Source organism: Streptomyces sp. NPDC025806 (genome assembly GCF_055558275.1).
The window spans coordinates 168,178-221,454 of record NZ_JBVHMU010000002.1 but is presented as its reverse complement, the minus strand read 5'-3'; the positions used below and the strand labels follow the sequence as shown (position 1 = coordinate 221,454).

Below are 53,277 nucleotides of genomic sequence, written 5' to 3'. Positions count from 1 at the left end.
GTCCCCCTCGATCCGTTCCGCAGCAGTTCTCAGAGAGGTCTCCTCCGATGCGTCAACCGCCCGTCAAGTCCCGCCGCCTGGCCGCGGCCGCCGCCGTGCTCCTCGTGGGTGCGGGTGCCGCGGCCTGCGGTCCCCAGGAGAGCAAGGGCGGTGCCGCGGGCGCCGCAGGCACGCCCCACAAGGGCGGCACGCTCACCGTCCTGAACAGTGACCCGCAGGAGGACTTCGACCCCGCGCGCCTCTACACCTCCGGCGGCGGCAACATCCCCTCGCTCGTCTTCCGTACGCTCACCACCCGCAACCGCGAGGCCGGCGCGGCGGGTGCGAAGGTCGTCCCGGATCTCGCGACGGACCTGGGCACGCCCAGCAAGAACGCGACGGTGTGGACCTACACCCTCAAGAAGGGCCTCAAGTACGAGGACGGCAGCCCGATCACGAGCGCCGACATCAAGTACGGCATCGAGCGTTCCTTCGCCGCCGAACTGTCCGGCGGCGCCCCGTACCTGCGCGACTGGCTGATCGGCGGGGCCGACTACGAGGGCCCGTACAAGGACAAGAAGGGCCTCGACTCGATCGAGACGCCCGACGAGCGGACCATCGTCTTCCACCTGAACAAGCCCGAGGGCGAGTTCCCCTTCCTGGCCACGCAGACCCAGACGACGCCGGTGCCGCAGAAGAAGGACAAGGGCACCAAGTACGAGCAGCACCCCCTCTCCTCGGGCCCGTACAAGGTCGTGAAGAACGAGGGCGACGGCGAGCGGCTCGTCCTGGAGCGCAACACGCACTGGTCGACGGCGACCGACGACGAGCGCAAGGCCTACCCCGACCGGATCGACGTCCGCTCCGGGCTCGACTCCGCCGTCATCAACCAGCGGCTCTCCGCCTCGCGGGGCGCCGACGCGACCGCCGTCACGACCGACACCAACCTCGGCCCGGCCGAGCTCGCCAAGGTGTCCGGCGACAAGGACCTCGCCGCGCGCGTCGGCACGGGCCACTTCGGCTACACGAACTACATCGCCTTCAACCCGAAGGTGAAGCCGTTCGACAACCCGAAGGTGCGCCAGGCGATCTCGTACGCCGTGGACCGCTCCTCCATCGTGAACGCGGCGGGCGGTTCCTCGCTCGCCGAGGCCGCGACGACCTTCCTGCCGAACCAGAAGTCGTTCGGCTACACGCCCTACGACCACTTCCCGGCCGGAAAGAGCGGCAACGCGGCGAAGGCCAAGGAGCTGCTGAAGGAAGCCGGTTACGCCAAGGGCCTGACCGTCACGCTCACGCACTCCAACGCGAAGGACTTCGCGACGAGCCCCGAGATCGCGACCGCGCTCCAGGAGGCGCTGAAGAAGGCCGGCATCACGGTCAAGCTCCAGGGCCTGGAGGACAACGACTACTCCGAGACCGTGCACAACGTGAAGTCCGAGCCCGGGTTCTTCCTCAGCGGCTGGGGAGCCGACTGGCCCTCCGGCGGCCCGTTCTTCGCCCCGATCTTCGACGGCCGGCAGATCGTGAAGGCCGGCTACAACTTCAACTCGGCGCAGCTGAACGACGCTTCGGTCAACAAGGAGATCGACGCGATCAACAAGCTGACCGACCTCGGTGCCGCCGCGCAGCGCTGGGGCGCGCTCGACAAGAAGGTCGGCGAGCAGGCGCTCACCGTGCCGCTGTTCCACCCGGTCTACAAGCGGCTCTACGGCGAGTCCGTCAAGAACATCGTGATCAGTGACTGGACCGGTGTGCTCGACGTGTCGCAGGTCGCGGTCAAGTAGCCATGGCCGAAGCACTGCTCACCGAAGTCACCGCATCCGGTGACGCGGCCGAGGGGGCGGGGGCCGTCGTGGCGGCCCCCGCCCCCTGGGGCCGTCCCTTCTGGCGGCGGCTGCGGGCCCGGCGCTCCGCGCTCGTCGCGGGCGGCGTCGTCGCCTTCCTGGTCCTGGTCGCGCTGGCGGCGCCGCTGCTCACCGCGGTCGAGGGCCAGGACCCCACGACGTACCACCCTGATCTCGTCGACTCCGCGACCGGCGGTGTGCCGCTGGGCTCGTTCGGCGGGGTGAGCGCCGACCACTGGCTCGGCGTCGAACCCCTCACCGGGCGCGATCTGTTCGCGCGCGTCGTCTACGGCACCCGGGTCTCGCTGGGTGTCGCGCTCGCCGCGACGCTCCTCCAGGTGCTGCTCGGGGTGGCGATCGGCCTGACCGCGGGGCTCGGCAACCGGTTCGTCGACCAGGCGCTCAGCCGGGTCACGGACGTGGTCGTCGCGCTGCCGGTGATGGTGGTGGCGCTCGGCGCGCTCGCCGTCGTCCCGGCCGGGTTCCCGCGCCCGGTGCTGATCGCCGTCATCATCGGCCTGGTCGGCTGGGCCGGCACGTCGAAGATCGTGCGGGCCCAGACGCTGGCCCTCAAGTCGCTGGACCACGTGGCGGCGGCCCGGCTCAGCGGCTGGGGCCGGTGGCAGGTCGCCCGGCGCGAGCTGCTGCCCGCGCTGGCCGCGCCCGTCATCACGTACGCGGTCCTGCTGTTCCCCGGGAACATCGTGGTCGAGGCGGCGCTGTCCTTCCTCGGCGTCGGCATCAAGCCGCCGACCCCGTCGTGGGGGCAGATGCTCAGTGACGCCGACACCTGGTACCAGGCGGCGCCCACGTATCTGCTGATCCCGGCGCTCCTGCTGTTCGTGACGGTGCTGGCGCTGACCGTCCTCGGCGAGGGCGTGCGCACGGCGCTCGACCCGCGGGCCGAGTCCCGGCTGCGGGTCGGCACCGGCCGCAAGCAGGAGACCCGGCACGATGCCGTGAAGGAGGCCGGCGCATGACGGGCTTTCTGATCCGCCGCGCGGGCGGCGCCGTCTTCGTCCTGTTCGCCCTGAGCGTCGTCGTGTACGCGGCCTTCTACGTGGTCCCCGGCGACGTCGCGCAGATCGCCTGCGGGCCGCGCTGCTCCCCCGCACAGGTCGCGCAGGTCAGCGCACAGCTGAAGCTGGACGACCCCCTGTACCTGCGCTACGCGCACTTCCTCCAGTCCCTGTTCACCGGGCAGGACTTCTCGACCGGCACCGGTGTGCTGCACTGCCCGGCACCCTGCCTCGGGCTCTCGTACCAGAGCGACCAGCAGGTCACGGGGCTGATCCTGGCGAAGCTGCCGGCGACCACCTCGCTGGTGCTCGGCGCGTCGGTCCTGTGGGTGCTGCTGGGTGTCGGCACCGGCGTGCTGTCGGTGTGGCGGCGCGGCCGGCCGACCGAGCGGATCCTCACCTGGATCACGCTCGCGGGCATGGCCACGCCGGTGTTCGTCATCGGACTGCTTCTGATCATCCTGCTGGTGACGGTGCTTCAGGTGCTGCCGTTCCCGGACTACGTGCCGTTCACCGACGATCCCGAGCAGTGGGCGTGGAACCTGCTCCTGCCGTGGATCTCGCTGGCCCTGGTGAGCGCCGCGCCATACGCGCGGATGACGCGCGCCTCGATGCTGGAGACGCTCGCCGAGGACCACGTGCGCACGTTCCGGGCGTACGGGGTGCCGGAGCGGACGCTGGTCGGGCGGCACGCCCTGCGGGGCGCGCTCGCTCCCGTGATCGCGCTCGGCGCGCTGGACATCGGCTCGATGTTCGGCGGCGCGCTGCTCACCGAGTCGCTGTTCGGCATCCCCGGTGTGGGGCGTGAACTGGTGGACGCGGTCCGGACCGTGGACCTTCCTGTCGTGGTGGGTCTGGTGCTGGTCACCGGGTTCTTCGTCGTCCTCGCGGGCGCCCTCGCGGACGTGTTCCACGCGCTGGCCGACCGAAGGGTGGTGCTCGCATGAGCCTGATCGAGGTCACGGACCTGTCCGTGTCGTTCGGCGCGGTGCAGGCCGTGCGGAATCTGTCGTTCACGCTGGAGCCCGGCCGTGCGCTGGGCATCGTCGGCGAGTCCGGCTCGGGCAAGAGCGCGTCCGCGTACGCGCTGCTCGGGCTGCACCGCGGCACGGGCGCCGAGGTGTCCGGCTCGGTGCGGGTGGCCGGGGTGGACGTGCGCGAGGCCGACGACGCGGAGCTGCGCGCGCTGCGCGGCGCGAAGGCGGCGATGGTCTTCCAGGACCCGCTGTCCTCGCTCGACCCGTACTACGCGGTGGGCGACCAGATCGCGCAGGTGTACCGCGTCCATCACCGGGTCTCGCGGCGTGCGGCGCGGGCCCGCGCCGTCGAGGTCCTGGACCGGGTGCGCATCCCCGATGCGGCACGCCGGGCCCGGTCGCGCCCGCACGAGTTCTCGGGCGGGATGCGCCAGCGGGCGCTCATCGCGATGGCGCTGGCCTGCGAGCCGCAGCTGCTGATCGCGGACGAGCCGACGACGGCCCTGGACGTCACCGTGCAGGCCCAGATCCTGGATCTGCTGCACCAGTTGCGGCAGGAGACGGGCATGGGGCTCGTCCTGGTCACGCACGACGTGGGGGTGGCCGCCGAGTCCGTCGACGACATCCTCGTCATGCGGGCGGGCCGGGCCGTCGAGCGCGGGCCGGTCGGCGCGGTGCTGGCCGCGCCCGCCGAGCCGTACACACGGGCCCTGCTCGCGGCGGTCCCCCGGATCGACGGCGCGACCGCGCCCACCCGCCCGGCGCCGGCCGACGCGGGCGAGCCGCTGGTCGAGGCGGTCGACGTCCACCAGGTGTTCGGCCGGCGGGCGACCGTGACGAAAGCCGTCGACGGGGTTTCGCTCGCCGTGCGCCCGGGCGAGACCCTGGGCATCGTCGGGGAGAGCGGCAGCGGCAAGACGACGCTCGGCCGGATGCTGGTCGGGCTGCTCGAACCGAGTGCGGGCCGGGTGGTGCGGCGGGGCCGGGTGCAGATGGTGTTCCAGGACCCGCACTCGTCGCTGAACCCGCGCCGCTCGATCGGCGAGTCCGTCGCGGATCCGCTGCGGGCCGCGGGGAAGCTCGACGAGTCGGCGATCCGGGCGCGGGTGGGTGAACTGCTCGCGCAGGTCGGGCTGGACGCGGAGCTGTACGACCGCTATCCGCACGAGTTCAGCGGCGGGCAGCGGCAGCGGGTCGGGATCGCGCGGGCGCTCGCCGCGGACCCGGACCTGATCGTGTGCGACGAGGCGGTGTCGGCGCTCGACGTGACGACGCAGGCCCAGGTCACGGAGCTGCTCGGCCGGCTGCAACGGGAGCTGGGGCTCGCCCTGGTGTTCATCGCGCACGATCTGGCCGTCGTGCGTCAGGTCAGCGACCGGGTGGCCGTCATGCGGGCGGGCCGGGTCGTGGAGGAGGGACCGGTGGACGAGGTGTACACCCGTCCTCAGGATCCTTACACCCGCCGCTTGCTGGCGGCCGTCCCGGCGCTCGACCCCGGACTCGCGGCCCAACGCCGCCAGCTACGGGCGGAGTTGACGACGGTCTGACGAGACGGCCGGTGGCGGACAGGTTCCCGCCGCCGGCCGTTCGCGTCTCCCGGCACCTGACCGGTCGGCGACGGCACCTGACCGGTCGGCGACGGCACTGAATGGCCCAGTGCACCCGCCCCGATGTGGCCCATGGTTCAGGGCCACATCACTGGCAGGCTGAGGACATGACGACAGACACCCTTCCGCGCACCGACCGCACCCGAGTGGACTTCTGGTTCGACCCCGCCTGCCCGTTCGCCTGGATCACCTCGCGCTGGATCCTCGAGGTGGAGCCGCTGCGCGACCTCGACGTCCACTTCCACGTGATGAGCCTGTACCTGCACAACGAGGGCAACGAACTGCCCGACTGGTACCGGGATCTGGTGGACCGCTCGCTCGGCCCGGTGCGGGTCGCCGTCGCGGCGGCGGAGCTCCACGACGACAAGATCCTGCGCGACCTGTACACGGCGTACGGCACCCGTATCCATCAGGACCGCGCCGAGGACTTCGACCGGGTGACGGCGGAGGTCCTGGCGGAGTTGGGACTGCCCGCAGAGCTCGCCTCGGCCGCGCACGCGGACACGCACGACGCGGTGCTGCGGCGCAGCCACGACGCCGGGACGGACCCGGCCACGGGCGCGTACGTGGGCACCCCGACGCTGCATCTGGACGGCACCCCGTTCTTCGGGCCCGTGCTCGGCGCGATTCCGCGCGGCGCCGAGGCGGCCGAGATCTTCGACGCGGTGCGGGTCCTGGCCCGGCAGCCGCACTTCTACGAGCTGAAGCGCGAGCGCACGGGCCGCCTGGACTTCTCGTGACCCCGGGGCGCCGGCAGGGGGTCAGCGCACGACGTCGAAGACGTTCAGCTGGATCCCGTTGGAGTACGCCCCGTGCTCGACGAGCTTCAGCTTCTGGGCGTCCTTGTCGGTGTCGCTGAACAGGCGCTTGCCGGCGCCGAGCAGCAGCGGGAACACGAGCAGGTGGTAGCGGTCGATCAGCCCGGCGTCGGACATCGCGCGGTTCAGGGCGGCGCTGCCGTGCATGATGATCGGCCCGCCGTCGGTCTGCTTCAGGGCGGCGACCTCGTCGAGGGAGCGCAGGATGGTCGTGTCGCCCCAGTCCGGCACGAGGGCGTCCTCGGTGAGCGTGGTGGAGACGACGTACTTCGGCAGCGGCTTGTAGTCGGCGAACTCCTCCATGGCCGGCCACACCGGGCTGAACGCCTCGTAGCTCGCCCGGCCGAACAGCATGGCCGAGGCCTCCTTCTGCTCCCGCCCCTTGATCTCGTAGGCCTCCGGGACGAACTCGATGTCCTTGAAGGTCCATCCGGCGTTGCGGTACCCGGCCTCGCCGCCGGGCGCCTCCACGACGCCGTCCAGGGAGACGAAAGCGGTGCTGATCAGCGTGCGCATCTGAAGGTCCTCGATCTTGTCTGGGTCTCGCGGGTGCCCGGCGGCTCCGCGGTCTCGGTGTGTCACTCCTACGACCAGGGGCCGCCGGAAAACTCATCGCTCGACGGCTCACCTTTTCATCGGGCACCGGATCATGTCAGCCGAGAAACCCGGCGATCAGGTGGTTCGCCTCGGCCGACAGTGCGGGCGGCATGGCGTGATGGGTGATGCCCGGGAGCACTTCCGTGGTCGCCGCCGGCATCAACTCCCGCACCTTCGAGGCCACTTCCCGGGCGTCGTGGACCTGGCCGGCTCCGGCGAGAAGGATCAGGGTCGGGGCCGTGCAGGCGCGCAGGGCGTCGGGGGCGGGGCGCGGGCCGGTCGCGGGGCGCGCGGCGGGGAATCGGGCGGCGGCCTCCTGGAGTGCCAGGCAGTCGGGGTCCAGGGCGTCGGTGCCCGCGCTCTCCCATTCCAGGAAGGTACGGACGCGGCGGGGCGCCGGGCGCAGGAGCATGGGCAGAGCGCGCAGGAGGTAGGCGGGGCGGAAGCCGGCGAAGCACCGGGTCGGGTCGAGCAGGACCAGGCGGCGCGTGCGGGCGGGGGCGCGGAGCGCGTGGTGCAGCGCGATCCAGGCGCCGTAGGAATGACCGATCAGGTCCACGTCCCGGCCTCCGAGGCCCAGGCCGTCGAGGACCGACGCCAGCCAGGTCATGAGGTCGTCCAGCGTGCGGGGACGGCGTCCGGGGTCGGGCAAGCTGCGGCCCGGGGCGCCGATCAGGTCGACGGCGTGCACGCGGTGCGTACGGGAGAGCGCGGCGGCCTGCGCGTACCAGGGGACGGAGGTCGCGCCTCCGCCGCCGGGGAGCAGGAGGACGGGGGGACCGTCGGCGGGGCCGCACGTGTTCACGTGTGTGACGCCGAAGGGGGTGGGGGCGGTGACGGAGGTGTGTGGGGCGGGCCACTTGGCGAGCACCCGCTCGTAGGCGGCACGGAAGGCGGCCGGGTCGTAGGTGTGCGGGTCGGGTGTGTCGCGGACGGCTGCGCGTGGGCTCATGGTGGAACAACCCCCTGATCTGCGGTCGAGCCGATACCTTTTCGGGCTGCCACCTCGCCGAAGTGGTGCCTCGCCGGGCTATTGTCTCGTTCGGCGAGATAGTTGCCGAACGAGATACTAGCCGGAGGAGACGCCCGTGTCCGAGTCGACGCCCACCGGGTCCGAGCGGGAGATGGTCCACCTGCTGCGCGCGACGGTGGTCGAACTGGGCCTGCACAGCGCCCGGTTCGCCCGCGAGAACGGCATGCACCCGACCGATGTGCGGGCTCTGATCGCCCTCATGGACGCGGCCCGCGCGGGCGAGGAGACCACGGCCGGCTCCCTGGGTGCGGCGCTCGGTCTCCACTCGGCCGGGACGACGGCGCTGGTCGACCGGCTGGAGCGGGCCGGACAGGTGCGCCGGGAGCGCGGCGAGCGGGACCGCCGCAAGGTGACGATCGTCGTGGACGAGCGGGCGATCGCGCTCGGCGAGGCCCACTTCGGCCCCCTGATCGCGCGGACGACGGAACTGCTGGCGGCGTACGACGACCACCAACTGGACGCGATCCGGGGCTTCTTGGAGGGTGTCCGGGAGGCTGCCGCCTCGGACCTCTAGATCCGGAGCAGGACGGCGACGGCCTCGACGACGTGGTCCATACTCGGAGTTCGTCCGTCTACCGGGGAGCGTCATGACAAGCAGGTTCACCGAGTTGGTCGTCGACTGCCACGACCCCGAGAGGCTCGCGGCCTTCTGGTGCGAGGTGCTGGACTTCAAGGTGCTGGAGCAGCGGGAGGACCTGGTCGAGATCGGTTCCTGGGTACCGACCGCGGAGGAGGTCCGGGCACGTCAGATGCCGCCGACCGTGGTGTTCATCCGGGTGCCCGAGGGCAAGGCCGTACAGAAGAACCGGCTGCACCTCGACGTCAGCCCGATCGACCGCGGCACCGAGGACGAGGTGGCCCGGCTGCTCACGCTCGGCGCCGCGAAGGCGGACGTCGGCCAGGGCCCGGACCGGAGTTGGGTGGTCATGACGGACCCCGAGGGCAACGAGTTCTGCGTGCTGCGCACCCTGGCCCCGTAGCGGCGCTAGCCCGCATCACCCCGGCCGGCCAGGAGTTCGCGGGCGCGGGCCACAGCCAGGAGGTCCGCCTCCCTGCCGCGCGGGGCGACGAGGTGGAGGCCGACCGGTGCGCCCTGCGGGGTGTGGCCGGCCGGGAGGCTGACGGCCGGGTGACCGGTGATGTTGAACGTCCAGGTCAGAGCGACGCTCAGCGTGGGTCCGGGGCCGTCGTGCCCGTGCGGCGGGTTCGGGGTGGTCGGGGTGGCGATCAGGTCGGCGGGGGTGTGCGTGAAGAGGGCGTCGACCTGATCGGTGAGCTCGGCCGCCTCCCGGCGGGCCCGGGTGACGCGCTCCGGGTCGTGGCCGCGCAGGCCGCGCCAGCAGTCGGCGGGGTCGGTGAGCAGGACCGGGGCGTCGACGGATTCCAGCGCCCCGGACGCGGTCAGCGCGTGCAGCAGGGCTTCGGCCGTGGCGGCGACCGTCCCGTCCGTGGCGGCGAAGCCCAGGGTCGGGGACCAGATCGTGCGCAGGGGGCGGTGGGACGGGGCGAGCTCCGGAAGGGTCGCGGTGCCGGCGAGTGCGTCGAGGTACGCGGCGGCGTCGGCGGCCGTGCGGGCGAGCGGGCCCGCGATGTTGAGCCCGGCGCGGTCCCGGGCGGGCACCCGGCCGTTCGTGGGCTTGAGGCCGACGACTCCGCACCAGGCGGCGGGGATCCGCACGGACCCGGCGCCGTCGCTGCCGGTGGCGATCGGCACCAGTCCCGCCGCCACCGCCACCGCCGACCCGGCCGAGGAACCGCCCGGGCTGCGGTGCGGGTCGAACGGGTTGAGGGTGGGGCCGCGCGGGGTGTCGCCCCAGGTCCGCCACTCGGTGCCGGGCCCGGGGGTGGAGGTCGTGCCGACCGGGACGCAGCCGGCCGCCAGGAGCAGCCGTGTCTGGCCCGAGGTCAGCCCTTCGGTGGCCTTGACGGCGAGGGGCACTCCGGCCAGCGGCAACCGCTCCCCCGCCGCGATCCTCCGGTCCACCTCGGCCGCGCGCTCCCGGGCGGTGGCGGGCAGCAGGGCGGTGAAGGCGCGGAACCGGTCGCGCAGGGCGACGCGTTGCAGGGCCGCCTCCGTGACGGCGCGGGCCGACACGTCGCCGCGGCGGACGGCCTCGGCGATCTCGCAGGCGGAGGCCGAGGCCGTACGGACGGCGAGGGCGTCGGGGAGTCCGGGCATCGGCCCAGGGTAGAGGGCGGCCCGCCCGGACTCCCCGACGGTCCGTCAGCGCACGTCGTAGGCGCGGGTGACGGTCTGGGTGACGGTGGCCCCGTCGGCGTCGGTCAGGCTCACCTTGAGCATGACCTGCCTGCCGGAGGCGCCGGTGTGGTCGAGCTCGGCCGTCCACCGGCCGTCGTGCTGCCGGACCGGTGCGTCCGTCCAGGTGGCGCCGCCGTCGTAGGAGTACGCGAGGGCGGCACGGGTGAGCGCGGCCGGGGTGTACCCGGCGTGGCCCTCCGCCGAGAGGCCGACCTCGATGCCGTCCTGCGCGGGCAGCGTGTTCATCCCGTCGGCCGGCAGGTCGTAGGACGGGAAGAGCATCGGCAGGCCCCGGGAGTAGACGTCGTCCTCACGGTGGGAGCGGAAGCCCCAGGTGGTGGTGACGGCGGTGGAACGCAGCCAGTTCCGGTCCGAGGTGTCGATCTTCTCCAGCCGCTGGGTGAGCTCGTACGCGGCGTCGCCGTCCGGCACCTTGAACGCGTCGTACGGGTAGGCGCTGGTGGCGATCCGCTCGCCGTTCCGCTTCAGCTCCAGGTTGCCGAGGTCGCCGAACGAGCCGCCGTAGGACCAGTGGTCGCCCGAGCCGTCCAGCCACAGCGCGGTCTGGAAGCCCATCCATGCGCCCTGGCGTTCGGCGGTCAGCATCGGCTTGCCGTCCGCGTCGCGGGGAGCGGCCGGGCGCAGCGGGCCGCCGTACCACTCCTCGGTGCGGTGCTGCCCCGGGCGGTAGGTGCGCTCCCGGTCGCTCATGAACGCGGCGAACGGGAAGCTGGTCATGGCGCCGTGGAACCAGAGCTCGTCGCCCGTCGTGTAGTACGCGGTGCGGGTCGCGGGCACGTGGACCAGGCCGAAGGGGCTGACCGGGATGTAGCCGGCGCTGTCCGGACGCCGCAGGAACAGCGCGTCCAGGTAGTCGGCCTCCTTGCCCATGGCGTGCCAGTTCTCGGTGACGCGGGCCAACTTGACGTCCAGGGGCCGCAGTTCACGGTCGGAGCGCAGCGGTCCCTCGATCGGGAACGACACGTTGTAGACGTACGGGGCGCCGTCCTCGGTGCCGGTGGCACGCCAGGTGGGACGGAACTCGAAGGCGCCGTCGCGGGCGCGGCCGTCGATGTCCGCGAAGAAGTCCCGCACGGAGCCGTCGGCCAGGAGGGAGGCCGACACCTGCCAGATGTCGTCCCACGAGCGGGCGTAGCTGAGCGTGGTGGTGCTGATCTTCGAGGGGCGCTGGGTGCGCAGGCTCAGCCGGTGGGCCTCGCGGGCGTCGAGGACGACGGTGGTGTCGTCGGTGATGTGCGCCTGCGGCCGGGCGAGGTAGCTGACGGACGCCGTCTTCCTGTCGGCTCCGTAGGTGCTCACGAACGTGCTGAGGGCGTAGTCGCCCGGGCGGACGCGGAACGTCTGGTCGGTGGCCCCACCGTTGGTGCGGCGTTCGCCCCGGTCGGTGTCGATGCTGACGACGTCGAGGGAGGAGGTGCCGGCGGCCGGCTTCCCGTCGCGGTCGACGAGCTTGACGCGCAGGGTGACGGTCTTCGGCTCGACGTACACGGCGACGGGTACGGAGACGTGGACGCCGTCGCCCGTGGCCAGGATCCGGCCGGTGACCGCGCCGTACTGACGGTCCGCCAGGTGGGCGGTGGGGTCGATGCGCACCGGCACCTCGGCGCTCTCCCCGGCGGGGACGGTGACCTTGCCCGGGCCCGTCTCGATGACGCCCGTGCGGACGGCGCTGCCGTCGTTGCCGCGCACGCCGTCGACCGACAGGTCGAGGGTGACGTCCTTGCCCGTGGTGTTCGTGAAGGGGACCCGCACGGTCGTGCGGTCCGCGGCGCTCTGCGGCCACGCGTAGGTGCCGCCCTGCACGGCCGGCGCGGAGAGGACCTTCTGGTGGGTGGCGGCGGCGACGTCCAGCACACCGGCGCCTGTCTCGAAGGCGTCGGCGATCTCGCCGCCGGTCCGCGCGGAGGAGACCAGGGCCGCCTTGACGCGCTGCGCGGTCCAGTCCGGGTGGGCCTGCCGCACGACGGCCGCGGCGCCCGCGACGTGCGGGGTGGCCATGGAGGTGCCGGACATCGTGCGGTAGGCGTACACGCCGCGACCGCCGGCGCTCGCGGCCGATATGCCGACGCCGGGGGCGGCGATCTCCGGCTTGAGCACGTGGGTGCGGGCGGCGGGGCCCCGGCTGGAGAAGGGGGCGGTGGTGTCGTCGCGGTCGACGGCGCCGACGGTGAGGACGTCGGGGACGCAGCCCGGCGAGGACACGGTCTCGGCACCGGGTCCGTCGTTGCCCGCGGCGACGACGAAGAGGGTGCGGTCGCTGTCCGCCAGGGCGGCGGTGGCCTGTGCGACGGGGTCGGTGCAGTCGCGGGCGGTGGGGTTGCCGAGGCTCATGGAGACGACGTCGGCCTTCTGGTCGACGGCCCACTGCATGCCGGCGATGACCCAGGAGTCCAGTCCCGAGCCGCCGTCGTTCAGGACCTTGCCGACGAGCAGCGAGGCACCCGGGGCGACCCCCTTCTTGCGTCCGTCGCTCGCGGCGCCGGACCCGCCGACGGTGGAGGCGGTGTGGGTGCCGTGGCCCACCTTGTCGTCGGTGGACGCGGAGTCGGTGAAGTTCTTCTCGGCCGTGACGCGGCCGGCGAGGTCGGGGTGTCCGGCGTCGACGCCGGTGTCGAGGACGGCGACCTTGGTGCCCTTGCCGTCGAGGCCCTCGGCCCAGGCCTGCGGTGCGCGGACCTGTGCGGTGGAGCGGTCGAGGGTGGCCTCGACCTTGCCGTCGAGCCAGAGCTTCTTCAGCCCGGCGCCGGAGCGGGAGCGGGGGTTTGCGACGTCCGCCCAGAACGCGGCGGTGTCCTTCTTGTCGGCGGCGAGCGCGGCCCCGTCCACGGCGGGGAGGTCGAGGACCCGGTCGGCGCCACGCGGCACGGCCGCCTGCGCCGCGACGTCCACGCCGTTCTTGTAGGTGGCGATGAGCGGCAGCGTCTTGCTGTGCGCGTCGTCGTAGCCCTGGCGTACGAGGCCGGTGACGTTGAACAGTTGCTCGTCGACCCTGCCGTCGGCGATCGCCGCCGCGGCGTCCTCGGGGTAGACGTAGAGGTCCTTGCCCCGCTGGTACGTCTGGACCGTGGGCCGGGTGCCGTCCTCCCGGGGCAGCACGCTCGCGCTGCTGCGGCCGGCGCCGTCCGTGACGACGACCACCCGGTCACCGGTGACGAGGGTGACGGTCGACTGCCGGCCGCCCTCGGCCGCGGCGTCCGCGGAGCCGAGGAGCGGCCGGGTCCCCGGTGACCCGTCCGGAGGCCCGGCCGTCGCGGCGGGTGTCGCCAGGCCGGTGAGGGCGAGGGCGACGACGGTCGCCGCGCCCAGAACTGCACGTCTGTGGGGACGCATGGATCTCCCTACTCGAACGACTCGAAGTCGTGAACACGCCATCGTGCGGCTGCAGCGTGGCAGAGATCCGGGAGGGTGCGGAGGTGCCGGACGTGGCGGTTCCGCCCCATGTCGGCATCCCGACACGGGGCGCCGTCGGACGGCCGGCTCGGCGTCGGTGGGCGCGTACGGATCAGAGCCAGCCGGTGCGGGCGGCGTACCAGCCGAGCTGGAGACGGGAGTCGGCTCCGGCGAGGTCCATCAGGCGGCGGGTGCGGCGCTCCACCGTGCGTACCGAGACACCGAGCTGCGCGGCCGCCCTGCGGTCGGACACACCCGCCAACAGGAGGGCCAGGACCGCGAGTTCGCCCTCGGCGGGAACGTCCGGAGCGGCGTCCTCCACCCGTACGCCACCGGCGCCGGCGTACAGCGGGCGCGCCTTCTCCCACTCGCGCTCGAAGAGATGGACGAGTGCGCCGAGGAGTCCGCTGCGGTGGACGACGATGGCGCTGGGCTCGCCGCCGGAGTCGGCCATGTCCAGGGGCACCATGGCCCGTTCGCCGTCGGACACGAGCATCTTCAGGGGCAGGGTGTCGGCGAGGCGGAGCCGGAGCCCGGCCGCGATACCGGCGTGCACGTCCCGCAGGACGCCTTCCCCGTCGAGGTAGTCCTGGGCGGCCACGGCCCGGAAGCTGACACCGCGCTCCAGGGCGAAGGACTCCGACACGTCCGCGTCCGCACGCTGCACGGCGGTGGCCTCGCCGACGAGGAAGGTGAGCAGTTCGCGCTGGGCGCCCCGCTGCAACTGGTGGAACCGGTGGGCCACTTGTTCCACGCCGACGACCACCTCGACCACTCCGCCCGCCGGATGCGCCGCGGCGCTGCGGTACTGCTCGGTCAGCATCGAGAAGGCGGTCTCGGCCCGCTGGAGCGCGTTGCGCTGCTCGACGAGCACCGGGGCGAGCGCCACGGAGGGCGGGGTCAGGCGGTACCGGTCCGCGGGCCGGTCCCCTGCCGCGCCGTCCGCCGGGAGCGCCCCCGCGGACTCCACCGCCACCAGTCCGCGCACCGCGAGATCGCCGAGGACCCGTTCCACCTCGGGCCCGGACAGCACCGTCCGGCGCACGAGGTCGGCGACCGAGGCGACCGGCCGTGTCAGCAGCGCGGTGTAGACCGCTTCCTCGTCCCGGCTCAAACCCAGTTCCCGCAGCATCCGCTCCCCTTTCCGGCGGCACCTTAACCCGGCCGGCGCAGCCTCCCCGGTTGATAGGCAAGTGAATGCTTGCCTATGCTGGGCGCGTGGCCGACGACCTGTTCAAAGCCCTCGCCGACTCCACCCGGCGCACGATCCTCGACGAGCTCACCGAGCGGTCGGGGCAGACCCTGTTCGAGATATGCGCGCGGCTGAGCATGAAGCACGGGCTCGGCCTCTCGCGGCAGGCGGTCTCCCAGCACCTGGCGGTGCTGGAGTCCGCCGGGCTCGTCAGGACGCGGCGGGAGGGCCGCTACAAGTACCACGACCTCGACACGGCGCCGCTGCGGCAGATCGCCGAGCGGTGGCCCGTACCGACCACCTCGGAAGAGAGCACCTCATGAAGATCCACCTGACCAGCGTGTTCGTCGACGACCAGGCCAAGGCCGAGCACTTCTACACGCAGGTCCTCGGTTTCGTGAAGAAGCACGACGTGCCCGTGGGCGAGACGGACCGGTGGCTGACCGTCGTCTCCCCCGAGGAGCCGGGCGGCACCGAGCTGCTCCTGGAGCCCGCCGGCCACCCGGCCGTGAAGCCGTACCGCGACGCCCTGGTGAAGGACGGCATCCCGCTCGTCCAGTTCGCCGTCGACGACGTCCACGCGGAGTACGAGCGGCTGCGGGCCCTCGGCGTGCACTTCACGCAGGAGCCGCTGGAGATGGGCCCGATCACCATGGCCGTCCTCGACGACACCTGCGGCAACCTCGTCCAGATCGCGACCGAGCCGAAGCCGTAGACACGGTCGGGAAGACGCTCCCGAAAAAATTTCTGCGCGGGGTGTCGATTCCCGCGAGGGCCGTTCGTCAGTAGGGGGCAGGGTGCACGACGGACGCACCCTCCACATCGTCCCGATCGCACGAGGAGCACCCCATGAAGTACCTGCTGCTGATCAACACCCCGGCCCCGGACTCCACCGAGGAGCTGCCGGCCGAGGGCCCCACCGTCGAGGAGTTCATGGCCTTCGACAAGGCGGTCACCGACGCCGGGGTGAAGCTCGACGGGAACGCGCTGGAGCTGACGGACGCCACCACCGTGCACGTCCGCGGGGACGGTGAGCGGGTCGTCACCGACGGGCCGTTCGCCGAGACCCGGGAGATGGTCGGGGGCTACTACCTGATCGACGTCCCGGACCTCGACGCCGCGCTCGACTGGGCCGCCCGCTGCCCCGGCGCCCGCTTCGGCACCGTGCAGGTCCGCACGGTGTGGGAGCCGGACTTCGCATGACCGCGCCGACCGGGGAGCGGGACCGGTGACGGCACGGGAACCGGCGGCGCGGGCCGTCGAGACGGTGTTCCGCGAGGACCGCGGCCGGCTGATCGCGCTGCTCGCCGCCCGCACCGGGGACCTCGACCTGGCCGAGGAGGCCGCGTCCGAGGCCATCGAGGCGGCACTGCGCCGGTGGCCCGAGGACGGCGTGCCCGACCGACCGTCGGCCTGGCTCCTGACGACGGCCCGGCGCAAGGCCGTCGACCGGATCCGCCGCGACCGGGCGTACGCGGAGCGGCTCGCCGCACTCCAGGTGGAGAGCGAGCGGGCCGCGCCCGCGGTTCCGGCCGCGGCCGGGTTCGACGACATCCCCGACGAGCGGCTCCACCTGTTCTTCACCTGCTGCCACCCGGCCCTGGTCCCGGAGGCGCAGGCGGCCCTGACCCTGCGCTTCCTCGCGGGCCTGACCACGCCGGAGGTGGCGCGGGCGTTCCTGGTGCCGACGGCGACGATGGCGCAGCGGATCGTGCGGGCGAAACGCAAGATCCGTACCGCGCGCATCCCGTTCCGGGTGCCCGGGCCCGACGAACTGCCCGCGCGGCTGCCGCACGTGCTGCGGGTCGTGTACCTCGTCTTCACGGAGGGGTACGCGGCCAGCGCGGGCGAGGACCTGCTGCGGCCGGACCTCGCCGACGAGGCGATCCGGCTGGCCCGCGTCCTGCACCGGCTGCTGCCCGGCGAGCGCGAGGTCGCCGGGCTGCTCGCGCTGCTGCTCCTGACGGACGCCCGGCGCGCGGCCAGGACCGACGACGCGGGCACCCAGATCATGCTGGAGGACCAGGACCGTACGCTCTGGGACCGCGATCTCGTCACCGAGGGGCAGCGGCTCCTCGTCCCGGCGCTGACCGGACCGGGCGTGGGGCCGTACGCGGTGCAGGCGGCCGTCGCGGCGCTGCACGACGAGGCGCCGGACTTCGCGTCCACCGACTGGCCGCAGATCGTGGCCCTGTACGACGTGCTGCTGCGCCTCGACCCGTCACCGCTGATCGCGCTGAACCGGGCCGTCGCCGTGGGCCTGCGCGACGGTCCGGCGGCGGGCCTCGCCGCGCTCGACGCCCTCGGCGAGCCCGAGGCGCTGCGCGGCTACCACCTGCTGCCCGCGGCCCGCGCCGACCTGCTGCGGCGGACGGGCCGCACGGCCGAGGCCGCCGACGCGTACCGCGCGGCGCTCCGGCTCGTCGGCAACGAGCCGGAGCGGGCCACGCTGGCCCGCCGGCTGGCCCGGCTCGACGCCGACGCGGCCCGGCGGCGGGGCCCCCTTCCGGGGCCGGAGAAAAATCTCTGAGAAAAGTTCGCCGGTGATGTCGAGATGCCGTGGGCTGCTCCGTCCCAGGGGTGCAGGCGGCCACAATGGCCGCACCGGAACCGAGGAGAAGACCATGGCCAAGTACCTGCTTCTGAAGCACTACCGCGGCGCCCCGGCCCCGCTCAACGACATCTGCATGGACCAGTGGACGCCGGAGGAGATCTCGGCGCACATCCAGTTCATGCGGGACTTCGCGGACCGGCTGGAGAAGACCGGGGAGTTCGTCGACGGGCAGGCGCTCGCGCCGGAGGGCGCCTGGGTCCGGTACGACGGCGAGGGCCGGCCGCCGGTGACCGACGGTCCCTTCGCGGAGACGAAGGACCTCATCGCCGGCTGGATGGTCATCGACGTGGACAGCTACGAGCGCGCCGTCGAGCTGGCCGGGGAGCTGTCGGCCGCGCCGGGCGCCGGTGGCAAGCCGATCCACGAGTGGCTGGAGGTGCGCCCGTTCCTGACCACCACGCCCGACGCCGACGCGTGCCACGGGTGACGTCCTCCATGGACGAGCGCCTGCTGCGCAGCCTCACCCCCGAGGTCCTCGGGGTCCTCGTCCGCCGCGGAGCCGACTTCGCGGCGGCCGAGGACGCCGTGCAGGACGCGCTGGTCGAGGCGCTGCGCGTGTGGCCCGCGGACCCGCCGCGCGATCCGAAGGGCTGGCTGGTCACGGTGGCCTGGCGGAAGTTCCTCGACGCGACGCGGTCCGAGGCGGCGCGGCGCCGGCGTGAGGACCGGGTGGAGGAGGAGCCGCCGCCGGGCCCGGCCCCGGGCACGGACGACACGCTCCAGCTGTACTTCCTGTGCGCGCACCCGTCGCTGACGCCGGCGTCGGCGGTGGCGCTCACCCTGCGCGCCGTCGGCGGCCTCACGACCCGCCAGATCGGCGAGGCCTATCTGGTGCCCGAGGCGACCATGGCGCAGCGCATCAGCCGCGCCAAGCGGACGGTGTCGAAGGAACGCCTGGACCGGCCCGGGGACGTGGGCACCGTGCTGCGCGTTCTGTATCTGGTCTTCAACGAGGGGTACTCGGGCGACGTCGACCTCGCCGCCGAGGCGATCCGGCTCACCCGGCAGCTCGCGGCGGTGGTCGACCACCCGGAGGTGTCGGGGCTGCTGGCGCTGATGCTGCTGCACCACGCGCGGCGCGCCGCCCGCATCGCTCCGGACGGCGCGCTGGTCCCGCTCGCCGAGCAGGACCGCACCCGCTGGGACACGACGGCGATCGCCGAGGGCATCGCGATCCTGCAGTCGGCGCTGGCCCGCGACCGGCTCGGCGAGTTCCAGGCCCAGGCGGCCGTCGCGGCGCTGCACGCGGACGCGCAGAAGGCGGAGGAGACGGACTGGGTGCAGATCGTCGAGTGGTACGACGAACTGGTGCGGCTGACCGACAGCCCGGTCGCCCGCCTCAACCGCGCGGTCGCGGTGGGCGAGGCGGACGGCCCGCGCGCGGGCCTGGCCGCGCTCGCCGAACTCGACCCCGCCCTGCCCCGGTACACCGCCGTGGCGGCGTATCTGCACGAGCGGGAGGGCGACCCGATCACGGCTGCACGTCTGTACGCGGAGGCGGCCCACACCGCGTCGAACCTCGCCGAGCGCGACTATCTGACCCGGCAGGCCGCCCGGCTGAACACGCGGCTCAGGAAGCGCTGAGCGCGGGCGACGAGCGCCGGGCGCACGGGGGGTGACGCCGGGTCAGGCGGCGCGACGGTTGCGCCGGACGACCACGGCCACCGTCGTCGCGATCCCGCCGATGAGCAGGCCGACTCCGGTGAAGATGAGGGGCAGCAGCCACAGCGAGACGAACCCGTCGATCTTCGCGTCCTCGGGCGAGTCGGCGCGGTACAGCACGTCGACCCGCTCCCCCAGGTCGTAGGCGGGCGGGTTCGAGCCCATCGAGCTGCGGAACGTGGTCGCCCGGCCTTCGCGCGTGGTGAACTCGACCACCGGGTGCGCCGTGGGGCCACTGCTGGAGCGACTCTTGCCGGAGTAGCCGCTGCTGCCGCCGCTCCACTCCAGGGAGACCACCGTGCCCCGGGCCTGCTCGGCCGACGTCACGTACGAGAGAGAGACACCGCCCATGACCAGCCCGATGACCAGGAAGAGCCCTCCGAAGGCGATCGCCCCGAAGGCGATCCACCATCCCGCGCCGCGCCCGCGTGCCTGATCCTTCATGTCCTGCCTCTCGATCGTGGGGGGCCCGCGGTACAGATCGTGGGGGAACGCACGGGGCGGGTGGACGATATCGCAGCAGGTCAGGACCGTTCGACGGCGCCCCTCCCCCGGATCCTTGACGGTGTGTCAGGAGGTGGGCGGGGCTTCGTCGAAGTGGGCGCGGTGCGCGTGGATCTCGTCGTGGTGGGTGCCCGCCCAGTCGATGAGCGCCGTGACGGCGGCGATGAGGGAGGCGCCGAGCGGGGTCAGTTCGTACTCGACGCGGGGCGGCACCTCCGCGTAGGCGGTCCTGGTGACCAGGCCGTCGCGGCGGAGCTGGCGCAGGGTGTGCGTCAGCATGCGCTGCGAGATGCCGGGGACGGAGCGCTGCAGGTCCGTGTAGCGCAGCGGGCCCGCGTGCAGCGCGCTCACCACGAGCACGGTCCACTTGTCGCCGGCGCGCTCGACGATCTGCCGGATCGTCTCGCCCTTCTCGGCGGGCCACGCGGCGCACGGCCCCGAGGGTGCGGCGGGTCGCGCGGGCTGCCGGTCCTCCATGACGTGCTCTTCCTTCCTGGTCATCGTTCTTCCTGGTCGTCGTTCCGCACACGCGTGTGCCTTTTGTGCGCCCTTCCATACTGACGCACCATGGGGTTACGCACCAGCGGTATGAGACCTGATCAGAGGCGCTGCACCGGACGGATCCGGGCCTGCGCGCACTCCGCTGAGCGATCCCCACAGCCACAGGAGGAGACCCCGTGACCATGCGTGCCGCAGTCGTGTCCCGTTTCGGCGGACCGGAAGCCGTCGAGATCGTCGAGACCGCGGTGCCCGCACCGGGCCCCGGCCAGGTACGGATCGAGGTGGCCGCCGCCGCGCTGAACCCGGTGGACGCGGCCACCCGCGCCGGCGTCTTCGGCGCCCGGGGCGGCCTGACGGGCCTGGGCTGGGACGTGGCGGGGACGGTCGGGGCCGTCGGTGAGGGCGCGCCCTTCGCGGTCGGCGACCCGGTGTTCGCCCTGTTCACGGGCCACCACAAGGCACTGGGCACGCATGCGGAGCACGTGGTGCTCGACGCCGGGGCCGTCGCGGCGGCGCCCGCGAGCGTGGACGCCACGCACGCGGCGACCCTGCCCCTCAACGCGCTCACCGCCGCCCAGTCGCTGGACCGGCTGGGTCTGCGGCCGGGGCAGCGGCTGCTGATCACGGGCGCGGGCGGCGGCGTCGGCGCGCACGCGGTGGAGCTGGCCGCGCACCGCGGCCTGGAGGTCACGGCGCTCGGCCCGGACCACGCGGAGGGCTTCCTGCGCTCGCGCGGCGCCGCGCACTTCCTGCCGCGCGGCGCGCGTCCCGCCGACGGCGGCTTCGACGGCGTCCTCGACGCGGCGGGGCTCGGCACCGACGCGCTGAAGGCGGTCCGTGACGGCGGGGCGTACATGGGGCTGTGGCCCGGGCAGGAGCCCGCGTCCGAGCGGGGCGTGACCGTACAGGCGCTCAGCGTCGAGGCCGACGGCCCGCTCCTGGCCGAGCTGGCCCGGCTCACCGACGAGGGCGTGCTCCTGCCGCGCGTCGCCCGCACGTATCCGCTCGACGAGGTCGCCGAGGCGCACACGCGTCTGGCGCAGGGCGGCCTGCCGGGCCGTCTCGTCCTGGTCCCCTGATGGCGGAGCGCCTGAACCGACGGCGCCCCGGGCCCGTCACCCCCGCGCCGGCACCGCGCGGACCGGTGCGGGCTCGGGGCGCTTGGGGTGGCGGCCGTCGCCGGAGGAGCGTCCGGTGACGCGGCGCCAGGCCCAGGGCCCGAGGAAGGAGCCCGCCCAGGCGAGATCCAGGGCGGTGCGGCGCCAGGCCGGCAACGGCGGCATCGGTGGCAGCGGGTCCCGCCAGGACGCGTCGCTGCCCGGCAGCCCGAGCGCCTCCGCCGCGGCGCGGGCGATCCGCGCGTGACCGGCCGGGGAGGCGTGCAGCCGGTCGGCGCTCCACATCCGCGGGTCGACGGCGACGGGAGACCCGGACGCGTCGACGACGGTGACGCCGTGCCGCGCTGCGGCCTCGCGAAGGCGCCCGTTGAAGTCGGTCAGGCGCGGGCGCAGCGCCGAGAGCGCCGGCGTCAGACGGGTGAGGTCCGGGAACGTGAACGTGAGGACGTGCGCGCCCGCGTCCGTGAGCTCCGCGAACATGGCCTCGACCTCCGCCGCGACCGGCTCGGGCCGGAATCCCGGCCGGACCACGTCGTTCATGCCGGCCATCACCGAGACGAGGTCGGGCCGCAGCGCGAGGGCCGGGCCGAGCTGCCCGGCCCGGATCCGGGCCGCCTGCAGGCCGCGCACGGCGAGGTTGGCGTAGGTGAACTCCGGTTCGGCGTGCGCCAGCTGTTCGGCGAGCCGGTCGGCCCAGCCCCGGTAGCCGGAGGTCTCGTCGCCGTCCCCGAGCCCTTCCGTCTGGGAGTCGCCGATCGCGACGAAGCGCAGGTACGTGGTCATGACCCCACACCTTACTCAACTAATTGATTACTCCTCTAGTCCCCTACCCCCCTCCGGGTCGCCTCGCACTCCGGCCGCCCGCGCCGCCATTGGTGGGCGACAGCCTCCGGGCCTACCGTCGAAGGCACATCGCCTCCTCGGAGAAGAGCACCCATGTCGAAGATCCTTTTCGTGATGACCGGCGCCGACCACTGGACCCTGGCCGACGGCACGCAGCACCCCACGGGCTTCTGGGCGGAGGAGGCCGTCGCGCCGTACGAGGCGTTCAAGGCGGCCGGGCACGAGATCGTCGTCGCCACGCCGGGCGGGGTCGTGCCGCCGGTCGACCGGGGCAGCCTGGCGCCGGAGTTCAACGACGGGCAGGAGAACGCCGACCGGGTGTCCGCCACCCTCGATTCGATGACCGAGCTCCGGCACCCGATCGCCCTGACGGACGTGGACCTCGCCGACTACGGCGCCGTGTTCTACCCCGGCGGCCACGGACCGATGGAGGATCTGGCCGTCGACGCGGACTCCGGGCGGCTGCTCACCCGCGCCCTGGACTCCGGCAAGCCGCTCGGCGTGGTCTGCCACGGACCGGCGGCCCTGCTCGCGGCGACCCGGGAGGACGGTACGAACGCCTTCGCGGGGCATCTGGTCACCGCGTTCACGAACACGGAGGAGGAGCAGGCGGGGCTCGCGGCCCAGGCCAAGTGGCTGCTCCAGGACCGACTCACCGAGGCCGGAGTGAACGTGCAGGAGGGCGAGCCGTGGGCGGCGAAGGTGGTCATCGACGGCCGGCTCGTCACGGGCCAGAACCCGGCCTCCGCCGAGCCGGTCGCCATCGAACTGCTCAAGCTGCTGGGCTGAGCGGCCCACGGAACCCCGGAAAATCCGCCCCGCCCGATACCTGACAGCACTTATATAAGTGCTGTTACGATGCCGGGCATGGCCGACTCGCGCGCACAGACACCCCAGCCGGATCTCCCCGACGACCCGACCGAGCAGAGCCTGTGGCGGCCCCTGTGGCAGCTACAGGCGTCCATGGACGCCGACATCGGCCGCGTCTACGCCGACCGGCGCATCGAGGGGCTCAAGCCGACCTGGGTCATGGAGCTGCTGCGGCTGCACGCACGCGGCCCCATGACCATCGCCGAGCTGGCCGACTCCGTGGAGCGCACCCACTCGGCGCTGAGCCAGAAGGTCGCGGCGATGCGCAAGGCCGGATGGGTGCGCACCGTCGTCGGCGACGACGCCCGCACCCGGAAGGTGGAGCTCACCGAGCGGGCGCACGAGGTCGTGGCGCGGCTCGCCGCGGAGTGGCGGGCGACCGAGGCCGCACTCGCGGAGCTGGAGGCGGAGCTGCCCTATCCGCTGTCGCGGGTCGTCACGGACATCGAGGCGGCGCTCGCCCGCACCAGCTTCCACGACCGGATCGTCGCGAAGCTCGAGGAGGACCCGGCATGGGACTGACCGGCACGGGACGAGGCCGCCGGGGACTGGGTCGCTCGCTGATCGACGTGTCGCCGCTGCGCACTTCGGCGCCGTTCCGGCGCCTGTGGATCGGTCAGAGCCTGTCGGGGCTGGGCGGCCAGATGACGCTGGTCGCGGTCATGTTCCAGGTGTGGAGCTCGACCGGGAGCACGGTGTGGACGGGGGCCGTGGGGCTCGCCCAGGCGGTGCCCCTCATCGCGCTCGGCCTGTTCGCCGGATCGCTGGTCGACCGGGTGGACCGGCGACTCGTCTATCTGGTCACGACGGCGGGGCAGACGGTCTTCGCCGTGCTGCTCGCCGTGCAGGGGTTTCTCGGTCCGGCGCCCGTCGCCGGGGTGCTGGTCCTCGTCGCGCTGCAGTCCTGCTGCGCGACCGGCGGCGGCCCGGCCTCGCGTGCCTTCGTGCCGCACCTGCTGCCCGCGCATCAGGTGGCCGCGGGGCTGGCCCTGCGCCGGATCTCGTTCCAGGGCGCGATGCTGCTCGGCCCGGCGCTGGGCGGACTGATCGTGGGCGCGTGGGGTGTCGGGGCGTGCTACGCGATCGACGCCGCCACGTTCGTCGCGGCGTGGCTCGGCGCGCGCGGGCTGCCGCGCATGAGCCCGGGGGACGTGGTCGCGCGTCCGGGGCTGCGGGGCGTGGCGGACGGGCTCGCCTTCATGGCGCGGACGCCCGCCGTGCGCGGGGCGCTGCTCACCGACCTCGCGACGACGGTCCTGTCGATGCCGGTCAGCCTCTTCCCGCTGGTCAACTCCGAGCGTTTCGGGGGCGATCCGGGCACCCTCGGCCTGTTCCTGACGGCGATCGCCGTCGGCGGGGTGGCCGCCTCCGTCTTCTCGGGGACGTTCACGCGGCTGCCGCGTCCCGGGCTGGTGATGCTGGCCGGATCCGCGGTCTGGGGCTCGTCGTTGACCGTGTTCGGCGTGGTGTCCGAGCCGTGGGCGGGGCTCGCGTGTCTGGCCGTGGCGGGGGCCGCCGACACCCTCAGCGTCGTCTCGCGCGGCACCGTCCTGCAGACGCACACCCCGCGCGAACTCCTGGGCCGGGTCGGGGCCGCCGAGCAGGTCGTCGGGCAGGCCGGGCCGGACCTCGGCAATCTGCGCGGCGGCCTCGTCGCCCACACGTTCTCGGGCTCGGCGGCGCTGGTCAGCGGCGGCCTGCTCTGCTTGGGCGCGGTCGCGGCGGTGGCCGCCACGGCGACCGAACTGCGGGACAGAACCCGCCAGTTCGGCCGCCCACAGCCCGAGCCGGAGTGATCCGTGGCGTGCCGGGGTGCGCCACCAGCTCCATCGCCGACAGCGCGGGCGGCTGCGCGGCGTTCACGCTGTTCCCCCCGAAGGCTCCGAGGCGCGAACGGGCAGCGGACGCCCATCCGACGCGACGCGACCCGACCCTGAACGCACCCGCCCGTCACCCCCGGTTCGGCCGCACGATCACCTCGCTGCCGATGGGGACGAACCCGCAGGACAGGAAGGCGCGCAGGGAGCGGGCGTTGCCCGGGGACACGGCGGCGAACAGCGGCGCGCCGGCCTCGACGAGGCTCAGCGCGTCCTCGATGAGCGCCCGCCCGACGCCCTTGCCGGTCTGCTCCGACGTATGCAGTTCGATGCTCAGTTCGCGGCGTCCGGCGAGGCCGTCGGCCAGGATGACCAGGCCGCGCTCGTCGCCGTGGACGGTGACGCCGGAGCGGATCTCGCGCGCGTACCGGACGCGGGGGTGGTCCATCGCCTCCTGCGAGGTGACCTCGGGCAGGCGCGCGGGTCCGCCCGTCCCCCGGGCCACGAGGATCGCGTCCACGCAGCCGGTCCAGCCGCCGGGCCCGGCGAGCCGGTGCAGGAAGTGCGCCGCCATGGATCCGCCGAAGGCGTCCGGACCCTCGGCGAGCACCTCGGCCTCGGGCAGCGCCGTCGCGACGACGGCGTGCCCGGTGAACGCCACGGAGCACTCCAGACCCCCGGCCAGCGGCGGCAGCACCGTCACGGACCCGTCGCAGGGCGGGAAGCGCCCGTCGGCGGCGTCGGTGAGGTGGGCGAGGAGCGGATGGGGCGTGGACATCGGGATCTCTCCTGCGGTGCGGGGCGCGGTGCCGTACGGGACGGGTCGTCGACCGCACAGCCTGGCACGTGGCGCGACCGCACGGATCCGGTGGGTGGCGGACCGATGAGTTCCGGGCCGCCGGACGGTCCGTACTCGCAGACAGGCCACACCTTTCGGTCGCACGACCTTGTACGGAGGCACCATGTCCACCAGCTCGAACGCCCTGCCGCCCGTAGTCGACGCCGCCACCTGGGAGAAGGAACTGGCGGCGCTGCGGGTGCGGGAGAAGGCCGCCACCCGCGAACTCGACGCCATCGCCGCGCAGCGCCGCCGGCTGCCGATGGTGGAGATGCCGAGCTACGTCCTGGAGGGCGAGGACGGTCCGGTGCGGCTCGCCGAGATCTTCGGCGACCACTCCCAGCTCATCGTGTACTCCCACATGTGGCACGAGGGCGCGGAGTGGCAGTGCAGCGGCTGCACCGGCTTCACGTCCCAGTTCACGCGCCAGCTCGGCCTGGAGAAGTTCGACGCGCGGTTCGTCGTCGTCACCCAGGGCCCGATCGAGGAGGCCCTCGCCTACCGGCGCAAGGTGGGCAACAAGATGCCCTGGTACTCGACCGCGAACAGCCCGTTCGGCAGCGATGTCGGCGCGCCGCCGAACGGGGGCTTCGCGGTCAACGTCTTCCTGCGCGACGGCGACAAGGTCTACCGCACGTGGCACACGGGCGGCCGCGGCGTCGAGCAGCTGAGCCATCTCTTCGCCCTCGCCGACGTGCTCCCCTACGGGCGCCAGGAGGTCTGGCAGGACTCCCCCGAGGGCTGGCCGCAGCAGCCGACGTACAGCCGCTGGGCGAGTTCGGAGGAGATCGCGGAGGCGTACGGGGAGGGCCGCTCCTGACCCCCGGCCCGGCGGCCCCGGTCGGACGTTCCGCCGACGGGGGCCGCCGGGTCTCGTGGGGACCGCGTCTTGTGCGCCCCGACGGCCACGGCGTGGACTGCCGGGGTCACGAGGGAGGAAGCGCATGACACCCATGCTCGACGGTTGGACGCCGTGGCCCGAGGAGTTCGTCGACCGGTACCGGTCCGTCGGACACTGGCGCGGCGTCACGCTCGACAACCTGCTGTCCGACACGGCACGGCGGCAGGCACCCCGCACGGCGCTGGTGCACGGGGCGACGCGGCTCACGTACGGACTGCTGAACCGGCGGGTGGAGCGCACGGCCGCCGGTTTCCGGCTGCGCGGGCTGCGGCGGGGGCAGCGGGTCGTGGTGCGGCTGCCGAACGTGCCGGAGGCCGTGATCACCCTGTTCGCGCTGCTACGGGTGGGCGCGGTGCCGGTGGTGTGCCCGGTCACGCTCGGCGGGCGCGAGCTGGCCCAGGTGGTGCGGGTGAGTGAGGCGGCCGGTCATGTCGGCACGGCTGCGCACCGGGACGAGGTCGCGGCGATCGCGGCCGAAGGCCCGTTTCTGCGGCGGGCGTTCACCTACGAGCCGCCCGGCACGGAGTCCCCGTACGGCGGCTTGTCGATCGACTCCTCGGGCTGCCACTTCTTCCCGCTGGGGTCGGTGGACGCGGCGCCGGAGCCGGCCCCGGTGCACGGCGCGGGCGAGGTGGCGTTCCTGCTCGTCGCGCCGGGCCCCGACGGCACGCCGCGGCTCGTGCCGCGCACGCACGACGCGTACGCGTACCAGGTACGGGCCTCCGGTGCGGCGGTGGGCTTGAGCGCGGAGGACGTCCACCTGGCGGCGCTCCCGACCGCATCGCTGCTCGCGTCCGGCTGCCCGGGGATCGTGGGCACGCTGCTGTCCGGCGGCACGGTCGTGCTCGCCGACGATCCCGGGCCCGGCGCCGGTCTCCCACTGGTCACGGACGAGCAGGTCACTGTGGCCACGCTCGCGCCGGCCGACCTGGAAGCCTGGCAAGCCTCCGACCCAGGCCCGCTCAAGAGCCTCCGGCTGATCCTGACCCCTGCCACCGGCAGTGACCAGACCGGGCGTGAACTCCACTGCGAGACACGGCAGTTCCTCACCCTTCCGGAGGGCGCGACCGCGCTCTGCGGATCCGGGCAGAGCACCTTCCACCCCCTCACGTCCGACGACGAGTTCACGGTGGACGCGGACGGTGACTTCGGTGAACTCCTCGTCCGGGGGCCGTCGGTGGCACGCGGCTACTTCCGGGCGCCGGACGCCGACGCCGAGGCCTTCACCTCCGACGGACGGTTCCGTACGGGAGTCCTCGTGCGGCGCGGCGCCGACGGCGGGCTGCTGGTGACGGGCCCCGCCGGCGCCTGAGCCGCGTCACGCCGGTGTCAGGAGCTCCGCGTGGTGCCGCTCGGCGACCAGGGGGTGGGCGCGGAGCTTGCCCTTGAGCTCGTTGTAGCCGTACTCGGCGAACAGCGGGTTGTCCGGGGTGTCGGTGACGCCGGGGGCGGTTGACGCGTACGGGAAGGCGAGCGGCTGGACGTGGGCGTCCAGACGGGGGTTGTAGAAGAACGGGACGGAGAACCGCTCGGTGGCGCCGGGCGGCGACACGACCCGGTGGTTGGTGGCCCGCAGATAGCCGTTGGTGGCGACTTCGAGCAGCTCGCCGAGATTGACGACGAAGGCGCCGGGGAGGGGCGGCACGTCGTGGAACAGTCCGTCCTCGCGCTCGACCTGGAGGCCGCCGACCTGGTCCTGGAGCAACAGCGTCAGGAAGCCGTAGTCCTTGTGGGCGCCGACGCCCTGACCGGCGCCGTCGCCGGAGCCCCCCGGGTAACGGACGAGCTTGAGGTGCGGGTGGGCGTGCCGGCCGAAGATGCCGTCGTAGAAGGCGGGGTCGGCGCCGATCGCGGTGAGCAGTTCGTGCAGCAGCTTCTCGGCGACATCGCTGAGCCGCTCGACCCACCGCAGGGCGGCCGTGCGCAGTTCCGGCAGGTCGTCCGGCCACTGGTTGGGCCCCTGGAGCCACCAGTACGGGGGCTCACCGGCCGCCGGGACGTGGGCCGGGCGTTCGGCGCCGATGTCGAGCTGGTCCCGCCAGTCCTGGCGACCGCCGGTGCGCTCGTCGCCGGTGCGGGTGTAGCCGCGGAAGTGCGGCGAGTTCACGTTGTCGAGCGCCAGCCGCTGCTCCTCGGGCAGCGCGAAGAAGCGTCGCATGGCGGTGAGCAGGAGCCGGGTCTCCTCGTCGGTGACCCCGTGCCCGATCAGCTGGAAGAACCCCACGTCGTGCGCGGCGCTGTGCAGCTGTGCGTGCAGCAGGGCCCGCGCCTCGGGTCCGCGGTCGGCGGCGGAGAGGTCGATGATCGGCAGTTGCAGGTTCGACGCGTGTGTCGTCGTCGATACGTTCGTCATGGTGCGTCCGCAGGGTGTACGGGGTGCCTGTACGCCGCCGGGGTGTGGCGGGGCACAGGTGCCTGATGGAAGAGAGGCGTACGGCTGAGGAGAAGCGGCCGGGACGGCGCCGTGAAAAAAAGGAGGCCGAGAAGGGCCGGACCGCTCAGATGGAGCGTCGACAGCCCGTGCTCGTGACGCGGACGTAGTCCACGTGGCGGCGGCGAACGAGCGGGATCATGGGTTCAGCATACTGCGCACCCCGGATTGCGTACGTGACGCAGGTCACGCGCGGTCGGCCCAGTCCTGTTGCGTCGCCCACTCGGCGAAGGCACCGAAGAACCCTGCGCAGCGCACGTGATCAACCGCGGGTCTCGTCCAGGACCGAGGTCAGCTCGGCGAGGACCTCCAGGAACAGGCCGGGCAGTTCACGGTCCTTCTCGCCGGAGCGCCCGATCGCCATCCACTCCGCGTAGGCGATCTTGAACGCGGCGGTGCCGGCCTCGGCGGCCAGGGTCGCCGTCCGGGGCGCGACCCCGCGCTCGCGCAGGGCGCCGGCCATCGCCAGGGAGAAGGCGTCGAGCTTGACCAGCTCGCGCTCGCGCAGCTCGGCACTGGCGGACACCACGGCGTCCCGGTTACGGGCCCGCTGCGGGTCCTCCTGGAAGAAGGCGCCGAAGGCCTGGAGCGCGCCGCTCACCGCGACCATGGGCGAGGCCGACTCGGGGGCACCGGCGACGGCGCGCGTCACCAGGTCGAGCGCCGCCTCGGCCCCGTAGAACAGCACTTCGCGCTTGTCGGTGAAGTGCCGGAAGAAGGTGCGCTCGGTGACGCCGACCGACGCGGCGATCTCGGCGACCGTCGTCCGGTCGAAGCCCTGCTCGGCGTACAGCTTGAGCGCGGCTTCGGCCAGTCGGCCGCGCGCGTTCGGCTCCCATCTACCCATGGGGCGATCCTACGTGACGTCAGTCCATGACATCAGCCCGTCCCGACGGCACCTCGCCCGGTGACATCCCTTGTCAGCGGCGCCGCGCGCGTGCTCAAATGTCGCCGACCTACGGACCGGGATGCTCGTCAGTCCCGGGGCGGCCTCCGCACGGGCCGAACGGCGGGGGGTGTCGTGGTCGACGGCACCGGACGCCGGGCGTACGGGATGAGAACATCCACGTACCCGGAGGACCTGCTCCATGAGCAAGCACGTGCTCGCGCAGAATCAGTACGGCAAGGCCGAGAACCGCATCGTCAAGATCACCCGCAAGGGCAACGAAGGCACCTGGCACGACATCCGCGACCTGAACGTGTCGGTCGCGCTGCGCGGCGAGTTCCGCGACGTCCACCTGACCGGCGACAACGCCAACGTCCTGCCGACGGACACCACCAAGAACACCGTGTACGCCTTCGCCAAGGAGCGCGGCGTCGAGTCCCCCGAGGCGTTCGGCATCGCGCTGGCCCGGCACTTCGTCCACTCCCAGCCGGTGATCCACGAGACGCAGATCCGCATCGAGGAGTACCCGTGGGAGCGGCTGCCGGCGCCCACCCGGCGCGAGCAGCACTCCTTCGTCCGTTCCGGGCAGGAGGTGCGCACCACGCAGATCACGTACAGCGGTGACACCGGCCAGTTGCAGATCGTCTCCGGGCTCAAGGACCTCACCGTCATGAACTCGACGGACTCCGAGTTCCACGGCTTCATCAAGGACAAGTACACGACCCTGCAAGAGGCCTACGACCGGATCCTCGCCACGAAGGTGACCGCCCGCTGGGCCTACGCGGCGTCCGCGGCGAGCGAGGCGGACACCGACTGGGACCAGATGTACAAGGACGTCCGGCGGCGGATGCTGGAGGCGTTCGCGGACACGTACAGCTACTCGCTGCAGCAGACGCTGCACGCGATGGCCGACCGGGTCCTCGACCACGTGCCCGCGGTGAACGAGATCCGGCTCAACCTCCCGAACAAGCATCACTTCCTCGTGGACCTGGAGCCGTTCGGGCTCAAGAACGACAACGAGGTGTACTTCGCGGCGGACCGCATGTACGGCCTGATCGAGGGGACCGTCCACCGCGACGGCGTCGCGCCCGTCATCGCGACGAGCGACTGGGTCACGGCCTGAGTCCCGCCGCCGCGGACCGCTCCCCCGTCCGGGACGGGCCGCGGTGGCGCGCGTGAGCGCGCACCTGCTATAACTCACACGTGCTTCCGGCGCACCAAATGGTGCGCTCGGAGGCTTTTTTCATGCCTGTTTCCGAGTCATCCGAGTCTCCCCGACCTCAGCCCCGCCCCGGCTATCGCGCGCTGCTGCGCCATCGCGAGTTCGCCGGGCTCTACGTCAGTTTCCTGTGCACCGTCGCCGCGAGCACGTTCTCCGGGTTCGCGCTCGGCACGCTCGTCGACCGCCAGACGCAGTCGCCGTTCCTCACCGCCGTCAGCATGTACGGGGCCACGCTCGCCACCGTGCTCGGGGCGCTGACCCTGATGTCCGTCGCGGACGGGGAGCGGCCGCGGCGCACGCTCGTCGCGCTCGAATGCCTCTCGCTCGCGGGGGTCGCCGCCCAGGCCGTGCCCGGGCTGCCGCTGGCCGCCCGCTTCGGGATCCTGGTGTGCCTCGGGTTCTTCCAGTCGCTCGGCGGCGGCACCCGCATGGGCCTCCTGGCCGAGGTCGTGCCGCACACCTCGTACGCACTGGCCCGCTCCCTGATGAACATCACCGCGGGCGGCATGGCGATCATCGGGTACGCGGTCGGTGCCGCGCTCCTCCATTTCCTCAGCCCGCAGCAGGTGTTCGGCGTCGCGGCCGTGCTCACCGGGACCGGGCTCGTGATCGTCGCGGCGACCGTGCGGGAGCGGTCGATCCGCCTGACCCGGCGGCCGGGGCTGCGGACGACCTGGACGACGAACATCGAGCTGTTCTCGCATCCGGGGCGGCGGGCGCTGCTGCTGAACCTGTGGGTGCCGAACGGGCTCGTCGTCGGGTGCGAGGCGCTCTTCATCTCCTACGACTCCGGGCACGCGGGGCTGTACCTCGCCGCGGGTTCGGCCGGGATGCTGCTCGGGGACCTGCTGGTCGGACGGGTGTTGAGCGCGGCGGGGCGCCGTCGGTGGGCGTTCCCCCTGCGACTCCTGCTCGCGGTGCCGTTCCTGATGTTCGCGGCGCAGCCGCCGGTGTGGACGGCGACGGTCGGGGTCTTCGTGGCGGGGGCGGGTTTCGCGGCCACGTTGCCCTTGCAGGAGCAGCTGCTGGCGCTGACGGACGACGCGGTGCGGGGGCAGGTGCAGGGGGTCGAGTCCGCGGGCCGGCTGACCTGGCAGGGGCTGGGGGCGGCGCTGGCCGGCGGCCTGGCCCAGATGATGTCGCCCGGGGTGGCGATGACGGTGATGGCGGCGGTGTCGGTGGCGGTGACGGTGGGTTCGCGCCCGTTCGTGGTCCGCTCCGGCGCGCCGGTCACGGTCAGTTGATGTGAAGCAAGTGTGACCCCCCGCCCCGGGCCGGGGCGGGCGGTCTCAGGCCTGGAGAGGCGGCGGGTCAGGCTGGCTGGGGGCGGCGGGACGGGGTCCAGCCGGGGCCCGGGACCGCTGCCCGGAGTTGGCGGGTGTAGGGCTCCTGGGGGTCGGCCAGGATCCGGTCCGTAGGGCCCTGCTCGACGACCTTGCCGCCGCACATCACCAGAGCCCGGTCGCTGATCTGGTGCACGACGGCGAGGTCGTGCGAGATGAACACGTAGGCGATGTCCCGCTGTTCCCGGATGTCGGCCAGGAGGTTGAGGATCTGCGCCTGGATGGAGACGTCCAGGGCGGCCACCGCCTCGTCGAGGACGAGCACGCGGGGTTCGACCGCCAGCGCCCGCGCGATGGCGACGCGTTGCCGCTGTCCGCCGGACAGTTGCGCGGGGCGCATGGAGATGTGCCGCTCGGCGAGACCCACCGACTCCAGCAACTCGGCGGTCCGAGCGCGCCGTTCCTCCGCGGCGAGCGGAAAGTGCAGCGCGAGCGCGGTCTCGATGACGTCGCCGACCTTCTGCAACCGGTCGAGCGAGGCGTACGGGTCCTGGAAGACGATCTGGATCTCCCGGGCGCGGCGCCGCCGTTCGCGGGAGGCGACGCGCCGTGAGGCGGGACGCTCCCGCCCGCACACGGTGAGCGTGCCCGCGTCCGGCTTCTCGAGGCCGAGCAGCATCCGGGCGACGGTCGTCTTGCCGGAGCCGGACTCGCCCACCACGGCGAGGGACTCCCCCGCCGCGAGGGTGAACGAGACGTCGTCGACGGCGACCGCCTCGCCGTAGGTCTTGCGCAGACCGACGGCCTCCAGCACGTTCTCCTTCACATGCTCCTTCTCAAGGGGCTGGTTCACCATGCGGAGACCTCCTCGGCGCGCAGGCACGCGACGCGCGTACCGTCGGACAACTCCCGCTCCTGCGGCTGCTGTTGCTCGCAGTCCGGCTGGACATGGGGGCAGCGCGGGGCGAAGGAGCAGCCGGGGCCCGCCTCCCGCGCCTCGAACGCGGCCACGGGCCGCCCGGGGATGACGGGGAGCCGGTTCACCCGCTCCTCCAGGCTCGGCCGGGACTTGAGCAGACCGGCCGAGTAGGGGTGCCGGGGCCGCACGGTGAGGGCCTGGGCCGGCTGGGTCTCGACGGTGCGCCCGGCGTACATGACGGCGAGCCGGTCGCAGGTGGCGGCGGCCAGTTCGAGGTCGTGGGTGATGAGGAGCAGGGCCAGGCCGCGCTCCTTGCGGGCCTCGTCGAGGATCGCCATGACCTCGGACTGGGCGGTGACGTCCAGTGCGGTGGTCGGTTCGTCGGCGAGTACGAGGTCGGGCTCGGCGGCGAGGACGGAGGCGATCATGACGCGCTGGAGCAGTCCGCCGGACAGTTCGTGCGGGTGCTGGCGCAGGCGCCGCGCGCCGTCGGGGATGCCCACGTCGGCGAGGAGGGCGACGACCTTGCGTTCGGCCTCGCGCCGGGTGACCCCGCGTTCGGTGACGAGGGCCTCGGTGAGGAAGTCGCCGATGGTGTGCACGGGATTGATGTGGGCCCGGGGGTCCTGGAAGATCATGGCGACGCGGCGGGCCCGCAGTGCGCGCAGTGCGCGCCGGCCGAGACCGGAGACGTTCTGCCCGTCGAAGACGATGTCTCCGTGGACGCGGGCGCCGGGCGGGGTGAGTCCGATGACGGCGCGGGCCGTCATGGACTTGCCGGAGCCGGACTCGCCGACGAGGCCGACGGCTTCGCCGGGGCAGATGGTGAGGTCGACGCCCTCGACGATGACCCGGCGTTCGGCGTCCTTGGGCCGCTGTCCTTCGGCGCGGTACGGGACGTCGAGGCGGAAGCCGCGCAGGGCGAGCAGGGGCGTGCCCTCGGCGGGGCGCGGCTTCTGGCGGGAGGTGGTGGTGTCGGTCATCGGTTCTTCTCCAGCCGGTCGCCGAGGAGGTTGACGGCGCAGACCACGAGGGCGATGGCGGCGCCGGCCGCGACGGCCTCGATCGCGTTGCCGCGCATCGCGCTGTCCAGGCCGGACTTGACCATGAGTCCCCAGTCGGCGGTGGGCGGCTGGACGCCGAGGCCGAGGAAGGAGATCGCGGCCAGGTCGATGACGGCGTAGCCGAGCGCGGACACGGACTGGGCGATGACGATGGGCCGCAGGTTGGGCAGCAGGTGCCGCAGGCAGATGGTGAGGGCGGGCCGGCCCTGTACCCAGGCGGCGGCGATGTAGGGCAGGGCGCGTTCGCGCAGGGCGGCGCCGCGCACGACGCGGGCGACGTACGGGGTGTAGGCGACGGTGAGGCCGATGACGACCGGGGTGAGGCCGGGGCCCATCACGGCGACGGCGACGAGGGCGAACACGATGCCGGGGACCGCGAACAGGACGTCGAGGATGCGCGAGACGACGGTGTCGACCCAGCCGCCGCACCAGGCGGCGGTGATGGCGAGCGCGGTGCCGACGACGGCCGAGATCGCGATGATCAGGACGGGGCCGAGCAGGGTGGGGCGGGCGCCCCAGACGAGCCGGGACAGGACGTCGCGGCCAAGCGCGTCGCCGCCGAGCCAGTGCTCGGGGGTGGCGAAGGCGAGGGTGTTGAAGAGGTCGGGCAGGTCGGGGTCGTAGGGCGCGACGAGCGGCGCCGCGAGGGTCAGGGCCACGACGAGGGCGAGCACGAGGGCGGCCGCCCGGGCCAGCGGGTCGCGCGGCACCGCTCTGCGGGTCGCGGCGAGCTTCGAGGTCAGCACGGTGGTCATCGGGCCATCCGGGGGTCGAGGACGGAGTAGAGGAGGTCGACGACGAGGTTCACGACGACGAAGGAGCCGACGAGGACGAGGACGACGGCCTGGACGACGGCGAAGTCGCGCTGCATGATCGCGCGGACGAACAGGGAGCCGATGCCGTCGAGGGCGAAGACGTTCTCGACGACGACGGCGCCCGCGAGGAGGCCGGCCACGGTGAGGCCGATGACGGTGGTGACGGGCACCGCCGCGTTGCGCAGGACGTGCTTGCGCACGATGAGGGATTCGGCGAGGCCGCGGCTGCGGGCGGTCTCGACGTGTTCGCGGCCCATCTCCTCGCGTACGGAGGCGCGGGTGATGCGGGCGAGGTAGGCGGCCGAGCCGAGGGCGAGGGTGAGGGCGGGCAGGGTCAGATGGTGCACCCGGTCGAAGAAGCCCTCTCCGGCGCCGAAGACGGGGAACCAGCCGAGTCCGCGGGCGAAGACGATGACGAGGACGACACCGATCACGAAGACGGGCGTGGCGAGGAACAGGGAGGAGACGCCGCTGATCAGGGTGTCGGTGCGGCCGCCGCGCAGGGCGGCGAGGCTGCCGGCGGCGAGCCCGCCGACGACGATGAGCACGGACGCGTAGGCGACCAGCCAGAGCGTGGTGGCGACCCGGCCGGCGAGCAGCGCGGTGACGTCCTGCCGGTAGACGAGGGAGCGGCCGAAGTCGCCGCCGAGCGCGTCACCGAGCCAGTTGAAGTACCGCACGACGAACGGGTCGTCGAGGTGGTACTGGGCGCGGATGGCCGCGATCTGTTCGGCGGTTCCGGTGCGGTTGCCTAGCAGGAAGGACATCGGTCCGCCGGGGACCAGGTACAGCAGCCCGTACACGAGGAACGAGGCAACGAGGAGCACGGCGGCGAGGCCGACCAGTCTCAGGAGCACGAATTTCACGGTGGCGTTCATAAGGGTCAGCGCCCTCCCAGTCCGGTGGCCCAGGGGTAGTACAGGTAGGGGAAGGACGCGACGGCGCCCGTCACGCGGTCGCTCATGTAGAGGATGACCGGCAGGTTGTTCATGGGCATCCAGGTCACGTCCTCGGCGACGGCGCGCTCGATGCGGGTGATGATCCGGGCGCGCTCGGCGGGGTCGGAGGCGGCGCGGGCCTTCTGGACGTCCTGGTCGACCTTGTCGAAGCCGCTGAAGTTCGTCCGGCCGCCGGCGAGGAAGACGGTGTAGGCGTCGAGCGGGTCGGGCACGTTGCCGTACCAGGTGGAGAGGAAGGCGTCGATGCCGCGGCGGGACTTGGCGTCGCTGTAGAGGTTGCCGTACTGCTCGACGGGGATGACGCGGATCTCGATGTCCAGGCCGAGCTGCTTGCCGGTGGCCTTGATGAGGTTGCCGGTCTGTTCGTGGACGGCGGAGCTGCCCTGGACGCCGATGGTGATCTTGCCCTTGGCGGCGGGTCCGGCTTCCTTCACGAGGGCCTTGGCCTTGTCGAGGTCGGCCTTGCCGTGCGGCAGCGACTCGTAGGTCCTGCGGAAGGTCTCCTTCTCGTAGCCCCAGGACGGCGGGCCCGCGAGGGCGTGTTCGGCGGGGGCGGTGCCCTGGAAGACGGCAGAGCCGAGGGCGCCGCGGTCGAGGGCGGTGGAGAGCGCCTGGCGCACCTTGACGTTGCCGTACGGTCCGGACTTGGTGGCGCCGAGCAGGGCCCAGTACGCCAGCGAGCGGCCGAGGGTGACGGTGCCGGTGGGCGAGTTCTGGAGCTGGCCGAGGGCGGCGGGCGGCAGGTAGAAGTACTGGCCGTCGACCTCGCCGGAGCGCAGCGCGTTCACGGCCGTGGTCTCGTCGGCGATGAAGCGGAACGTCAGCTTCTTGGACAGGGCGCGGTGCGCGCGGTCCCAGTAGTCGTCGTTGCGCGTGATGGTGAGGGAGTCGCCGGAGCGCCAGCGGGTGAACTTGAAGGGGCCCGTGCACATGACGCCCTGCTTCGGCGTCCCGAAGTCCTCGCCGGCGCGCTTCATCTGCGCCTTCTGCTCGACGGCGCCGGCGCCGGTGGCCATGGCCTGGTTGAACAGGGCGTCGGGCTGCTTGAGCGTGACGGTGACCTGGAGCGGTCCGGTGGCCTTGATGGAGGACACGTTCTGGTAGTAGTCGCCCCACCAGGTGCCGAGCTTCGGGTCGAGGTGGCGGCTGAGGCTGGCGGCGACGTCCTCGGCGGTGAGCGGGGTGCCGTCCCAGAACTTCACGCCGTCGCGGATCGTGTAGACCCACTTCTTCGGGCTGGGGTTCTCCGCCTCGGTGGCGAGCCCCGGCTTGATCTTGAAGTCGGGGGTGAGGCGCAGGAGGCTGTCGCAGAGGTTGGCGAGGACCGTGTTCTCGGCGTAGTTGAAGGACTTGATCGGGTCCAGGCCCTGGGGCTCGTACGGCAGGTTCCAGGTGATGGAGTCCAGCGGCTTGGTGGCCTTGGGCGTGGTGGTCTTCAGGTCGAGGGCGACGGCCGGGCGCAGATCGCCGGGGCCGCCGCCGCAGGCGGTGAGGGCGGCGGTGAGCAGGAGCGCGAGGGCGCCGGTGAGGATCGGACGACGTCCGGTCATGCGGGGCCTCCTGGGAGGAGTGTGCCGTTACGGGCGATGACGCGTCCGGCGCGGACGACGACGCTGGGCGCCGTGCGGCGGACGATGGCCTCGGCGACGGAGGGTGCGTCGACGAGGACGAGGTCGGCGGGCTCGCCGGGGCGGAAGCCGACCCGGTCGAGTCCGAGCAGGTCGGCTCCCTGGTCGGCGACGAGCCGGTAGCAGGCGGCGAGTTCGTCGTCGGTACGGGCGTCGGTGCGGTAGGCGAGCAGGTGGGCCCGGTCGAGCATCTCGGCGTTGCCGAAGGGGCTCCACGGGTCGCACACCCCGTCGGAGCCGACGGCGACGCGGGCGCCGGCGCGGGTCAGCGCGGCGTGCGGGACCACGGGGTCGGCGCCGAGGGCGCAGGTGGTCACGGCCACTCCGGCGCCGGCGAGCAGCTCGGCCATGGCGGCGAGTTCGGATCCTTCGAGCTCGGCGAGGGCGAAGGCGTGGCTGACCGTGACACGTCCGGCGAGGCCGAGGGCGGTGGTGCGGCGGGCGATCTCGGTGATCTGGTCGAGGCCGGCGGCGCCGCCGTCGTGCAGATGGATGTCGAGTTCGACGCCGCGGCGCTCGGCGAGGCCGAAGAGGAGGTCGAGCTGGCCGTCGCGGTCGCCGTCGATGCCGACCGGGTCGAGTCCGCCGAGGAGGTCGGCGCCCTCGTCGAGGGCCTTCTCCAGGAGGGCGTCGGTGCCGGGGGCCGTGATGACGCCGAGCTGCGGGAACGCGACGATCTGCACGTCGAGGAGGTGGGCGCGGGCGTCGGCGGCGGCGCGCAGTCCCCGCACGTTGTCGAGCCCGTACTGCGGGGCGACGTCGGCGTGGGCGCGCATGGCGCGGGTGCCGTGGGCGATCGCGTGGTCGAGCAGGGCGCCGGCGCGTTCGGCGACCGGGGCCATCTCCGCGCGGACCGAGACGTCGTAGGCGATGAGCCCGGCGAGCGACTCCGCGGGTTCGCGGCTGAGCCAGGGGCCGGCCCAGGTGGTCTTGTCGGGGTGTATGTGGGCGTCGACCGGGGCGGGGAGCGCAAGCATCCCGCCACCGTCGAGCACGTCTTCCGTCACGCCTGCGGTGGTGTCCCGGACGAAGCGTCCGTTGTGTATCACCAGGTCACGGGCGGTTTCCCCGAGGGGACGCACGCCTTCGATCCGCAGGTGGTGGTGCCGCTCCATCCAGTCATCTCCCGTGTGTCTTCGCGGGGTTGCCGAGGTGACGGACAGAGTTATCAGATGTCTGATGTTTGGTGAAGGGGTTGCGCAGGCACGGTTCGGAACGTGGACGCAGGGACCGTCCGGAGCGTGGACGGGGGCAGGACGCATAATCACCTGAGGCGCCCCGGCGCCGGAGATCACGACAGGCGGGGAGACATGAAGAGCGTGGGACGCAAGTCCTTGGTGGACGCGGTGATCACCGAGCTGCGGCAGGAGATCACCAGCGGCCACTGGCAGGTCGGCGCGAAGATCCCCTCGGAGAGCTCACTGGCCCAGACGCTCGGGGTGAGCCGGCTCTCGGTCCGCGAGGCGGTGCGCGCGCTCGTGCACACCGGGCTGCTCGCGACCCGGCAGGGCGACGGCACCTACGTCACGGCGGCGGACGAGTCCGCGGTGGCGCTCGGCAGGATGCTCGCGGACGCCGCCGACCGGGACGTGGAGGAGGTGCGCCGGGGCCTCGATCTGGTGGCGGCCCGGCTCGCGGCACAGCGCCGCACCGAGGAGGACGTGCAGGAGCTGCGCGAGATCGCCGAGCGACGCCAACAACACTTCGACGCCGGGGAGTTGAAGGACTTCGTCGACGCCGACATCGACTTCCACCTGTGCGTGGCGCGGGCCGGACACAACCCCCTCCTGGTCGACCTCTACTCACACCTGAGCACGGCCCTGCGCGACACGGTCCTGGCGGACGACATGCGCCACTCGACGAGCGAGGCGCACCGCGCGCTCCTCGACGCGATCGCGGCGGCGGACCCGACGGCGGCGGACGCGGCGGCGAACGCGATCCTCGACGTCTGACCCGATCCACCGGGGTCCCGGTTCAGGTCACGGCGTGCCGATGAGGTCGCCGAGGCGGGTGGCGAGCCAGGGGCGGCGGCCGCCTGCTCGCATGCGGCCGGTGGCCACCGCCTTCCAGATCGGGACGCGCCGGAAGGAGACGAGCAGGAACATGACGGGGTCGGCCGTGATGCGGCAGTCGTAGCGGCGGGGCGGCGCGTCCCGGAGGACGGTCGCGCCGCCGTCCTCGACGAGGACGGCGAGTCGGGGCCCGCCCTTGAGCGCGAGGTCGAAGGCGATGCGCACACCGCGCGCCTTCGCCGCGTCCACCGCCATCGGCATCACCGTCGGCATGAACTGCCCGAGCACGAGGGCGGCTTCGTGCGGGGCGATGGGCCACCGGGCGCCGGTGCCGCGCGTGAGGTCGAGCCCGTGCACGAGGCTCTCGCTGAGCATCAGTCCGGTGACGGCCGAGAGCGGGAACGTGACGCCCTCCCCGTACCAGGGCGCGGCGACCGGGGTGTCCGGGGCGATTCCCTCGGTGGCGGCCAGGAAGTCGGCGCCGCGCCGCGCCAGCAGATCGGCGAGGCCGTCCCGCTCGGCGGGGTCGAGGAGCGCGACCGCACGGGCGTTCAGCGCCGTGATGCGGTCGACGAGCGGGGCGTCGCCGGCTTCACCCTCGGGCAGCACGGCGTCCCAGGGGATCTCCTCGCCGGTGAAGGCGGCGCCACAGGCCAGATACACCGCCGCGAGGTGTGCGCCGACGTCGCCGACGGTCCAGCCCGGCAGGCCGGAGGCGGCGTCCCGATCGGGCGCGTCCCGCAGGGCGGCGACCACGCGGGCGAGGACGCCGGTCAGCGCCGCGCGGGTCCGCTCGTGCTCGGCGACGGGATCGAAGCGCGTGACGGTGCCCATACCACTCCCCTGGTTGCGACCGGGCCCGTACCCTACCGCCCGGTAGCCATCGGCGTCAGGGGTTCACGGGGCCCGCCTTCCTCAACTCCCGCGCACGGCAAGCTGATAGGAAAGGATCATGTCCGACTCAGCAGCGTCCGGTACCGACGCACTCGACCCCCTGGCCCGACTGCTCGCCGAGCGCGCCTGCGAGCGCCTCGTGCTCGACCTCGTACGCCGTCTCGATCTCGGCGAACCGCCCACGGTCGCCGAGCTGTTCACCGAGGACGGCGTGTGGGAGTGGCCCTACGACGGACGGCGCGTCGAGGGCCGGGAGGCGCTGCGGGCGTACTTCGGCGGGCGTCCCGCCGACCGGCTCTCGCGCCGCTTGTGCACGAACGTCCTGGTGACCGTCGACTCCCCCGACACCGCCTCGGCGACCACGTACTTCGCGACATTCCGCGTCGACGGGTACACGGAGGGCACGATGGTGCCGACCCGGCTGCCGTCGAACGTGGGGCACTACGAGGACCGGTTTCGTCGGGTCGACGGGGAGTGGCTGCTCGCGCACCGGGTGCTGGTGCTGCCGTTCGGCGGCGAGACGGAACACCTGGGAGCCCGCCCGGAGAAGGGCTGAGGCGTGGGCGGGCTCAGCGCAGGGTGATGTGCGGTTCGAAGGCGTCCAGGAGGAGTTCACGCATGCGGGGCGCGTCCATGTCGCCCGTACCTGCGAGGACTTGGATGGCGAGGCCGTCGACCAGGCCGGTGAAGCGGGCGGCCAGCGCGTCGGCGTCCGCGCCCCGCGCCATGCCCTCCGCCTGGCAGGTGCGGACGAGGTCGACGACGATCCGGCGCCAGCGCGCGTACACGTCCCGCTGACCGGCCCGCAGGGTCGGGTCCAGGATCGCCTCGTTCCAGGACTGGACCCACACCGACCACTCGTCGATGTCCTCGTCGGTCGTCGTGAGCTGTACGTCGATGAGGCGCCGCAGTTTCTCGACGGTGCTGCCGGCCGTCTCGAACTCGGCCTCCAGGCGGGTGTGGAAGCGGTCCGCGTAGAAGACGAGGGCGGCCCGCAGCGCGGCGTCCTTGGTCGGGAAGTGGTAGTGCACGGTGCCGGTGCTGGTGCCGCAGGCGCGCGCGATGTCGGCGACGCGGACCTTGTGGAAGCCGCGCCGGGCGATGAGCCGGGCGGTCGCCTCCAGGATCTGCGCGCGGCGCACGTCCGGCTCGACGGCGTCGGCCCTGCGGCGCGCGGCCGGTGCGCCCGCTCCCCCGCCGGGCGGCACGGGCGCCTTCCCCTCACCGGTGCGCAGATAGCGCTGGGAGACCTTGCCGACCTGCGCGATGGCGGCGATCTCGGCGTCGCGCAGCCGGCGCGTGCCGCGCAGCGCCTTGGAGAGCGCGGTCGGGTCCATGCCGACCCGGTCGGCGAACTCCCGCTGGCTCATGGGGGCGGCGAGGACCACCGCACGGGCCCGGTCCTGGATCGACGTCATCGCGCTGGGTCCGTTCAGCCTTCCGCCACAGGTGCCTGGAGTGCGGCCACCACCTCGTCGGCGGCGCGCCGGCCCGACGACAGGGCGCCGTCGATGTAGCCGTTCCACACACTAGCCGTCTCCGTTCCGGCCCAGTGCAGCGTTCCGGTGGCGGTGCGCCAGCCGGCGCGCCCGTACCCGGTCCAGCCGCCGGGCGTCACGTACGCCTCGTACCCGCCGCGGGCGTACGGGTCCTCGGACCAGATCTTCTCCGTGTAGTCGAGCGGCCGTGCGGCGCGCTCGCCGACGACGTGGCCGAGGCTCGTGAGGGCGGCGGCGCGGCGGGCGGCGTCGTCGAGGCCGCTCCAGGCGGACAGGCGGTCGCCGTAGACGAAGCCGACGAGGACGCCGTGCGTCGCGTCGTGCGGGGAGTTGTCGAAGACGACGCCGAGGGGCCCGTCGTCGTAGAGCGTGGCGATGCCGGACAGGCCCGCGTCGCGCCAGAAGGGTGTCTCGTACACGGCGTGAATCTTGGCGACGCGGCCCATGGGGCTGTGGGCGAGCCAGCCGTCGCGGGCCGCGGGGAGTTCGGGGGTGAAGCGCAGGGTGCGGACGGCCGGGGGCGGCAGGGCGATGACGGCGCGGCGGGCCTCGTAGACGGTCCCGGCGGTGTGGACGCGTACGCCGTCCGCGTCGTGCTCGACGGACAGGGCGCGGGCGCCGAGCCGGACGCGGTCGCCGAGCAGTTCGGCGACGGCGCGGGCGGGTCCCGCCGCGCCGGTGACGAAACGGCTGTCCTGGGCGCAGTCGCGGGTCTCCATCAGCTGCTCGTAGCCCCCGGCGGCGGCGACGTAGAAGAGCACGTGGAACAGGGAGATCTCGTACGGTTCCGCGCACCACACGCCCTGGACGGCGAGGGCGAGCCGGCGCAGGGCGTCGGGGTCGGAGGTCTGCGCGCGGAAGAACGACTCGGCGGTCTGCGCGTCCCATTCGGCGCAGCGCGGCGTGCGCCAGGGTGCGGCGGTGTCGACGGTCCGGGCGAGCGCGTCGAGGAGCTCGGTGACGCGGTGGTAGTCGGCGATGCCGGGGCCGTCGGCGGGGGCCGCGCCCAGGTAGGGCACGCCGGTGCCGTCGTGCCACACCTCGATGTGCTTGCCGCTCTCCCAGGTCGGGAAGGTGGCGCAACCGAAGCGGTCGGCGAGGGCGCGCAGCCGGGTCTGGGTCGGGCCGACCCACTGGCCGCCGTGATCGACGGTGACCCCCGCTCCCCCGGGGCCCTGGCCGTCCAGGGTCTCGGTGAGGACGCGGCCACCGACCCGGTCGGAGGCTTCGACGAGGACGAAGTCCATGCCCTGGTCGTGTAGTTGGAGGGCGGCGGCGAGTCCCGCGTAGCCGCCGCCCACGACGACGACCTCGGTCTCGACGAGGTCCCATTCGCTCTGTTCCCACATGCCGACCGAGCATGGAGCAAGACTGAACACTCCGTCAATCATTGCGATGGACCTTGTCCGCGAGCCTTGACAGACCCGACCGCTTCAGCATCATTGACCCACGCATCAGTCTTGCGATGAGTACGTGCGAATCGCACTCCGGAGACACACCGCGCAAGCCACCCGGACATCTACCCCGGACAGGGGGTTCGACCATGGCAACCACTCCGCCCACGACGAGCTCGTCGTCGGGCCGCGGCCTGCGGGCCGGCGCGCTCGGCCTGACCGCGAGCCTCATCCTCTCGGTGGCCTCGGCCGCCCCCGCGTACAGTCTCGCCGCGACCCTCGCCTTCATCGTGGCGTTCGTCGGCTTCCAGGCGCCGTCCATCGTGCTGCTGGCCTTCGTGCCGATCCTGTTCGTCTCCTTCGGCTACGCGGCGCTCAACCGCCAGGAGCCCGACTGCGGGACGATCTTCACCTGGGCCACCCGCGTGCTCGGCCCGCGCGTCGGCTTCTTCGGCGGCTGGGCGATCATCAGCTCGTTCGTCCTGGTGATGGCGAGCCTCGCGCAGGTCGCCGGCCAGTACGTGTTCATCCTCGTCGGCGCCCGCGGCATCGGCGCCGACGCGTCGAGCCCCTGGGTGCTGCTCGTGGGCCTCGGCTGGATCGGCCTGATGACGGCCGTGTGCTACCGCGGCATCGAGGTCGCGGCGGCCGTCCAACGAGTCCTGCTCTTCCTCGAGTTCGGCATGCTCGCCGTCTTCTCCGTCGTCGCACTCGTCCGCGTCTACGGCGGCCACGCGGGACCCGGCGCGCACCGGCCCAGCCTGTCCTGGCTCAACCCGTTCGAGATCGCCTCCCCCAGCGCCTTCGTGAGCGGCCTGGTCCTGATGCTGTTCATCTACTGGGGCTGGGAGACCGCCGTCACCGTCAACGAGGAGACCGCGGACCGGCACCGCACGCCCGGCCGCGCCGCGATCGCCTCCACAGTCATGCTGCTCGGGCTGTATCTCGTGGCGACCGTCGCGACCCTGGCGTTCGCCGGGATCGGCACGACCGGCATCGGGCTCGGCAACCCGGAAAACTTCGGCGACGTGTTCTCGGCGATCGGCCATTCCGTCTTCGGGGACAGCGACCTCGGTTCGTTCCTGTGGCACCTGCTCGTCCTGATGGTGCTGTCCTCGGCCGCCGCCTCCACCGAGACGACCGTCCTCGCGCTCGGCCGCACGCTGCTCGCCATGGGCGACCGCGGAGCCGCGCCGCGCGCCTTCGCCCGGGTGCACCCGCGCTACCGGATCCCGCAGGTCGCCACGCTGGCGACCGGCGTCGCGGGGGCGCTGGCCTACGTCGTCATGAACTTCCTCAGCGACGGCCTGGTCATCGGCGACGCGGTCTCCTCCTGCGGCCTCATGATCGCCTTCTACTACGGGCTCACCGGCCTCACCTCCGCCTGGGCGCACCGGGACCGGTGGCGCTCCGGCGCCGGCGACCTGTGGCTGCGGCTCGTGCTGCCCGGACTCGGCGGCCTGATGCTCGTCGCGGCCGGGGTGTGGAGCCTGAAGAACGACTGGGACCCGGTGAACAGTTACACGTCCTGGACCCTGCCCGTGCCCCCGCACTGGCACATCGGCGGCGTCTTCGTCATCGGCGCGGGCACCCTGCTGCTCGGTCTGCTCCTGATGTGGGCGTACGCGCGGATCTCCCCGGGGTTCTTCGCCCTCAAGGCCGGGGCGCCGGCCCCGGACGAGGAGAGCGCCGCCGCACAGCCGGCCGTCCCCAACTGACGCCGCCCGAACCCCTCTTCCGTCTTCTCTCGACCACGGAGCCGCTCCATGTCGTACACCGTCCGTGACGCACCCGACCTCTCCCCCGAGCAGCGCGATCTGGTGCGGCTCGCCCGCGACTTCGCCGCCGCCGAGATCCGGCCCCGGGCCCGTGAGGTGGACGACGCGCAGACCGTCTCCCCGCTCGACCTGTGGGCGAAGGCCGCGGAGACCGGCCTGAGTTCCTTCATGATCCCCGCCGCGTACGGGGGCGGCGGCGTGACCGACCTCGTGACGCAGGCACTCGTCCAGCAGGAGCTGTGCCACGGCGACATCGGCATCGGCAACCTCCTGACCTCCAGCGGCTTCTTCGCCGCCCCGGTGCTCGAAATGGGCACCGAAGAGCAGAAGGAGCGCTGGCTGCGCCCGCTGACGACGGACGCGCCGCCGCTCACCGCGCTCGCCGTCACCGAGCCCGACCGCGGCTCGGACGCGGCGGGCATCCGCACCCGCGCCGTCCGCAAGGACGACCACTACGTGCTCAGCGGGCAGAAGACGTGGATCTCCAACGCCCCTTACGCGGAGCGGTTCGTGGTGTTCGCAACGGTCGACCCGGCACTGCGGTCCCGGGGCGTGACGGCGTTCGTCGTGGAGCGGGACACACCCGGGGTCAGCGTGGGGAAGCCGATGCGCAAGATGGGGCAGCGGGCGATCGTCAACGCGGAGGTGTTCCTCGACGAGGTCGTCGTTCCGGTCGCGGACCGGCTCGGCGCGGAGGGCGAGGGCTTCTCGGGCCTGATGCGCACCTTCGACGCCTCCCGCGTCCTGATCGGCGCGTCCTGCACCGGCCTGTGCCGGGCCGCGCTCGACCTGGCCGTGGGGTACGCGCGGGAGCGGGAGCAGTTCGGGGTCCCGATCATCGAGCACCAGGCGGTCGCGTTCCGGCTCGCCGACATGGCGGTCCGCACGGACGGCGCCCATCTGGCGACGATGCGGGCGGCGCGGCTCTTCGACGCGGGGCAGCGGGTGACCGCCGAGGCGGCGACGGCGAAGCTGGTCGGTTCGGAGAGCGCGATGTTCGCCACGTGGGCGGCGGTGCAGACACTGGGCGGCTGGGGGTACGCGCAGGAGTACCTGGCCGAGAAGTGGATGCGGGACGCCAAGCTGGAGGAGATCGAGGAGGGCACCTCGGACATCCAGCGGCTCATCGTCTCCCGCGCCCTGGCGAAGCCGTGAGCGGCCTCGGGGTGTTCCGCGACCCTCGCTCCGTGGCGGTCGTGGGGGCGAGCGAGCGGCCCGAGAAGTGGGGGCACTGGCTGGCCCGCGGGGCGCTCGCGGGCCGGCACCGGCGGCGGGTGCACCTGGTGAACGCGCGGGGCGGCGAGGTGCTCGGCCACCCCTGTCACCGGGGCCTGGACGCACTGCCCGAAGTGCCCGACCTGGTCGCCTTCGCGGTCCCGGCGGCGGCGCTGGCCGACGGGGTCGCGCTGACCACCGCCCTCGGGGCGCCGGGCCTGCTCGCCATCACCGCGGGCGTCCCGGACGAACCGGCCCTCGCGGCGACCGTCGCGGCCGGGCCGTCGACGCGACTGCTCGGGCCGAACTGCCTGGGCCTGTACGACGCGGCGGCCGAACTCTGCCTGGCCTGGGGCTCGTTCACCCCGGGCGGCCTCGCGGTGGTGTCGCAGAGCGGCCAGTTGGGCCTGGAGATCGCCGGGGCGGCGGCGTCGGCGCGGATCGGCGTGTCCCGGTTCGTGTCCGTGGGCAGCCAGCTCGACGTGACGGCGGCGGAGGTCCTCGACGACCTCGTCGACCACGACGCCACGAGGGTGGTCGCCCTCTACCTGGAGAGCTTCGGCGACGGCGAGCGCCTGCTCGGCACGCTCGACCGGCTGCGGCGCGCGGGCAAGCCGGTCCTCGTCCTCACCGTGGGCGCCAGCGGCGCCGCGCGGCGCACCGCCCTGTCCCACACCGGCGCGATGACCTCCGGCGTCGACGTCGTGGACGCGGCGTGCCGCGCGGTGGGCGCGGTCCGCGTCGACACCCCGGCCCAACTGGCGGACACCGCACAGCTGTTGATGCGTTCCCGTCCGGTGCGCGGGCCGCGCGTGGCGATCGTGGCGGACAGCGGCGGGCAGGCAGCGGTCGCGGCGGACACCGCGGCCCGGCTCGGCCTCGACGTGATCCCCTTCCCTCCGGCCCTACGGGACGACCTGGCCCGGCGCCTGCCGCCGCAGGCCGCCGTCGCCAACCCGGTGGACCTCGCGGGCGCGGGCGAGCAGGACCTCAGCACGTACGCCGCCACGGTGGCGGCGACCGCCGCGGCCGGCGTCGCGGACGCCGTCGTGCTCAGCGGCTACTTCGGCAGCTACGGCCGGGACATCCCCGCGCACCAGCCGACGGAGTCCGTCGCCGCACGCGACCTCGGCGCGATCGCGGCCGGACGCGGGGTGCCGGTGGTGGTGCACTCGATGGCCGAAGACACGGTCACCATCGGGGAGTTGCGGGGCGCGGGCGTGCCCACGTATCGGGACGTCGAGGGGGCGCTGCGGTCGGTGGCGACGGCGCGACGCCTGGCCGCACCGCCGCTGCACCGGGCGCCGCTTCCTGAATCGTCGGGCGTGGACGCGGACCCGAGCCCAGACACAGACACCGGCACCGGCGCTGCCCGCGATCCGCGCGTGGGACCGGGCACGGACGTCCTCGGCGCTGGGTACTGGGCGGCGCGCCGCCTGCTCGACGGCGCCGGGGTGCCCTTCCCTCGGGCCGTCGCCCTGCCGCCGGGGACCACTGACCCCGGCCCGCTCGTCTCCGGCCTCACCCCACCCCTCGTGCTCAAGGCGGACTGGCTGGAGCACAAGACGGAGCACGGCGGTGTCGTCACCGGGCTGCGCGACGCGGCCGAACTCGGCGCCGCGCACGCCGACATGGTGGACCATCTGGGCCCGCACCGGTTCGTCGTGGAGGAGATGGACCGCAGACCCGGGGTGGTGGAACTGCTCGTGGCCGCGCGGAGGGATCCGTCGTTCGGGCCGGTCGTGGTGGTCGGCGCGGGCGGGGTCCGGGCCGAGCTCGATCCTGACCTCGCGGTCGAACTGGCTCCGTGCACGGGGGCGACGGCGCGGGCGATGCTGCGGCGGCTGCGCCTGCACCCGCTGTTCGACGGGTGGCGCGGCTCCCCGCCTCTCGACGTCACGGCGCTCGCCGGGGTGATCGTGACGGTCTCCCGGCTGCTCACGGCGCACCCCGGCCTCGCCGAGATCGAGCTCAACCCGGTCCGGGTGTCACCGACGGGCGCCCTGGCCGTCGACGCCCTGCTCGTCCCTCGGTCCCCGCACACCGGATAACGGCTCGCGCCCCGCGCACCGGCCCGGCACGATGGAGCTCCGCGACAAGGGGGGTCCCGAGGCATGCCCGCACCGCAGGGTTTCGCGTACGAGGAACGGGCCGACGGCACCGTACGCATCACGCACCACCACCGCACGGCGACCGTGCTGCGCGGGGACCGGGCCGCGCGGTTCGTGCGGGAGGCCGAGAGCGGGGACGCGCAGCTGGTGATGGCCCGCTGGACGGGCAACTACCGCAGGGGCAACGAGCGCACGGCCCGCGACCACCCCCGCCATGCCCGCTGAGTCCGAACCGGCCGGGCACGGCGTGTACTTCGCGTGGGGCCCGGACGGCGCGGCCCGCCTCGCCCCGCGCGTCGCCTGCCTGGTGGTCGTCGACGTGTTGTCATTCACGACGGCGGTGTCCGTCGCCGTGGCGGCGGGCACCCGCGCGTATCCGTACCGGTGGCGGGACACGAGCGCGGCACAGTTCGCGCGGCGGGTCGGGGCGCGGCTGGCCGTCGGCCGGAGCGCGCTCGGCGCCGACACCCCGTGGTCGCTGTCCCCGGCCTCGCTGCGCCGCGCGCCGTTCACCCCACGGCTCGTGCTCCCGTCCCCCAACGGCTCGACCATCGCGGCCACCGCCGGACCCGGGACCCTGGTGGTCGCGTCCTGTCTGCGCAACGCGACGGCGGTCGGCCGCCGGCTCACCGCCGAGGGCCTCGGCACGCCGGAGCGACCGGTCGCGGTGATCGCGGCCGGCGAGCGCGCGGCCGACGGCACGCTCCGGCTCGCCGAGGAGGATCTGCTCGGCTTCCGCGAGGACGTGGAGATCGCCACGGAACCCGACACGGCCCCGGTCGTACCGATCCTGATCGACGGCGCGTTCGTCAACGACGCCCGCGCTCGTTGAACGCCCACCCATGGAACGGAGTCCCACTGCCATGCCGCACACCAGCTCGGCCGGTCTCGGCCCGCGCGAGATCCTCACCCGCTACCACCGGGCCATGCTCGACAAGTCCGCGGACGACCTGGCCGACCTGTACGAGGTCGACGCCGTCCACGAGTTCCCGTTCCTGTTCCCGGGCCTGCCCGAGCGCTTCGAGGGACGTGAGGAGGTGCGCGCGGGCTACCGGGCGGCCTGGGGCGCGAGCCCGGCGCAGCCGCGGGAGATCCGCGAGGTCGTCGTGCACGAGAGCACCGACCCGGAGGTGCTCGTCGTCGAGCAGACCGTCTCCGGGACCTTCACCACGACCGGCAAGTCCTTCGACTTCCCCGGGCTGCTCGTGATCCGGGTCCGCGACGGCAGGATCGTGCATGTCCGCGACTACATGGACGGACTCGGGGTGGCGCACGCGACGGACCGGCTGACGGCCATGGCGGAAAGGCTCGCCGACCGCTCCTGAGTCACCGGCCTGACCCGCGGCGCCGGGCGGGTGGTCCGGCCTAGTGGGACCGCCCCCGCTCGCCCGGTGACGAGCGCAGGTCCGCGAGGAGTTCGGCCTGGTTGCTGAGGACGCCGGAGAGGATGGTGCGGGCGACCCGGAGCAGTTCGGCCACGTGAGGGCTGGTCAGTGAGTAGTGGACGTTCGAGCCCTCCTTGCGGGTCACCACGAGGTTCGCCCGGCGCAGCACCGCGAGCTGCTGGGAGAGGTGGGCGGGTTCGATGCCCACCTCGGGGAGCATCTCGGCGACCGCGTGCTCGCGCTCGCTCAGCAGTTCAAGGACGCGGATGCGGGCCGGATGGCCCAGCGTCTTGAAGAACTCGGCCTTGAGTTGGTACAGGGGTGTGCTCATCGCCGGCGCCCCCGGCTGCCACGGTCCCCACGCCCAGAATTCGTCACCATGGGCCTATCTTCGCGCGTCCCGGCGGCCTCGTGGACCGGCGCCCCGGCGCCGGGGCGCGCGTCAGCCGGCCCAGCCCTCGGTGCGCCACTCGTGCGGCTCGTCGGCGCCGCCGTCGCGGGGCGCGTGGGCGGCGAGCGCGGCGGGCAGATCGCAGTGGACGGGGATGGCGGGGCAGTCGCCGCTCGGCACGAGCGAGCCGTCCGCCGGGATCGCCGCGAGCTCCATGGCCCGGCCGCAGTCGGCGAGCCGGCGGGCGGCCGCGACGATGGCCAGCTGCCCCTCGGTGGACCAGCCGCGCAGCTCGGTCAGGTCGACGACCACGGGCCCGGAGCCGCGTGCCACGACCCAGCCGACGGCGCCGGTGAACCGGTGGGCGGCCTCCGGGCCGAGGTGTCCGGACACGGAGAGGATGCCCAGGTCCTGCTCGATGCGGTAACGCCATTCGATGGTCATCGTCCTCGTCCACTGCCTTTCGTACGCCGCCGCGACGGCGGGCCCCGGTGCGCGCGTCACAGGGGCAGGGTGATCCAGATGCTCTTGCCCTGACCGTCCGCGTCCCCGCGGACGACGGCGCTGCCGCCCAGACCATGGGTCAGCTCCATGACGGTGCCCAGTCCGCCGTCGGGCGAACCGGCGGCGGTCTCGTGCAGCGAGGGCCGGTCGGGGTGCCGGTCGTGGACACCGAACGCGAGACAGTCGGCGCCGGCCGCGAAGACGACCGTGAGGGTCGGGGCGAGCGCGGCGGCGTGCCGGACGCTGTTGGTGACCAGCTCGCTGAGTATCAGCAGGGCGGGGTCCACGGCGGGATGGCCCGGGTTGACGCCCCATTCGGCGAGGACCATCTGCGCGGTCTCGCGGGCGAGGCGTACGGCGGAGCCCTCGGCGGGCACGGTGAGGGCGTGGCGCAGCGGCATGGCGCCGTTCGGCGTGTTCACCGGGCGGCTCCGGGGGCCGTGAGCCGGAAGCCGGTGACGGTCTGCGGACGGACGCGGAGCACGGCGTCGTGCGGTCCGTGCGTCCAGCCGGGCAGGACGCGCCGGTAGTGGGCGGCCTCGTGGGGTTCGGTGACCGTGTCGACGGGGCCGGTCACGGTGACGGTCCAGCCCTCGCCGGTCCTCTCGTCGACCTCGTCGACGTGGTACGAGACGGCGTCGGGCAGGACGCCGACGGCGGCGGGCGCGCGCACGAGGAGCCGTCCCGTGCCCCACAGGTGCCGGGCGGGCCGGACGACGGCCTGGTCCCGGCGTACGTACACGAGGCGTCCGGTGCTGCTGCCTTCGAGGAGCCACAGGGCCTCCGCGCCGGAGACCTCGACCATGCGCGGTGTCGCGCCCTGTCCGGTGCTCATCGGACCGTCTCCTCGCCGACGGCGACCGCGCGCGGGGCGGGCAGGACGCCGGTGTGTTCCAGGTGGGCTCGGGCGGCGGCGATGGCCTCGGGCGTCGTGGCGTACTCGTGGCCGTCGCCCAGGAGCAGGGGCAGCGCGCCGACGGACTCCAGGACGCGGCGGTGGCCCGGCCTGATGCCGGAGCTGAGGACGGTGATGCCGCGTCGGCCGAGTTTCTCGACCGCGTCCTTGAGGACGAGTGCGCCGGTCGCGTCCATGGTGGTCACACGGCTCATGCGCAGGATGACGACGCGCACGTCGGCGACCTCGGCGAGTTCCAGCAGGAAGCGGTGGGCGGCGGCGAAGAACAGCGGTCCGTCGATCCGGTACGCCACGATGTGCTCGGCCAGCAGCGCGTGTTCCTCGGCGCTGTGGTCGCCCTGGTCGAGGGGCACCTCGTCGAGCCGGGCCTGCCCCGCGATGGCGCGCAGGGCGAGCAGTCCGGCGACGGCGAGCCCGATGAGCACGGCGTAGACGAGGTCGAGGGCGAGGGTGGCGACGGCGGTCAGGACGAGGATCAGGGCGTCCGAGCGGGTGGCCCGGGCCATGGCGCGCAGGGAGCCGACTTCGACCATGCGGATCGCGGTGGCGAGCAGTACGCCGGCGAGGGCCGCGAGCGGGATCTTCGAGACGAGCGGGGCGGCCGCGAAGACGATCACGGCGAGGACGGCGGCGTGGGTGAGCGCGGCGAGGCGTGATCCGGCGCCGGTGCGGACGTTGACGGCGGTGCGGGCGATGGCGCCGGTCGCGGGGACGCCGCCGAACAGGGGCGCGGCGATGTTCGCGAGGCCCTGCCCGAACAGCTCCCGGTCGGGGTCGTGCCGGCGGCCGACCGTCATGCCGTCGGCGACGGACGCGGAGAGCAGGGATTCGAGGGCGGCGAGCGCGGCGACGGCGAGCGCCGAGGGCAGCAGGGTGCCGAGCGCGCCGAGGTCGAGGAAGGCGAGCGAGGGCGCGGGCAGCCCGGAGGGCAGGTCCCCGATGGGCGGGGCCGCGTCGAGGTGCGCGAGCTGGGCGACGAGGGTGGCGGCGATGACGGCGACGATGGAGAAGGGGACCGTGGGCCGCAGCCGGGTGCCGACGAGCATGAGCACGGCGACGCCGCCGGCGAGGGCGACGGCCGTCCAGTTGGGCGCGCTCAGGAACTCCTCGACGGCGCGCCAGGTGACGACGAGGACGCGGTCGCCCTCGGGCTTGTCGACGCCCAGGGCGTTCGGCACCTGCTGGAGGGCGATGACGCCCGCGATGCCGAGGGTGAAGCCCTCGACGACCGGCGCGGGCACGTAGCTCATGTACCGGCCGGCGCGGGCCAGGGCGAGCGCGACGAGCAGCAGTCCGGCGACGAGGCCGACGGTGAGCACCCCGCCGGGCCCGTAGCGGGCGGCGATCGGCACCAGGACGACGGTCATGGCACCGGTCGGTCCGGACACCTGCAGATTCGATCCGCCGAAGACGGCGGCGAGCGCGCCGGCGACGACGGCGGTGGCGAGGCCGGCCTCCGCGCCGAGGCCGGAGGAGACGCCGAAGCCGAGTGCGAGGGGCAGCGCGACGATGGCGACGGTGAGCCCGGCGAGCAGGTCGCGGCGCGGATCGCGGCGCAGGTCG

General features: G+C 73.3%; 54 protein-coding genes (1 of these 54 only partly in view). 29 read left to right on the top strand and 25 right to left on the bottom strand.

The genetic code is table 11. From position 1 onward, the window contains the following. Nucleotides 1–47: 47 nt before the first annotated feature. From ACZ4E1_RS04605 to ACZ4E1_RS04585, 5 genes are all read left to right on the top strand, one after another. The gene (locus ACZ4E1_RS04605; RefSeq protein ID WP_467535786.1) at nucleotides 48–1,766 is read left to right on the top strand and encodes an ABC transporter substrate-binding protein; all 1,719 of its coding nucleotides are present in this window, start codon (nucleotides 48–50) and stop codon (nucleotides 1,764–1,766) included. A 2-nt stretch (nucleotides 1,767–1,768) separates the two neighbouring features. Next, on the top strand, nucleotides 1,769–2,806 hold the full coding sequence (locus ACZ4E1_RS04600; RefSeq protein ID WP_467535785.1) for an ABC transporter permease: 1,038 nt from the start codon (nucleotides 1,769–1,771) through the stop codon (nucleotides 2,804–2,806). Next, complete coding sequence (locus tag ACZ4E1_RS04595; RefSeq protein WP_467535784.1) at nucleotides 2,803–3,792, top strand: ABC transporter permease; 990 nt, start codon at nucleotides 2,803–2,805, stop codon at nucleotides 3,790–3,792. Before ACZ4E1_RS04600 ends, ACZ4E1_RS04595 begins: the two co-directional genes overlap by 4 nt. Next, nucleotides 3,789–5,369 carry a dipeptide ABC transporter ATP-binding protein gene (locus ACZ4E1_RS04590; RefSeq protein ID WP_467535783.1) on the top strand — a complete coding sequence of 527 codons (1,581 nt, stop codon included), beginning with the start codon at nucleotides 3,789–3,791 and terminating at the stop codon, nucleotides 5,367–5,369. The genes ACZ4E1_RS04595 and ACZ4E1_RS04590 overlap by 4 nt, the downstream gene beginning before the upstream one ends. Before the next feature lie 167 nt (nucleotides 5,370–5,536). After that, the gene (locus ACZ4E1_RS04585) at nucleotides 5,537–6,169 is read left to right on the top strand and encodes a mycothiol-dependent nitroreductase Rv2466c family protein (protein WP_467535781.1); all 633 of its coding nucleotides are present in this window, start codon (nucleotides 5,537–5,539) and stop codon (nucleotides 6,167–6,169) included. A 21-nt stretch (nucleotides 6,170–6,190) separates the two neighbouring features. Here the strand turns inward: ACZ4E1_RS04585 and ACZ4E1_RS04580 are convergent, their stop codons facing one another. Both ACZ4E1_RS04580 and ACZ4E1_RS04575 read right to left on the bottom strand, forming a co-directional pair. After that, nucleotides 6,191–6,763: a dihydrofolate reductase family protein gene (locus ACZ4E1_RS04580; RefSeq protein WP_467535779.1), complete on the bottom strand. Its 573-nt coding sequence runs from the start codon at nucleotides 6,761–6,763 to the stop codon at nucleotides 6,191–6,193. 136 nt (nucleotides 6,764–6,899) lie between these two features. Next, complete coding sequence (locus tag ACZ4E1_RS04575; protein WP_467535778.1) at nucleotides 6,900–7,796, bottom strand: alpha/beta fold hydrolase; 897 nt, start codon at nucleotides 7,794–7,796, stop codon at nucleotides 6,900–6,902. Nucleotides 7,797–7,968: 172 nt separating this feature from the next. On the opposite strand from ACZ4E1_RS04575, the gene ACZ4E1_RS04570 reads away from it, so the two are divergent. Further along, the gene (locus tag ACZ4E1_RS04570; protein WP_467536646.1) at nucleotides 7,969–8,391 is read left to right on the top strand and encodes a MarR family transcriptional regulator; all 423 of its coding nucleotides are present in this window, start codon (nucleotides 7,969–7,971) and stop codon (nucleotides 8,389–8,391) included. Nucleotides 8,392–8,464: 73 nt separating this feature from the next. Further along, nucleotides 8,465–8,857 carry a VOC family protein gene (locus ACZ4E1_RS04565; RefSeq protein ID WP_467535776.1) on the top strand — a complete coding sequence of 131 codons (393 nt, stop codon included), beginning with the start codon at nucleotides 8,465–8,467 and terminating at the stop codon, nucleotides 8,855–8,857. A gap of 5 nt (nucleotides 8,858–8,862) precedes the next feature. Here the strand turns inward: ACZ4E1_RS04565 and ACZ4E1_RS04560 are convergent, their stop codons facing one another. From ACZ4E1_RS04560 to ACZ4E1_RS04550, 3 genes are all read right to left on the bottom strand, one after another. After that, on the bottom strand, nucleotides 8,863–10,056 hold the full coding sequence (locus ACZ4E1_RS04560) for an amidase (RefSeq protein WP_467535774.1): 1,194 nt from the start codon (nucleotides 10,054–10,056) through the stop codon (nucleotides 8,863–8,865). A 45-nt stretch (nucleotides 10,057–10,101) separates the two neighbouring features. Next, a complete protein-coding gene (locus ACZ4E1_RS04555) occupies nucleotides 10,102–13,488 on the bottom strand; it encodes a S8 family serine peptidase (RefSeq protein WP_467535773.1) in 3,387 nt (1,128 codons plus the stop codon). Between the two features lie 172 nt (nucleotides 13,489–13,660). Then, the gene (locus ACZ4E1_RS04550; protein ID WP_467535771.1) at nucleotides 13,661–14,680 is read right to left on the bottom strand and encodes a TrmB family transcriptional regulator; all 1,020 of its coding nucleotides are present in this window, start codon (nucleotides 14,678–14,680) and stop codon (nucleotides 13,661–13,663) included. An 86-nt stretch (nucleotides 14,681–14,766) separates the two neighbouring features. On the opposite strand from ACZ4E1_RS04550, the gene ACZ4E1_RS04545 reads away from it, so the two are divergent. From ACZ4E1_RS04545 to ACZ4E1_RS04520, 6 genes are all read left to right on the top strand, one after another. Beyond that, nucleotides 14,767–15,063 (top strand): ArsR/SmtB family transcription factor, encoded by a 297-nt coding sequence (locus tag ACZ4E1_RS04545; RefSeq protein ID WP_467535769.1) that lies wholly within the window; start codon nucleotides 14,767–14,769, stop codon nucleotides 15,061–15,063. After that, nucleotides 15,060–15,455, top strand: coding sequence for a VOC family protein (locus ACZ4E1_RS04540; RefSeq protein ID WP_467535767.1), 396 nt, complete (start codon nucleotides 15,060–15,062; stop codon nucleotides 15,453–15,455). The genes ACZ4E1_RS04545 and ACZ4E1_RS04540 overlap by 4 nt, the downstream gene beginning before the upstream one ends. Before the next feature lie 134 nt (nucleotides 15,456–15,589). Beyond that, entirely contained in the window at nucleotides 15,590–15,943 is a 354-nt protein-coding gene (locus ACZ4E1_RS04535) for a YciI family protein (protein WP_467535765.1), read from the top strand. A gap of 25 nt (nucleotides 15,944–15,968) precedes the next feature. After that, a complete protein-coding gene (locus ACZ4E1_RS04530; RefSeq protein WP_467535763.1) occupies nucleotides 15,969–17,270 on the top strand; it encodes an RNA polymerase sigma factor in 1,302 nt (433 codons plus the stop codon). Nucleotides 17,271–17,364: 94 nt separating this feature from the next. Next, the gene (locus ACZ4E1_RS04525; RefSeq protein ID WP_467535754.1) at nucleotides 17,365–17,781 is read left to right on the top strand and encodes a YciI family protein; all 417 of its coding nucleotides are present in this window, start codon (nucleotides 17,365–17,367) and stop codon (nucleotides 17,779–17,781) included. A gap of 8 nt (nucleotides 17,782–17,789) precedes the next feature. Continuing rightward, nucleotides 17,790–18,938 (top strand): RNA polymerase sigma factor, encoded by a 1,149-nt coding sequence (locus tag ACZ4E1_RS04520; protein ID WP_467535752.1) that lies wholly within the window; start codon nucleotides 17,790–17,792, stop codon nucleotides 18,936–18,938. A 42-nt stretch (nucleotides 18,939–18,980) separates the two neighbouring features. Here the strand turns inward: ACZ4E1_RS04520 and ACZ4E1_RS04515 are convergent, their stop codons facing one another. Continuing rightward, entirely contained in the window at nucleotides 18,981–19,460 is a 480-nt protein-coding gene (locus tag ACZ4E1_RS04515) for a DUF3592 domain-containing protein (protein ID WP_467535751.1), read from the bottom strand. Nucleotides 19,461–19,586: 126 nt separating this feature from the next. Beyond that, complete coding sequence (locus ACZ4E1_RS04510; RefSeq protein ID WP_467535749.1) at nucleotides 19,587–20,021, bottom strand: winged helix-turn-helix transcriptional regulator; 435 nt, start codon at nucleotides 20,019–20,021, stop codon at nucleotides 19,587–19,589. Nucleotides 20,022–20,203: 182 nt separating this feature from the next. Here ACZ4E1_RS04510 and ACZ4E1_RS04505 point away from each other — a divergent pair, with 182 nt between their 5' ends. Continuing rightward, a complete protein-coding gene (locus ACZ4E1_RS04505; RefSeq protein ID WP_467535747.1) occupies nucleotides 20,204–21,100 on the top strand; it encodes an NADP-dependent oxidoreductase in 897 nt (298 codons plus the stop codon). Between the two features lie 36 nt (nucleotides 21,101–21,136). Here the strand turns inward: ACZ4E1_RS04505 and ACZ4E1_RS04500 are convergent, their stop codons facing one another. Beyond that, on the bottom strand, nucleotides 21,137–21,922 hold the full coding sequence (locus tag ACZ4E1_RS04500; RefSeq protein ID WP_467535745.1) for an SGNH/GDSL hydrolase family protein: 786 nt from the start codon (nucleotides 21,920–21,922) through the stop codon (nucleotides 21,137–21,139). A gap of 153 nt (nucleotides 21,923–22,075) precedes the next feature. On the opposite strand from ACZ4E1_RS04500, the gene ACZ4E1_RS04495 reads away from it, so the two are divergent. The 3 genes from ACZ4E1_RS04495 to ACZ4E1_RS04485 all read left to right on the top strand — a co-directional run bounded on the left by ACZ4E1_RS04495 (nucleotide 22,076) and on the right by ACZ4E1_RS04485 (nucleotide 24,648). Continuing rightward, nucleotides 22,076–22,771, top strand: a complete 696-nt coding sequence (locus ACZ4E1_RS04495; protein WP_467535743.1) for a type 1 glutamine amidotransferase domain-containing protein — start codon at nucleotides 22,076–22,078, stop codon at nucleotides 22,769–22,771. 78 nt (nucleotides 22,772–22,849) lie between these two features. Beyond that, nucleotides 22,850–23,374, top strand: a complete 525-nt coding sequence (locus tag ACZ4E1_RS04490) for a MarR family winged helix-turn-helix transcriptional regulator (RefSeq protein ID WP_467535741.1) — start codon at nucleotides 22,850–22,852, stop codon at nucleotides 23,372–23,374. Then, nucleotides 23,365–24,648: an MFS transporter gene (locus ACZ4E1_RS04485; RefSeq protein WP_467535739.1), complete on the top strand. Its 1,284-nt coding sequence runs from the start codon at nucleotides 23,365–23,367 to the stop codon at nucleotides 24,646–24,648. Before ACZ4E1_RS04490 ends, ACZ4E1_RS04485 begins: the two co-directional genes overlap by 10 nt. Before the next feature lie 154 nt (nucleotides 24,649–24,802). Here the strand turns inward: ACZ4E1_RS04485 and ACZ4E1_RS04480 are convergent, their stop codons facing one another. Next, nucleotides 24,803–25,447: a GNAT family N-acetyltransferase gene (locus ACZ4E1_RS04480; RefSeq protein ID WP_467535737.1), complete on the bottom strand. Its 645-nt coding sequence runs from the start codon at nucleotides 25,445–25,447 to the stop codon at nucleotides 24,803–24,805. Between the two features lie 184 nt (nucleotides 25,448–25,631). Here ACZ4E1_RS04480 and ACZ4E1_RS04475 point away from each other — a divergent pair, with 184 nt between their 5' ends. Continuing rightward, the gene (locus tag ACZ4E1_RS04475) at nucleotides 25,632–26,327 is read left to right on the top strand and encodes a DUF899 family protein (protein WP_467535736.1); all 696 of its coding nucleotides are present in this window, start codon (nucleotides 25,632–25,634) and stop codon (nucleotides 26,325–26,327) included. Nucleotides 26,328–26,451: 124 nt separating this feature from the next. Then, a complete protein-coding gene (locus tag ACZ4E1_RS04470; RefSeq protein ID WP_467535734.1) occupies nucleotides 26,452–27,720 on the top strand; it encodes an AMP-binding protein in 1,269 nt (422 codons plus the stop codon). A 6-nt stretch (nucleotides 27,721–27,726) separates the two neighbouring features. On the opposite strand, the gene ACZ4E1_RS04465 is transcribed toward ACZ4E1_RS04470, so the two are convergent. Together ACZ4E1_RS04465 and ACZ4E1_RS04460 are read right to left on the bottom strand one after the other, a co-directional pair. Continuing rightward, nucleotides 27,727–28,761 carry an isopenicillin N synthase family dioxygenase gene (locus tag ACZ4E1_RS04465; protein ID WP_467535732.1) on the bottom strand — a complete coding sequence of 345 codons (1,035 nt, stop codon included), beginning with the start codon at nucleotides 28,759–28,761 and terminating at the stop codon, nucleotides 27,727–27,729. A 340-nt stretch (nucleotides 28,762–29,101) separates the two neighbouring features. Further along, entirely contained in the window at nucleotides 29,102–29,686 is a 585-nt protein-coding gene (locus tag ACZ4E1_RS04460; protein WP_467535731.1) for a TetR family transcriptional regulator, read from the bottom strand. A gap of 241 nt (nucleotides 29,687–29,927) precedes the next feature. Here ACZ4E1_RS04460 and pucL point away from each other — a divergent pair, with 241 nt between their 5' ends. Both pucL and ACZ4E1_RS04450 read left to right on the top strand, forming a co-directional pair. Further along, complete coding sequence (gene pucL / locus ACZ4E1_RS04455; protein WP_467535729.1) at nucleotides 29,928–30,848, top strand: factor-independent urate hydroxylase; 921 nt, start codon at nucleotides 29,928–29,930, stop codon at nucleotides 30,846–30,848. Between the two features lie 122 nt (nucleotides 30,849–30,970). Continuing rightward, the gene (locus ACZ4E1_RS04450; RefSeq protein ID WP_467535727.1) at nucleotides 30,971–32,191 is read left to right on the top strand and encodes an MFS transporter; all 1,221 of its coding nucleotides are present in this window, start codon (nucleotides 30,971–30,973) and stop codon (nucleotides 32,189–32,191) included. Between the two features lie 67 nt (nucleotides 32,192–32,258). Here ACZ4E1_RS04450 and ACZ4E1_RS04445 read toward each other — a convergent pair whose 3' ends face one another. The 6 genes from ACZ4E1_RS04445 to ACZ4E1_RS04420 are packed head-to-tail and all read right to left on the bottom strand — an operon-like array spanning nucleotide 32,259 to nucleotide 38,730. Beyond that, nucleotides 32,259–33,086, bottom strand: a complete 828-nt coding sequence (locus tag ACZ4E1_RS04445; RefSeq protein ID WP_467535725.1) for an ABC transporter ATP-binding protein — start codon at nucleotides 33,084–33,086, stop codon at nucleotides 32,259–32,261. Then, nucleotides 33,080–34,132, bottom strand: a complete 1,053-nt coding sequence (locus ACZ4E1_RS04440) for an ABC transporter ATP-binding protein (RefSeq protein WP_467535723.1) — start codon at nucleotides 34,130–34,132, stop codon at nucleotides 33,080–33,082. Before ACZ4E1_RS04440 ends, ACZ4E1_RS04445 begins: the two co-directional genes overlap by 7 nt. Further along, nucleotides 34,129–34,968 carry an ABC transporter permease gene (locus ACZ4E1_RS04435; protein WP_467535721.1) on the bottom strand — a complete coding sequence of 280 codons (840 nt, stop codon included), beginning with the start codon at nucleotides 34,966–34,968 and terminating at the stop codon, nucleotides 34,129–34,131. The genes ACZ4E1_RS04440 and ACZ4E1_RS04435 overlap by 4 nt, the downstream gene beginning before the upstream one ends. After that, nucleotides 34,965–35,885 (bottom strand): ABC transporter permease, encoded by a 921-nt coding sequence (locus ACZ4E1_RS04430; RefSeq protein ID WP_399127414.1) that lies wholly within the window; start codon nucleotides 35,883–35,885, stop codon nucleotides 34,965–34,967. Before ACZ4E1_RS04430 ends, ACZ4E1_RS04435 begins: the two co-directional genes overlap by 4 nt. A 26-nt stretch (nucleotides 35,886–35,911) precedes the next feature. Then, a complete protein-coding gene (locus ACZ4E1_RS04425; RefSeq protein ID WP_467535719.1) occupies nucleotides 35,912–37,537 on the bottom strand; it encodes an ABC transporter substrate-binding protein in 1,626 nt (541 codons plus the stop codon). Continuing rightward, the gene (locus tag ACZ4E1_RS04420) at nucleotides 37,534–38,730 is read right to left on the bottom strand and encodes an amidohydrolase (RefSeq protein ID WP_467535718.1); all 1,197 of its coding nucleotides are present in this window, start codon (nucleotides 38,728–38,730) and stop codon (nucleotides 37,534–37,536) included. The genes ACZ4E1_RS04425 and ACZ4E1_RS04420 overlap by 4 nt, the downstream gene beginning before the upstream one ends. Before the next feature lie 195 nt (nucleotides 38,731–38,925). Between ACZ4E1_RS04420 and ACZ4E1_RS04415 the strand changes: the two genes are divergently transcribed. Then, on the top strand, nucleotides 38,926–39,567 hold the full coding sequence (locus tag ACZ4E1_RS04415) for a FadR/GntR family transcriptional regulator (protein ID WP_467535716.1): 642 nt from the start codon (nucleotides 38,926–38,928) through the stop codon (nucleotides 39,565–39,567). 27 nt (nucleotides 39,568–39,594) lie between these two features. Here ACZ4E1_RS04415 and ACZ4E1_RS04410 read toward each other — a convergent pair whose 3' ends face one another. Then, entirely contained in the window at nucleotides 39,595–40,461 is an 867-nt protein-coding gene (locus tag ACZ4E1_RS04410; protein ID WP_467535715.1) for a maleylpyruvate isomerase N-terminal domain-containing protein, read from the bottom strand. A 118-nt stretch (nucleotides 40,462–40,579) separates the two neighbouring features. Here ACZ4E1_RS04410 and ACZ4E1_RS04405 point away from each other — a divergent pair, with 118 nt between their 5' ends. Beyond that, nucleotides 40,580–41,077 (top strand): nuclear transport factor 2 family protein, encoded by a 498-nt coding sequence (locus ACZ4E1_RS04405; RefSeq protein WP_467535713.1) that lies wholly within the window; start codon nucleotides 40,580–40,582, stop codon nucleotides 41,075–41,077. Nucleotides 41,078–41,090: 13 nt separating this feature from the next. On the opposite strand, the gene ACZ4E1_RS04400 is transcribed toward ACZ4E1_RS04405, so the two are convergent. Beyond that, complete coding sequence (locus ACZ4E1_RS04400; protein WP_467535712.1) at nucleotides 41,091–41,939, bottom strand: TetR/AcrR family transcriptional regulator; 849 nt, start codon at nucleotides 41,937–41,939, stop codon at nucleotides 41,091–41,093. Between the two features lie 14 nt (nucleotides 41,940–41,953). After that, a complete protein-coding gene (locus ACZ4E1_RS04395; RefSeq protein WP_467535710.1) occupies nucleotides 41,954–43,369 on the bottom strand; it encodes a flavin monoamine oxidase family protein in 1,416 nt (471 codons plus the stop codon). Between the two features lie 194 nt (nucleotides 43,370–43,563). Here ACZ4E1_RS04395 and ACZ4E1_RS04390 point away from each other — a divergent pair, with 194 nt between their 5' ends. The 6 genes from ACZ4E1_RS04390 (at nucleotide 43,564) to ACZ4E1_RS04365 (ending at nucleotide 49,843) form a co-directional block, all read left to right on the top strand. Then, on the top strand, nucleotides 43,564–45,132 hold the full coding sequence (locus ACZ4E1_RS04390; RefSeq protein ID WP_467535708.1) for an APC family permease: 1,569 nt from the start codon (nucleotides 43,564–43,566) through the stop codon (nucleotides 45,130–45,132). 48 nt (nucleotides 45,133–45,180) lie between these two features. Next, nucleotides 45,181–46,347 (top strand): acyl-CoA dehydrogenase family protein, encoded by a 1,167-nt coding sequence (locus tag ACZ4E1_RS04385; RefSeq protein WP_467535706.1) that lies wholly within the window; start codon nucleotides 45,181–45,183, stop codon nucleotides 46,345–46,347. 32 nt (nucleotides 46,348–46,379) lie between these two features. Continuing rightward, nucleotides 46,380–48,458, top strand: a complete 2,079-nt coding sequence (locus ACZ4E1_RS04380; protein WP_467535704.1) for an acetate--CoA ligase family protein — start codon at nucleotides 46,380–46,382, stop codon at nucleotides 48,456–48,458. Between the two features lie 63 nt (nucleotides 48,459–48,521). After that, nucleotides 48,522–48,743, top strand: coding sequence for a hypothetical protein (locus ACZ4E1_RS04375; protein WP_467535702.1), 222 nt, complete (start codon nucleotides 48,522–48,524; stop codon nucleotides 48,741–48,743). Next, nucleotides 48,733–49,350 (top strand): 2-phosphosulfolactate phosphatase, encoded by a 618-nt coding sequence (locus ACZ4E1_RS04370; RefSeq protein WP_467535701.1) that lies wholly within the window; start codon nucleotides 48,733–48,735, stop codon nucleotides 49,348–49,350. Before ACZ4E1_RS04375 ends, ACZ4E1_RS04370 begins: the two co-directional genes overlap by 11 nt. A gap of 31 nt (nucleotides 49,351–49,381) precedes the next feature. Next, a complete protein-coding gene (locus ACZ4E1_RS04365) occupies nucleotides 49,382–49,843 on the top strand; it encodes a nuclear transport factor 2 family protein (protein WP_467535699.1) in 462 nt (153 codons plus the stop codon). Between the two features lie 40 nt (nucleotides 49,844–49,883). Here ACZ4E1_RS04365 and ACZ4E1_RS04360 read toward each other — a convergent pair whose 3' ends face one another. From ACZ4E1_RS04360 to ACZ4E1_RS04340, 5 genes are all read right to left on the bottom strand, one after another. Next, on the bottom strand, nucleotides 49,884–50,234 hold the full coding sequence (locus ACZ4E1_RS04360; RefSeq protein ID WP_467535697.1) for an ArsR/SmtB family transcription factor: 351 nt from the start codon (nucleotides 50,232–50,234) through the stop codon (nucleotides 49,884–49,886). Nucleotides 50,235–50,345: 111 nt separating this feature from the next. After that, on the bottom strand, nucleotides 50,346–50,738 hold the full coding sequence (locus ACZ4E1_RS04355) for an STAS domain-containing protein (RefSeq protein WP_384620423.1): 393 nt from the start codon (nucleotides 50,736–50,738) through the stop codon (nucleotides 50,346–50,348). Nucleotides 50,739–50,794: 56 nt separating this feature from the next. Then, the gene (locus tag ACZ4E1_RS04350; protein WP_467536644.1) at nucleotides 50,795–51,199 is read right to left on the bottom strand and encodes an ATP-binding protein; all 405 of its coding nucleotides are present in this window, start codon (nucleotides 51,197–51,199) and stop codon (nucleotides 50,795–50,797) included. Between the two features lie 17 nt (nucleotides 51,200–51,216). Beyond that, complete coding sequence (locus tag ACZ4E1_RS04345) at nucleotides 51,217–51,633, bottom strand: pyridoxamine 5'-phosphate oxidase family protein (RefSeq protein WP_467535695.1); 417 nt, start codon at nucleotides 51,631–51,633, stop codon at nucleotides 51,217–51,219. Then, nucleotides 51,630–53,277, bottom strand: partial view of a SulP family inorganic anion transporter gene (locus tag ACZ4E1_RS04340; protein WP_467535693.1) — the 3' portion only. 74 nt of this gene lie beyond the right edge of the window; only the last 1,648 of its 1,722 coding nucleotides appear in the window; the start codon falls outside the window, past its right edge — the gene reads right to left on this strand; its stop codon occupies nucleotides 51,630–51,632. The genes ACZ4E1_RS04345 and ACZ4E1_RS04340 overlap by 4 nt, the downstream gene beginning before the upstream one ends.

Excerpts from the sequence above, each read along its gene's own strand:
- ACZ4E1_RS04480 (WP_467535737.1), bottom strand. The coding sequence starts at position 25,447 with ATGTCCACGCCCCATCCGCTCCTCGCCCACCTCACCGACGCCGCCGAC.
- ACZ4E1_RS04460 (WP_467535731.1), bottom strand. The coding sequence starts at position 29,686 with ATGGGTAGATGGGAGCCGAACGCGCGCGGCCGACTGGCCGAAGCCGCG.
- ACZ4E1_RS04425 (WP_467535719.1), bottom strand. The coding sequence starts at position 37,537 with ATGACCGGACGTCGTCCGATCCTCACCGGCGCCCTCGCGCTCCTGCTC.
- ACZ4E1_RS04345 (WP_467535695.1), bottom strand. The coding sequence starts at position 51,633 with ATGAGCACCGGACAGGGCGCGACACCGCGCATGGTCGAGGTCTCCGGC.
- ACZ4E1_RS04500 (WP_467535745.1), bottom strand. The coding sequence starts at position 21,922 with ATGACCACGTACCTGCGCTTCGTCGCGATCGGCGACTCCCAGACGGAA.
- ACZ4E1_RS04365 (WP_467535699.1), top strand. The coding sequence starts at position 49,382 with ATGCCGCACACCAGCTCGGCCGGTCTCGGCCCGCGCGAGATCCTCACC.
- ACZ4E1_RS04475 (WP_467535736.1), top strand. The coding sequence starts at position 25,632 with ATGTCCACCAGCTCGAACGCCCTGCCGCCCGTAGTCGACGCCGCCACC.
- ACZ4E1_RS04550 (WP_467535771.1), bottom strand. The coding sequence starts at position 14,680 with ATGCTGCGGGAACTGGGTTTGAGCCGGGACGAGGAAGCGGTCTACACC.
- ACZ4E1_RS04440 (WP_467535723.1), bottom strand. The coding sequence starts at position 34,132 with ATGACCGACACCACCACCTCCCGCCAGAAGCCGCGCCCCGCCGAGGGC.
- ACZ4E1_RS04605 (WP_467535786.1), top strand. The coding sequence starts at position 48 with ATGCGTCAACCGCCCGTCAAGTCCCGCCGCCTGGCCGCGGCCGCCGCC.
- ACZ4E1_RS04565 (WP_467535776.1), top strand. The coding sequence starts at position 8,465 with ATGACAAGCAGGTTCACCGAGTTGGTCGTCGACTGCCACGACCCCGAG.
- ACZ4E1_RS04360 (WP_467535697.1), bottom strand. The coding sequence starts at position 50,234 with ATGAGCACACCCCTGTACCAACTCAAGGCCGAGTTCTTCAAGACGCTG.
- ACZ4E1_RS04355 (WP_384620423.1), bottom strand. The coding sequence starts at position 50,738 with ATGACCATCGAATGGCGTTACCGCATCGAGCAGGACCTGGGCATCCTC.
- ACZ4E1_RS04590 (WP_467535783.1), top strand. The coding sequence starts at position 3,789 with ATGAGCCTGATCGAGGTCACGGACCTGTCCGTGTCGTTCGGCGCGGTG.
- ACZ4E1_RS04370 (WP_467535701.1), top strand. The coding sequence starts at position 48,733 with ATGCCCGCTGAGTCCGAACCGGCCGGGCACGGCGTGTACTTCGCGTGG.
- ACZ4E1_RS04540 (WP_467535767.1), top strand. The coding sequence starts at position 15,060 with ATGAAGATCCACCTGACCAGCGTGTTCGTCGACGACCAGGCCAAGGCC.
- ACZ4E1_RS04535 (WP_467535765.1), top strand. The coding sequence starts at position 15,590 with ATGAAGTACCTGCTGCTGATCAACACCCCGGCCCCGGACTCCACCGAG.
- ACZ4E1_RS04350 (WP_467536644.1), bottom strand. The coding sequence starts at position 51,199 with ATGCCGCTGCGCCACGCCCTCACCGTGCCCGCCGAGGGCTCCGCCGTA.
- ACZ4E1_RS04485 (WP_467535739.1), top strand. The coding sequence starts at position 23,365 with ATGGGACTGACCGGCACGGGACGAGGCCGCCGGGGACTGGGTCGCTCG.
- ACZ4E1_RS04465 (WP_467535732.1), bottom strand. The coding sequence starts at position 28,761 with ATGACGAACGTATCGACGACGACACACGCGTCGAACCTGCAACTGCCG.
- ACZ4E1_RS04580 (WP_467535779.1), bottom strand. The coding sequence starts at position 6,763 with ATGCGCACGCTGATCAGCACCGCTTTCGTCTCCCTGGACGGCGTCGTG.
- ACZ4E1_RS04395 (WP_467535710.1), bottom strand. The coding sequence starts at position 43,369 with ATGTGGGAACAGAGCGAATGGGACCTCGTCGAGACCGAGGTCGTCGTC.
- ACZ4E1_RS04420 (WP_467535718.1), bottom strand. The coding sequence starts at position 38,730 with ATGGAGCGGCACCACCACCTGCGGATCGAAGGCGTGCGTCCCCTCGGG.
- ACZ4E1_RS04490 (WP_467535741.1), top strand. The coding sequence starts at position 22,850 with ATGGCCGACTCGCGCGCACAGACACCCCAGCCGGATCTCCCCGACGAC.
- ACZ4E1_RS04435 (WP_467535721.1), bottom strand. The coding sequence starts at position 34,968 with ATGACCACCGTGCTGACCTCGAAGCTCGCCGCGACCCGCAGAGCGGTG.
- ACZ4E1_RS04570 (WP_467536646.1), top strand. The coding sequence starts at position 7,969 with ATGGTCCACCTGCTGCGCGCGACGGTGGTCGAACTGGGCCTGCACAGC.
- ACZ4E1_RS04375 (WP_467535702.1), top strand. The coding sequence starts at position 48,522 with ATGCCCGCACCGCAGGGTTTCGCGTACGAGGAACGGGCCGACGGCACC.
- ACZ4E1_RS04410 (WP_467535715.1), bottom strand. The coding sequence starts at position 40,461 with ATGGGCACCGTCACGCGCTTCGATCCCGTCGCCGAGCACGAGCGGACC.
- ACZ4E1_RS04560 (WP_467535774.1), bottom strand. The coding sequence starts at position 10,056 with ATGCCCGGACTCCCCGACGCCCTCGCCGTCCGTACGGCCTCGGCCTCC.
- ACZ4E1_RS04510 (WP_467535749.1), bottom strand. The coding sequence starts at position 20,021 with ATGACCAGGAAGGAAGAGCACGTCATGGAGGACCGGCAGCCCGCGCGA.
- pucL (WP_467535729.1), top strand. The coding sequence starts at position 29,928 with ATGAGCAAGCACGTGCTCGCGCAGAATCAGTACGGCAAGGCCGAGAAC.
- ACZ4E1_RS04575 (WP_467535778.1), bottom strand. The coding sequence starts at position 7,796 with ATGAGCCCACGCGCAGCCGTCCGCGACACACCCGACCCGCACACCTAC.
- ACZ4E1_RS04470 (WP_467535734.1), top strand. The coding sequence starts at position 26,452 with ATGACACCCATGCTCGACGGTTGGACGCCGTGGCCCGAGGAGTTCGTC.
- ACZ4E1_RS04520 (WP_467535752.1), top strand. The coding sequence starts at position 17,790 with ATGGACGAGCGCCTGCTGCGCAGCCTCACCCCCGAGGTCCTCGGGGTC.
- ACZ4E1_RS04555 (WP_467535773.1), bottom strand. The coding sequence starts at position 13,488 with ATGCGTCCCCACAGACGTGCAGTTCTGGGCGCGGCGACCGTCGTCGCC.
- ACZ4E1_RS04515 (WP_467535751.1), bottom strand. The coding sequence starts at position 19,460 with ATGAAGGATCAGGCACGCGGGCGCGGCGCGGGATGGTGGATCGCCTTC.
- ACZ4E1_RS04390 (WP_467535708.1), top strand. The coding sequence starts at position 43,564 with ATGGCAACCACTCCGCCCACGACGAGCTCGTCGTCGGGCCGCGGCCTG.
- ACZ4E1_RS04595 (WP_467535784.1), top strand. The coding sequence starts at position 2,803 with ATGACGGGCTTTCTGATCCGCCGCGCGGGCGGCGCCGTCTTCGTCCTG.
- ACZ4E1_RS04405 (WP_467535713.1), top strand. The coding sequence starts at position 40,580 with ATGTCCGACTCAGCAGCGTCCGGTACCGACGCACTCGACCCCCTGGCC.
- ACZ4E1_RS04495 (WP_467535743.1), top strand. The coding sequence starts at position 22,076 with ATGTCGAAGATCCTTTTCGTGATGACCGGCGCCGACCACTGGACCCTG.
- ACZ4E1_RS04600 (WP_467535785.1), top strand. The coding sequence starts at position 1,769 with ATGGCCGAAGCACTGCTCACCGAAGTCACCGCATCCGGTGACGCGGCC.
- ACZ4E1_RS04505 (WP_467535747.1), top strand. The coding sequence starts at position 20,204 with ATGCGTGCCGCAGTCGTGTCCCGTTTCGGCGGACCGGAAGCCGTCGAG.
- ACZ4E1_RS04385 (WP_467535706.1), top strand. The coding sequence starts at position 45,181 with ATGTCGTACACCGTCCGTGACGCACCCGACCTCTCCCCCGAGCAGCGC.
- ACZ4E1_RS04415 (WP_467535716.1), top strand. The coding sequence starts at position 38,926 with ATGAAGAGCGTGGGACGCAAGTCCTTGGTGGACGCGGTGATCACCGAG.
- ACZ4E1_RS04585 (WP_467535781.1), top strand. The coding sequence starts at position 5,537 with ATGACGACAGACACCCTTCCGCGCACCGACCGCACCCGAGTGGACTTC.
- ACZ4E1_RS04450 (WP_467535727.1), top strand. The coding sequence starts at position 30,971 with ATGCCTGTTTCCGAGTCATCCGAGTCTCCCCGACCTCAGCCCCGCCCC.
- ACZ4E1_RS04400 (WP_467535712.1), bottom strand. The coding sequence starts at position 41,939 with ATGACGTCGATCCAGGACCGGGCCCGTGCGGTGGTCCTCGCCGCCCCC.
- ACZ4E1_RS04445 (WP_467535725.1), bottom strand. The coding sequence starts at position 33,086 with ATGGTGAACCAGCCCCTTGAGAAGGAGCATGTGAAGGAGAACGTGCTG.
- ACZ4E1_RS04525 (WP_467535754.1), top strand. The coding sequence starts at position 17,365 with ATGGCCAAGTACCTGCTTCTGAAGCACTACCGCGGCGCCCCGGCCCCG.